Source organism: Pseudomonas sp. MF08875 (genome assembly GCF_059862525.1).
Genome location: NZ_JCBCUW010000018.1, coordinates 1 through 54559 on the forward strand (window position 1 = coordinate 1; position 54559 = coordinate 54559).

Here is a 54559-nt window from a genome sequence, read left to right on the forward strand (position 1 = left end):
GTAAACGCTTCGATTTCAAATGTCCGATCGAAATGATGGGCGAGGTGATGCAGAACGCCATGACTATGCGGCACGATGCGCCCGCTTCAATTCAATAACCGTGTTGCACTCAGCTCCTGCAACCGCCATTCAATTAATTGATTTTTTGTCCTGCTCAGTTGTCACCCAGGTTTTCACCATTGGCATCTCGGTTATCGAGCGTTTATTTGGTGCCGTTACGCTTTTCGAGGTTGGATTCCACGTCTAACAATAAATCAGACATCTAGGGTGGGTATGGACCAAAACTACATTTCAATTCCTGCGGCGGATGGTTGCCCAAGTCTTCTGACACCTTGGGGCAACGAGTTTGCCTCGATGATCGAACGTGGCGTGCAATGTGCTCAGGCTTGGCTTGATACGCCCGGCGAGATTCCCCTATGGTGGGAACTGGCGCAAACACGTACGACCTTTCCTGTTGGCGACTGTCAAGATGCTTTTGAAACCGGATTCTTGTTGAGAATCCAGCAGCGGCTAAGCAGTGTGTCACCCTGCCCAAATCAAAGCTGAGAAAAACGACGTTTAAGACGGGTTCATACACATGGCTTGGACGGCTCCCGGAGTTCAGCAAGCGTTTCGGCTGCTGAAGCCCAACGCCAGCGCTCTCGCAGAGTTGGTATGGGGTAATCGCCACCAGCGTCTAGTTAACCGCGTCTTTCAGCGAGTTACCGGCTTTGAAGCTAGGAATTTTCGAAGCAGCGATCTTGATGGTGGCCCCGTTCGAGGGTTACGGCCGTCGCGCGCTGCACGCGCTTTCACCGCAAAGGTACCAAAACCAACCAAGGTGACGTTCTCACCGCTTTTCAATGCAGTGGATATGATGGTTGTAAGGGCTTCCAGTGCGCGTCCGGCAGTGGATTTCGGGAGGTCGGCAGAGCTCGTTATGGCCTCGACGAGATCGTTTCTATTCATGTACGACTCCTTCTGCTGGCTGAATGGTGACGAGTAATCTACTCAGATAGTTCGGGCATATCCAGCACAACACCGCTCTCCAACTCTGTGCAGATGTAATGCTGTTTGGGCTTAAAAAATCGATACTTACGTCCCGATTCCACGGGCCTGGTCAATGTGCTCAGCTACCAGGTGAGCCGCTTCCAACTCTGAACAGCTGTTCTCCTGCATCAGTGTCCAGCGTTCGGCTTTTTCCTCGGGTTCCGTCATGGCCAGGGCGAGATAGAGGCTAGGTGGCACGACCCGAAACAGCGTTTCGAGCTTCTTCGATAGCACGACCCCCTCAGTGTATTTTCCCATCTCCTTACTGGCGGAGAGCAGTAAGGCTTTCTGCGCCGGCGTGAGTTTCTTGAACCGTGCGATCTCTTCGATTTCCGCGGGCGGCATGTTCAAACAGATCCACCACTCGATCATGTTGAGCATGGTTTGCGCAGCCGTGGGAAAGTCGGCAAGGTTTTGCGTCGCCAACCAGAACCAGGTACCGAGCTTGCGCCACATCTTCGTGCCCTTGACCACGAATGGCGCCAGCAGCGGGTTTTTGGTGATGATATGGCCCTCGTCGGTGACCATGATGATTGGCCTCCCCAGGTACTGGTCGCGCTCGGCGAGGTTGTTCACGGTATTCATCAGGCTGATGTAGCTGATGGACATCTGTGCCTCGTAGCCTTCGCGAGCGTAAGTGGCCAGATCGACAATGGTCACATCGCTCTCGGGCCAAGGCGTACCTTCGCGATCAAACAGTTCGCCTTCGAAACCCTGGCAAAACAGGTCGATGGACTCGCCCATTTCCTGGGCACGCTCGCGACGCTTCTCCGGCAAGTGCATGTCGGCGGCGACGCGCAGTAAAGCGTCGCGAACGTCGCGGGTCAGCACCTGGCGACCCGCTGCGACACAGGTCTGCGCCGCATCCAGGATGCACTCGCGGATCAGGCTTCGGTCGGCTCGGCTCAGGCGGGCTTCTTCCTTGGCCTCGCCGCCGGTGATCATCAGTCGGGCGGTGATTTCCAGTTCGCCGAGAACATCGCGCTGGTCTTCGCGACTGGCTACCGCCTCATCCTCCCACTCATCGATAGACAGACTCGCCACTTGATCTGGTTGCTCGACCAGACGCCAGGCATCGGCGAACGGGGCGAGCCTGACCGAGGCTCCAGGTTTCAATTGGACCTTGTTAACCGACAGGCCTTGTGTCGCGAAGTAGTCGCCCTGCAAGCCGAAGGAGTTGCCAGCCTCGACGATAAACAGGCGAGGGCGGTACACCGCCATGATCTGCATCAGCAGGGTGACCAGGGTGGCGGACTTGCCGGCGCCGGTGGGGCCGAACAACAACAGATGACCGTTCATGGCCCGGTCCAGGCGTGACAATGGGTCGAAGCTCAATGGCGAGCCGCCACGATTGAACAGGGTGATACCCGGGTGGCCGGTACCGGTGCTGCGGCCCCAGACTGGAACGAGGTTCGCCAAGTGCTGGGCGAACATCAGGCGCGTGTACCAGTTGCGCGTGTCGCGGGCCGGGTTGTAAGCCATCGGCAACCAACGCAGGTAGCTATTGCAGGCGGCGACTTCATCGCCTTCGCGTACCGGTTGCAGCCCCGCACCCAACAGCGCATTGGCCAGGCTGACCGAGCGCTGGTGCAACTGCTGTTCATCGTGACCGCGCACGTAGAACGCCAGCGTGCCGCGGTACAACTTGTGCTGGCGACCGATGATCGCGCGAGCTTCTTCGACATCCTGACGGGCCTGGGTCGAAGCCAGGTTTTCTCCAATGGCTTTGCGCGCCAGGCGGTTCAACTGATCCTCAAGTACATCCTGCGGTTTGACCACTAGGGTCAGACTCATTACCGTCCCTTCAGGTAGCTGGTCGAACAGGGCATTCACCGCGTCGCCCTTGCGGGTTTCGCCAGTCAGTTGACCAATTGACGGTGCCCGCCGCAGTTTGTCCACCACCATCACCCGATGGGGTTGGCCGTCGAAGCACCAGAGTCCGCGTTGGACATCCGAACGCGGTTCGTTGAAGAACAGCCGCTCGGCGAAGTCATGATCGAAGGGCAGATCCAGCGACTCACCTTCGCCCGAATCCGGATAGGCAACGCGTTGGTAGAACGTCTCGGGTGCTTCATTGGTGAGTTTGGGGGCTGGATTGAACCAGGGCAGTAACCAGGCATACAAACCTCGGCCATCGACTCGAGTTGATTGCACCCCGCACGCTTGCAATGAAGCCGTGACCCGTTCGCAAGCCTGTTGCAGGGATTGCGCCGGAGTGAGTCCCGCCGCCTCAGCGTAAGACTCAAGCCAGCGATAGACTACCAGGCGCACCCGGCGGTTATTTCCGCGCCAGGGTAGGCGCGTAACTGCCTTGTCCTCGAATAGACCGCCAGGCTTGGCGATGGCCTTCAGATGTAGACGAGTAAGCTCCAGGTACGCTTCGGTGAACACAGTGCCTCGCGCGCGTTCCTGAATATAATCGGTGAGCCGGGTCAGGTAGGGGGTGAAGTCGTTGTCGTCCTGGCAGAAAAACTGTGCCACCCAAGGCGCTTGATCCAGCTCGTCAAAGCTGTCCTGCAGGGCATCCTCGAGGGCATCGCGGGTGGCCATCAACCAATCGGGTTCGCGCCCTTCGGTACCGATAGGCAGCAACTCGAACACCACACCCACCGAGCGATTGTCATCCAGTAGAAAGCACTGCTCGGTGTCGAGGTATTCGACCCAAGGCAGGTGATCGGTGAAGCTGGGGTTATGCGTATAGAGTGCAGCTTCATCGGCCAAGGTGGCTCGAGGGCGCAATGGGTTGCGCCAGGCTTTCCATGCAGAAGTGCGGTTGCCCGAGTCGCCGCTACGCACTACAAGTCTTCCTGACGTTCACCCGGCAATGCGTACTGCACCCGTTGGTAGAACGGAAAGACGGTCGAGTAACCCGGCACTGGTGCCTGCTCGGTACCACTCAAATGCGGATACACGTACAGCACCAGATCGGGGTTGGGCAGGCGCGGGAACAGGTTGCGAATCTCGTTCGCCGCTGTACGCGTGTACGGTTCTTGGAGAGCAACGGAGACATCTGCCTGAGCCAGTGGGCGGCGTAACTGCTGCCGAGCCTCCAGCAGTTGCTGCTGAGTGCCTTGCGAACCGGCGCCGTTCCAGATGTCCAGCATGGTTTGCTCGCCATGGGGCAGCAACGTGTCCTTGTCGGTGGAACATCCCGTCAGGCCCCAGCAAAGCAAGCTAATCCAGATCAGGCAGGGAGGCATGGTCTTTTTCATGGCGAACGCTCCGGCCCTTGGGCTCGTAGTCGATGGTGATCTCATGGTCGAGGTGCAGTGCGACTTGGGCGGCCGGTGGCACGTACACGGCAGCAAAGGCCTCGCCATACAGCTTGTTGATCCACTCCCGGATGTCGCTGACCCCACCACTGAGGATTGAGTTCAGCGCGCTGTTGCCCGTGCTGCTGGTGACCCCGAGCGTACTGCCGCCCGAACTGATCACGCTGCTGTTGTTCTGCTCATCCCCGAGCAAGGCGGCGACACCGGCGCCGGCGGCAGTGATCAGGCTGTGGCTGCCGAGATATTGCTGAGCGTTCGAGCGGCGCTCGCCGGCAATGCAAGGAATGCCATACGGATCGGACAAGTAACCGAGTCCGCCACGAATCTTGTCGGTGTTCGAATTCTGGGTGGTGGAGGCAGTGCGGCTGGCTACCGCCTTTGGCTGAGGCACCGTGCGGATGGTGCCATCGGTAAACACAAAGGTGATTGACTCGACCTGTCCGCGTACGCAAGACAGGGTCCAGTCACCGGACGCCGTGCCGCTCATCACGGCACCCGCAACGTCCGGCAGGTCGATGCCGTTGGCAGTCAGGTTCTCGGGACCGACCAGCACCTTGAAGGGATAGGGATCATTCACTGTGCCGTCCACCGGGACTCGGCCGATCAGCGCGGTCATGGCGACCGAGCCCATCAACGTGGCGTTTTCGGGAATGGTGTAGACCGGCTTCGCGCCTTCGCTACGATCAACGGATCGCGTCAGGTCACGCTCACCCTGGGTGACTGCACGTAGCTGTTTCTGACTGCGGTCGATGGTGTTGTCTTTCAAGCCTTCCAGTGAGTTGAAGGCTGTAGGCAGACTCAGGGCGGGGGAGGTCTTGGTTTTGCCTCGGGCGTCGGTGGACAGAGCATCCGAGGGCTCAATCCACTGCAGTGCATCATCGGCAGAATGCTGCCCTTCGAACTGAGCCCCATCGCCCGGCTCAAGCCCTAATCCGATTGGCATATCCTTGCTTTTGCCGGTCAGCCCCGACAACTGCTCCTGCAATTGCGTCAGCAGACCGCGAGCCTGGCGACTGTCTTGTTCCGCTTTGAGTCGGGACTCATTGGCTTGGCGGCGGCCTTCATCAACTTGCTGGGTCACACTGCCAAGCGCCGTCTGGATGCGCGAATCGACACTGTTTTCCCGCTCGCGCAGACGGTTGTTCTCCGTCTGCAGCGAATCGTTGTGTTTCTTCAGACCGAGCATGTCGCTGCGCATGGCCTTCACTTGGCCGACCAGGGTGGCGACCGTGTCGCGTGGGGTATCGCCCGCAATGCCGAGCGACTTGGCTTGCTCGGCGGATAACTGAAGGTTGCCCTGATCAATCGGATTCTCAGGAGAGGGCGTGCTGCCACCCACGACCCAGGTTTTCAGGATGATCACCACCACGGCCAGCAGCGCAGCTGGTACCAGCCATTTGAGCAAGGCGTTAGCTTTCATCGTCAGCACCCCGCGCTACGGGCGGCTGCAGTACGGCATTTTCGAGGCCGGCACCGCGTGTGACGAGGTAGGCGAGCGTGGTGTCTTCAGCGCTTCCGACAGGCCCGAGGAAAGCATGCTGGAAGGCCGCGGCGAACAGTTTGGCCTGAATCTGACGCGGATCGAGTTGCACCGGCTCTGAACTACGATTGCGCAACTTCACTGCCGTCACCCAGTAATCACCGAGTCGCCAGGCGGCGATAGGTGTGCTGGAAACGTTTTCGGTCGGCAACAGGGTCGGCAGTTCGCTGCGCAGCTTGAGTGGGACGCGGCGGACGCCGGGTAGGGATTCTACGGTGCGCAGCGGCGCGTACAGGCTCTGTGCGGCATAGCGCGTCAAAGCGACCGGGATCGGTGTACGTTCTGGAACAGGGACGGTGCTCGATTCAGACTCGATAGCTTGCACCGGGGCATTCTTGAGAATACGCACGGGCTCCAGCGGTTGATCGCCAGGCGTGGCCGCGATATCCAGGAGGATGATTTCGCCCGTCGCGACCGATTGCAGTTGCAGGCGGGTCGGTGCAATGGCTTCCGACGCGCGCAGGTACAACGTGCCACCAGTTGATTGCACACGCAGCTTGCCCGTCAGGGTTGAGGGCACGCCGACGCGAACAGCCTCATCGATAAAGACCACCCGCTCCTGATTGATCACCAGGGGGACCGCGAGGGGGAGGCGTTCCCAGTGCATCAGTTCGACGGCCTGAGCTGCTGCTCCCCATAACATCAGTACGACGGTGAGTCCCAGGGTAGAAATCCGCTTCATGGCTCACCTCCAGGCAGAGAGATTTTTTGTGGCGTGCCCTGATAACAATCCAGCGCCAGCCCCCATTTGTTACGCTCGGGATCCAGGTCAAAACGCACCACGCGTAATGGGTACCGCACCACCACCCGTTTCACCGGTTCGGCGGCGTAATACTCATCGGCATTGAGGTCAAGTTTGACCAGCCAGCTGTCGCGGTCGAGTTGCTTGACCCTGAGATCCGGATCCTCGCTGTAACCGCGGCCGAGAATTTCGTAGACGCCACGCACCCGCTGGCGCAGCTCACCCGCGGCCTTGCGGTACTCGTAGTCACCGTCGAGGAAGGCCTTGCAGGCGGGGGTCAGGTAGGCCTGCAAGCCATAAATAGCGCGGCGATAATCCTGCTCGCCATCCGAGGGCCAGCGGTTGAGCTGACCAAAGATGTAGAGGGCAAAGGCATACACATTCTCCGAGGGGATATCCCACCACTTGCGCGTGCTGCCCGAGCGCAGATCCGGTGGTACATGCACGGTCAGATCGGTCGGTGCCGAGCGCCAGCCGTACCAGAGCCCGGCACAGACCAGGGCAAGGATCATTACCGCCAGACGCAGGCTGAAGATATGGGCCTGTTGGGCGTCCACCTTGTTCCGAAAACGACTCATGGTTGCCACCGGGACAGGGCAGGGCGCAGTCGACGCGAACGGCGAACCGTCCAGGCGCCGGAGTGGAGAATCAAACTTCCGCGCCCCAGGCGCCAACGGCTGGCGAGTATCCATTCGAGCTTGCGGTACAACCAGGTCTCGGGCCGGGCCCGTTTGGCCCGACGCAATAGCATGCCACCGGCCAATAACACCAGCGCCATGTTCGCGATCATGCTGGTCGGAGCCACAGCAATGGAGGCGGTGGCGATCGCCAGAGGAACGCCTAGCAGCAGGCCAATGACGGCGCCGGTGCCGAGTGCTACCCACATCTCATCATTGGTTAAACCGCGTAATACGGCGGGATCACGATTGAGTCGCTCCGGGAGAAAGGCCAAGGTGCCGTCGGCAAGGCGTTCGATCGTATCGTTCATGTCGACCTCACAGAATCGCGGCGGCCTTGGTCAGGAACCAGATGATGATCACCACCAACAGGGCCCCAATGCCGACCACAGCACCCAAGTCTTTCCAGGTCTTGCGCTGGTTCTGCACGTCGGCGTACACGGTCAGGGAGTGCCAAGCCACACCGAGAAACGCGAGCAGGGCGATCAGCAGGCCGAGCAGGATGCCGCCGTCGTAGGCGTAGTTTTTGATCGTCTCGATCAACCCGGAACCTTCACCGCGTGAAGGCGCTTCCATGGTCGGTAGTTCGGCAAAAGCCAAACTTGGACCGAGCACCAGCAGCAGACCGATCACGCGCTGGTTCGTATGATCACGCAGGTTGCTTTTTAGAGGGATAAGGCACTTGAGCATGACGGTGATCTCCGGTGTTAGGACAGGGTGAAGAACATAAAAACCAGCAAGGTGAGAAATGCGCGTACGGCACTTCCGCCAAACGCGCCGAAGCGGACGGTGCCGGCAGCCCACCCTCGGTAACCCGTCCACATCACCGATGCACACCACAGCAGGGTTAGGACCAAAGCCAGGGAGATCCACAGCGTCGAGCTGCTCTGCGGTGTGAAGCCGGAAGCGTTTTGGAATGCTGAGGTCTGAGCTTCAGTCATGCTCATGGCGAGGACTCCGCGGACGGAGTATCGAGGCGGTAATCGCCGATCAGTTCACTGGGATCGCGGGGTTGAGCGCGGGAGGGGAACAGGTAGCCCCGTACACCGTGGCGAATGCGTTGGATGTCTTGGAGCAATTGGGGATAGTCGAAGCGATAACGTTCATGGGTTTCAGACTGGTTGGCTGTTTTAGCTCGTGCAGCAAGGCGCTCGATAGTGTCGAACTGCTGCTGAACTAGGCTGAGCTGTTCGCGCTCATGAGCAGATGCGGCATAGCTGCCGGCATGGAACGTCAACAATACGAGCAGTGAGCAGATTCGGAAAAATGTAGTTGGCATGTGGATAGCCCATTTGGAGATGGGGCCAGCATTCAACTAACGTCCAGGCTCAGCAGTAAGAAACATGAAATACGCTGCGTCATTTTTTCGGTATCACGTCTGGTCGCGTAACGAGTTCGGACACCACGTTGAGGTTGAGGGCTATTAAACACGGTGAAATGACGCGATTAGGCTGCAAGTACGGTTTCGATTTCTCATGAAAAACGATTGGTAGCCGTTAACGTTTGATGCCGTTAGCAGCATTGTTGGTGGGGCGCAAATAAGGCGCGGGCGATATCAATTAACGAAGAGTGAGTGCAGAGAGTGAACATCCATCAAGCAATTCGGCGGTACCGTATTCGACAGGCCGTGGGTTTCTCCTTGATGGTCTTCGGGGCGCTATTTTATTTGGTTTCATCGTTGATTTTTCTGCACCATCAAGCGAGAGATTCTCGCGAACACAAAAATTTTTGGGCATTTGGGAGCGGTTGTGCAAAATTTAGTAGCCGATGTTTACCAGGCCACATCACCCTACATCGGTTTTGTATGGGAGCACGCGCCTACCCTCAGCCAGGAAACCCCGCTCAGCTATGGAAATTTGCTTTTTTTCGGTTTGCTGGGTGTGATGATTATTGGAAAGCAAATTCTCCTTTCCGCTAGCCAACTCAAGAGGCGTGTTCAGGTTCAACTCGAACGTCTTGAGGAAGCTCAGTGGCGCAATTCGATGCAAAATGGAGCAGCCACCCAAGTCAACGCAAATCAGATCGGGCAGATCAATTTTTATCAGCAGTCTATGCCGCCGTCCCCAAGCGGTGATTGGTGGCAGCGGCCGTTGGGTATTGTTGGTTTGTCTATTATTGGCGGTTATGTCGTCGCGATTTTGGCCAAATTCACCGGAATGGTTTAACACGTCAGCATTACATTTTATCAAATGTATTTTTTAAACGTCGCCGCGGTGATAGCTGTCGTTATTCCGAGCATCATCGCGCAAGGCAAAAAGACGGCCATAGGATTGAGCGAAAAGGGCAGGGATAGGTAAATGATCCAGGGCACGATCAACAGTGGTAAAACTGCTCGCTTGGCGCGGTGATAGACAAAGCTGCTTTCTCGCCCGGCTCCAAACTTGCGCAGGTCGCGGCGCATCAAACCATCGACAAAACCCGTGAACATGGCCAGCAAAAACAATGGCGTGGCCAGGACCAGAATGGTCAGGCGCACCACGAAGGTAAAGGTCACATAGACCGCCGCCAGCACGAAAGCCTCAATGCTCACGTAGAGCTGGTTGATCCAGCTCCAGAAGCCGTTGCCCTGGCTCGACACCCGCGCCTGCCGGGCAAAATCCGCAAAGCCAGTCTTGACCAGCAGCCACTGATTGAGGAAATCCAGCCACTGGACAATCGTTGGCCCAGGCTGCTGGATGAGAAGTGAAGCTTTGAAGTGCTCGCTGAGCCACCCCAATTCGCTATTCAACATGGCCTGGCTGTGTCGCCAACCCTGATCGCCCCAGAACAGTAGCAGTCCGACGAACTCGATGAGGATCGAGAGCAGCAACGAGGCAATCAGCAATCCGATGATGCGCAGGACCAGGCTGATGGCCGAGACGATCAATCCCGGATGCTGGATCGGTTGTGGCGGCGCTTTCTGGGCGGAAATCGCCATCGTTCACTCCATATTACGCCTTGCAGAGTTGATGTGGGCACGACGCCTACCGAATACGTGTTTGCTGAATCGATACCTATGGCTGGGCCAGGCTACCCCACCTGATCCAGATCGAAGTTGGTTGTTGGGCCGCCACCGCTTGCGCTCCACCATTGCCCTGCCTGCTCGTTGTAGGCCGCCCGCATTCTCTGGGTAAGCTCCTGTAGGTCTTTGGGCATGGCATCGTCGTTGGAGGGTTTTGGCAATGGCATGCGGACTTTCCAGAGTTGGCCACCGGCCTGGAAGGAGAACATTTGACCCTTGGGTAGGCTGACGATATGAGCCGGCTCGATTAGCGGCACACTGGTGCTGCTGACACGGTCCTGCGAGGAGGAGGTGAAGTCCGTGTTGGCCTCAGGATCAGAGGTGTCGGTGGCACCCGACACCAGGGTCTTGGTCATCACGTTAACCTTGGGCAACTGCTGGGTGAGCAGTTCCGCGGTGGCGGTTTCGCGCACCCGCAGCATTTGCAGGGTATTGAAGTTGCCGATGACCTGGCCGGCCTTGGCGCGATTGCCAATGCGCGCTTCGATATCGCTGAGAGTCTGGGTGTAGGCGGTCACCTGGATGCCGGCGCCGCCACCCTTGTTGATCAGTGGGATGAACTCATCACCCATCAACTCGTTGAACTCGTCAGCGTGCAGGTTGATGGGGAGCTTATTGGCACTGCTGTCTGATTGGGGCAGGCCATGGTCGATGCCGTGTTTGTAGATGTGTCCGGCAACCGAGACCAAGTCGGCGAACATGGAGTTACCTACAGCGGCGGCCACCTCGGCGTCGGTTAGCGCATCCAGGCCAACATAGACGATGCCGCGTTTCCGGATAATCTGCATCCAGTCGAAGATTGGCCGCGGGTCATCTAAATCGGTGTAGTTGGGGGCCAGTAACTGCGCGGTCTTGCCGGTGGTGAGTTTCTCCAGCAGCGGCAGTAGCGAGGCAACGATTTTGTCGAAGTAAGTACGGTCGTAGCGTACCGCCGAACGCAGTCCGTCCAGCACCGGATCAAATACCCGTTTTGCCGCCAAATATTGTTCGATGGCCACCACCCGCTTTTCGCGTCCTACCATATGCCGGGGAATGTTCTTTTCGGTGAGCTTGCCTTCGAGCTGGACGATCAATTCCCACGCCTTCGGGTCGGTCTTGGCGAAAAACTGCTGTGCGTACTCGATGAACAGGGCGTCGATGTTGACCACATGTCGCTGGATCTGCAGGTAGTCCGGACGCCGGCCCAACTCGATCAGAGCGCGGGCGATGATGTTGACGAAACGCCAGGCGAACTCACGAAAGGCCGCAGAGTTGCCTTCACCGCTGAGCTGCCCGGCGATGCGCGACGCCACTTCCGAAATGCGCCCGAAACGTCCCACGGCGTTGTAGCGGGCTGAAATTTCCGGCCACCCCAGATGGAAGACATAAAACTCTTTCTCCCGACCGGCGCGTTTGGCTTCAACGTACATCCGTTTGAGCAAGTCGGCATCGCCCTTCGGATCGAAAACGATGACCACCTCATGCTCGACGCGATGAATGTCCTGGGTGATGTACACCTCGGCGAGCCGCGTCTTGCCGACACGAGTAGTGCCCAGCACCAGTGTGTGTCCGACCCGTTCGCCCAGCGGTAGGCTAACTTCCGTTTCATCGGGCTCAACCCCATGCAGAAGTGGCGACCCACCTACCGGGGGCAAAGGGCGCAACGGATTGAAGGCACTGTCCCAGGCGGTGACACGGGCCAATGTCGAGAGCGGAAACGGTGCATGCTCCAGGCGCCGTTCGAGTCCACGGGCCAGACGGTAACAGGTCGGTTGGTCGACATAGTGGGCGACCGCCGGATCCTGGGCTTCGACCAGGCGCTGGGTGTGCAGGCGGGTCCAGCGAAAGCCGCGGCCCATGAACAGACGCTTGCGGCTGACCGGAATCTGCCGACTGGTCAGCTCGTAACGGGGCAGCCGACGGATATTGCGTCGATAACGCAGCACCTCCCAGGCTTGTCGCAGCCGGATAAGGCCGAACAGGGTATAGGCCAGCGCCGCAACCAGACCGATCTCCGGTGACAGGGCCACAGCCCAGGGCGAGTACACGCACAACACCGCGGCAGCGATGCAGATCGCCACGGTATACAGCTCCACCGCTGGCCGGAGCTTCGACTCCATCGCATGCTCGGCCATGACCTGACTCACTGTTCCAATGAGGTGGCGGTGATCAAGACGGGGTAGTGCTCAATCTGCAGGCGGGTGGCGATGTCGTTGCCGTTGACCGGCAGGATGGTGATGTCCGGAGCGGCTGCTCGAATCCGGGCCAAAGCTTCAGTATCGGCCACCTCGACGGCGAGGCCGGCTGCACCCAGCTCCTGCAGTTCAGCCGCGCGTTGACGCAGCCAAGTCAGCGACTGGGGATCGCCGCCCACCAGAAAAAAGGGTTGCATGCCGGGCATTTTCAGGGAGCGAGGCGTGACCGGGCCGGGGCTCAGTCGAGAGCTGCTGACGGGCAGTATCCAGGCCTCATCGGCAATCACGGACAGGTCTGCGTGAATAATCCCGTTAACCTGAGCTCTGTCAATCGGTTGAGCTCCCGGCACTCGAAGGTAGGGCTGGGTGAAATCGCCGCCTAGCCCCTTGACAGTGCTCAGTTCGGCTTGGGTGAAAGGTGCCAAGAGCAAGATGAAATAGCAGGTAAGGGATATTCGTTTCATGGTGGTGTGCCTTATTCGAAGGAAACCAGCAACCGTTTGAGTTGCCGGGAAAAGCCGGCGCGGTAACGCGCGGCCGGCGTTCCTCCTGCCGGGCGGTGATAACGTCCAGCCGCTGACACCCAATTACCGGTGGCGGCGTGATGCTCCTGCAACAGCGCGGCGGTCACAGCGAGATTTCGGTAGGGGTCGAGGGCTTCGCAGGGACTGGAAAAACGTTGTCCGTGATAACCCAGATTGGTTTGCCCGAGACCGACATCGACCCGCTTGGCGTCATGTTGGGCGAGTGCCTGAAGTAAGGCGTGACAGGCGGTCTGGCGAGTGGCGAAGCGGTAGGGTGTTCCGGTGATGTTCAGGGTCCAGGGCCAGGGCAGCAGTCGGCCACGGACGCGGAGTCCACTCTCCTGCAGCGCAATCGCGAACAGCACCGTAGAAGGGATGCCGGCGTCATGCGCCGCCAGTTGATAGGCCGGAGGCGGAAGTTCGTCAGCCTGGGCTGCGAGCATCGTCAGCATGAGCGCAAGACCACTCAGTCGAGGCGTTGCCATTGTCCGTTCACCTGTTGAAATGTGGCGGGCAATGGCCCCGGAGCACCCAGGCTGAACCAGCGACCACGGTCATGGTTCAGGGTGATCTGCCGGCGTTGCACCTTGGCCGGATCGATATCGGCTTGCCGAGCCCAGTTACGGACGCGTTCATCCTCGCCTTGGCTGCCCACCAGGTAGATATCGAACGCCGTGTCACTGTTTTGCAAACGTTGTGCTTCGGCAGTGCATGCCGGGCAGTGGTCTTCCACAAACAGGGCTTGGCGCGGCGCGACCGCTGAGCTGGCAGGGGATGGGGATGCCATACCCTGGATCGGCAGTAGCCCAGGAAATAACTTGGCCCAGGCCGCGGTGTAAGCGTTTTGGTAGGCCAACTCGCGCTCGGCGCGTTTGGCTTCCAGCATTACCTGTAATTCGGCATAGCGTTGGCGCTCTTGGTCGGTCTCGGCCTCGACCCCGAGTGCGGTCAACGGATCGAGGTTCGGGCTCCAGAAACCGCGCGGGCCGGCTTGGATCTGTTCGAAGCGCGTCCACTCCTGCTCCGTCAGCCCCCAGCTCGCCGTCTGTTCAGCGTGAGAGCGCTCCAGGGGAGCGGACTGCGTGTCCTGGAGCCGTGATTGTGTCGTGGCAGGGTTGCCCATCGCAGCGCTCGTGCTAAGCAGTGAAACGAAACAGACGACGGCGGGCAGTAACGCTCTGTTCATGATCGCTTCTCAAGGGAGGGGCACGGTCTGGTCTGGCTGAGCGGCCACCGCGAAGATGGCTGAGTGCGGCTCCAGCACTTTCAGGTGCCAGGCGCCGAGCTGCTCGCCGCTGTGCAGCAGCCGAACATCCATAAGCGAGCGACTGTCATGCGGAGCGACCGCCAGAAAGCGCTCACCCCCGCGGGACTCGACACCCAACACCGAGAAAGGTGGCGAGAGCGGGACGGATTTTGGGCGAGCGGTCTGTTTCGGTTTGGGCGCTGAATGCATCGGCGGTGGGGGTGATGGCTGGGTCTTGAGGTCCAGGAACTGCTGCTCGACCTGTTCAAGGCGTGCGCGCAGCGCTGTCAGGTCTGCCTGGGTGGCGCGGGCTGCGAGACCATCACGCAGTTCCTGTATCTCTTGCGCCCACTGATCCAACATCGGATCGAGGGTATTGGCCTGTTGCTCACCAGTATCGACCATCTGCTTCAGATCTTTCAGCGCGTACTGCAGCTTCTCCTGGGCATCCTTGAGGGCGCTTGAATCATGTTGCAGGGTGTCCAGGGTTTGTAGGTGTTGGGTGTTCGTGCTCTGCAGTTCGGCCACGCGTTGATACTGGTTATACAAACCACCGCTCTGGCCGGCGACCGCCAAGCAAAGCAGCCCAATGATGAGAGTTTGAAACGTCGAGGCTCTCATGGGAGTGCCTCCAACAGATGGGGCGAGACGGGTGTGATCAGCGCGACGCCGGCCTCCGTTTTCTGCTGTTCGAAGCAGACTGAACGGCTGACTTCGTCGGTCGTGAGTTGCCAGGCGGGGCCAGCGAGCACTTGGAGCGCGCGGCGCAAAGAGATCGGGCCGAGCCGGTAATGGGCCGCGGGCAGGGGCCGAGTAAACAGCACCCTCACCGACGCGGTAACGGGGCAGAGCGCATAGCCCGAGCGCTGCAATACGTACTGCAATGCATCCTGCACTGAAGGGTTCAGGCTGGACGGGATGCTCACGTCAATGATTTGGGCAAGAAGATCGCGTTGTTCCGTGGTGGGCTCGGTGCTGACCAGCGTGTAGCGGCCATAATGAAGCTCTGCCTGATGGCTTTCTTCGGCTATGCCCTTCGAGTGCTGGGCCCGATTGGAGTAACTGTCGATCTCTGGATGGGTCGGCAAAGAGTTGGGGATTTGCGCGGTGCAGGCGCTCAACAAACCCAGCAGGCAGACAGGCGTGAAAAAACGCTCCATGGAAAAAACCTCATGTCAGATTCAGTGCAGAACCTGACATGAAGTGAAGGAGCGATTCAGTGAGAAAGTTGATTCAAGGTGGGTCGTGTTAACGCTGAACACGTTGCTATTCATCGAAAATGGCGAGCCCATCCAAGACGGCAGCGTCGGGGTCGAAGATCAACAATCGCACATCCGCCAATGCCGCCAAATACAGTACGTTGACCAAGGCTTCCGGTGTGCCTGCGTCGAGTTGTTCTTGTCTCAAGCTCGAATGACGATTGCCCGCAATGTTCAGCAAGTTCTCGTCCGTCCATGGCGTGCCGATCAGTTTGCAACCGATACCGCAGCAATCTGGCAGCGTAAAAAGCTCGAACAAGAGGCCGGTTTGCCGCAGAGCGAAGTTACTGACCCACTCCTCCAGATAAAGCATCGCTTCTTCGGGAAGGTGCGCGGTACTGATTTCCCAGGCTCGACTGTAGTGTCCCGTTTCGAAGCTCAAGCGATGGACCATGGCTTGGGCCTCTTCCAGGGAGTACAGATCACCGAGGTGATGCCGCTCGTTGAGCATTTCGCCCATCACAGCGTAGATCACTTGGCGCACTAGCCCGCTGGACTGACAGCGCTCATCCAAATTATCCGGAATGGAGTGGCCTTCGCTGATCACGGCGAAATCGTCATTGAACAGGCAGGGGAACAGTTGCAGCTCGTCGTCGGGCAGATGGGTTTGTGCGTCATGCACTGGTCGAAAGCAGGGAGGGCAGTCGTCTTCGTAGGTGATCAGTAGCAGCCGTTCGATATGAAGGTTGTCGTAACCGCGAGCAAATGGGTTTGAGGCCGCAGCTCGGTGTGTGGGGTTCATGAGGGTTCTCCAGAATGAAAATGAACAAGGCGCCCGAAGACGCCTGTGAGGGTTAAAGCCAACCATGTTCGGCAAGGGAAAGTGGACGACCTTCACCCACGATGAAGTGATCCAGTACGCGCACTTCGATCAAGGCCAAGGCCTCTTTCAGCCGTGCAGTCAAGATGTGATCCGCCTGGCTGGGTTCTGTACAACCTGACGGGTGGTTATGAACAAAAATGGCAGCCGCGGCGTTATGCGCTAGGGAACGCTTAACGACTTGGCGGGGGTAAACGCTGGCGCCATCAATACTGCCGTGAAAGAGGACTTCGAACGCCAACACCCGGTGCTTGGCATCGAGAAATATCACACCGAAGACTTCATGCTCTTGTTGCACAAGATGCAGTTTTAGGTATGAAGCCACGGCGTCAGGCGACGTCAGGTTAGGGCCGCGGGCGAACAGCCGACGATCCAGAATATGCAGTGCTTCGTCGATCACCTGGTTTTCTTGGACGATACGATCAGCCTCGAAATCCGAGGTCTCAATCAGTGTGAGTGGGGTGCTCATGGTGGTACCTCCGAAGGGAACCATCAGGGGTACACACCCGAGGGGAGTGGTATCCCCGAGGTGGATAGAGAGTCGCGGGCATTAGCCGATGACGAGATGTTTACAGCCGAGTGAATCGGTGGCGTTGACCGTGCAGGGGTGAGCCACAACCGTCGCAGGGCAATGGGGAAAAGGCTTTTACTCCCCCGCCGGTTTCGGGATCGAAGTCGGCACTGATGGGCATTAACCGAACCAGTCCACGATGGATGCCGGCGATGCGTTTCTCGATTTCATCCGTCGTGTAGTAGAGCGATAACGTGCTGTAGTCCTCGTAAGCAGCCGCGAACAAGCAGTCGTCGCAAAGCCAGAAGGATTCCATGTTGGTTCTCCTGTGCGGATTGAAGAAAAGGCGCTCGACGGAGCGCCTTGATGAGGAACATCGTGGACTGTTCAGGCGGACTGAACGGTACGGGTGACATCACGGCGAGCCGTGCGGGGAGCGGGTGGTGATTCAGGTTCAACCCGAGCCTCTGTTGGGTTTTCGATCTCCTCAGCTTCGGCATCAGCCGATGGTGGGGATGACTCACTGGTGGGCACTTGCTCAGCAGGTGCTGTTGCTTCCTGCCTGGCGGGCGCTTTGTACTCGAACGTGCCGTCGATCTTGATCCAGTCGATAAACAGCAAACGACCTTTCAGGCTGGCGCCCGGTTGACCTTTTTTTTCGCCTTTCTCGTAGAGAAACGGATCAATCCACAGGTCGCCGATACGGAACGACAGTAAGACCTTTTTCTCGGCGTTGACGGCGTCCGTATAGAGACGAATCAAGCGTTCAGCTTCACCCCCAGCGACATTGCAGTCGAAACGGGTGTACTCGACCGCATCGGTGGCACCGTGCAGGGCGGCGATATCGCAGGCCATGAAGGGTTGGCCGCGGCGGACTTGGACTTCACGAACACGGTTGAGGTAGCCAATACCGACGGTGTGCAGGTTGAAGTAAGTGGTCGCTTCTTGGGGTTGGTTGGCGTGAGCCATGGTGGTTCTCCTGTTTCAAGGGAAAACGGCGACGCACAACCCCTGACGGGGAGGTGAGCCCCCGTCAGGGTGGATTAGGTGAAGTCGAGCGATGAACGATTCGCCACCGGCAAGCCGATGGCGATCAGAAGGATGCACTTGGGGAATACTGGCGCAACAGAGAAATATCTGCGGTGGTCATCCGCAGGCATGGGGTAGCAGGCATTCATCGCCGCTGAAGCGGTGACCGCGCGAGCTTCCGAACGCTGATCGCACTTGGGGAAACCACCACAAGCGTGGCGTAGCCTTGAAGGTTCAAGCTACCTGGGCTGGGCTGTCAACGACAGCGAACCACGCCCTTTGTATATGCCTGTCACAGGGGCGCGTCAAGACGCCGCAAGCCGATTTTTTATGGCCGGAATGTAGTGGTAGTCACTGGACTGAAGAAAGTGAAGAGTGGGCCTGGCGGGGTGCCAGGCGAGGAACAGAAAAGCCACCTTTGACGGTCTGACGCAGTCGACAAGCTCCTCGCAAAGCCTGATTTAACTGCGCCATGACTCGCCAACCGACCCTTGTCGTGGCCTGGGTAGGAATTTGCTGGCACGCATCCGCGCACAAAGGGCGCCCAGTGTTTCCCCGGCGAGCTCCGGGACTGAATACGATCGCCGAAGCGGATGACCGCTATTGCCTGGCGAAGGCAACAGTGGTCATCCGCCACCACGATCAGGTCGAGCACAAAACGGGAACGAAATCCCGCAGAAGAGAAGGCTCCGAACTCAAGGAGTTCGACCGAGCTGCCCAGAGCGATTCGGTCTTGGGTCGCCGTTGGCGATGATCCTGAGACACTACAGCAGAGAGGGTAGGATCACGTCAAGCCAGTGGGCGATCCCGCATAAGCCACTACATTGAGCACGATGAAAGAGGTTACTTACTGCCGAGATGAGCGGCCAATTGTTCGACGGTTGCCAGGATAAAGGCGCGGTCACTTTCTTTGCCTTGGCCCGTGAAATCGGACAACGCTTTATCGACTTAGAGAGGGATCAGTCGCCGTTGATGATGCACTGATCAGCACATCACCCCAATACTCATGCCGATCTCCAGTGAAGCGTCATGAGCGACGCGTATCTTTTCTGATCGGCACTGTTCCCTTACAGTCGGGGTAGTGGGAGCATGACCAGAACGCCCCTGATTTCCCCTTTCGCCTGCGCGTTGAGGCGTTGCAAATGGGGCAGGTCGGGCCGGCTTCGACCGGTACCGCCAAGGTGAGTGCGCCACAGTGTTCGACCAATTGTGCAATCCAATTTGCCTGCTTGGCGACGAACGCATCCAGGGTCAGACTTCCCGCTTCGATTTCGTCCAGAGCCTGTTCCCAGATCGCGGTCATACCCGGATCCGCGACTGCAGCGGGTACCGCCTCTATCAGAGTATGGGCCGCTGCGGAGGCCATTAAGGCGCGTTTTTTCTTCAGCAAATAGCCGCGATCAATCAACCCCTTGATGATGCCGGCTCGCGTGGCTTCGGTACCGATTCCGGTGGTGTCCCGAAGTTTCTGTTTCAGGCGTGGGTCGTTGACCAGCTTGGCCACGTTTTTCATCGCCTTGATCAGATCGCCTTCGGTGAGAGGTTTGGGAGCGGCAGTGCGCATGGATTTGAGTTCGACGTCGTTCACTGCGCACTGAGTACCCTGTTGCAGGACGGGTAAGACTTGGGACTTTTGACTGGGCTCATCCTCCTCGGTGTTTTCGTAGAGCAAGCCTTTCCAGCCCTGGATCAGGATCTGTTTGCCAACAGTAGTCAAACGCTCTCCGCCGCACTCCAGTTCGACCTGAGTTCGATCAAACTCATGATGCGGAAGAAATTGCGCGAGGTAGTGGCTACGAATCAGTTCGTAGACTTGGCGTTCTTGTTCGGACATGCGCGCCAGGTTCGCCGGCTCGGTGGTGGGGATGATGCCGTGGTGCGCGGTGACCTTGGCATCGTTCCACACGCGGGAGTGCAGTGATCGATCGAGTCTTCCGAATGTGGGCTGCAGCGCCGGATCCGTTTTGAGCAGGGCATCGAATACCGCGGGTACCTCATTGAACATACTCTCTGGCAAATAACGGCAATCGCTGCGTGGGTAGGTGGTGGCTTTGTGGGTTTCATACAGGGCTTGGGCGATGTTCAGGGTTTCCTGAACGCCGAGTCCCAGCTTGCGCGAGCAGACTTCTTGCAGTGTGCTCAGGTCGAAGGGCAGGGGTGGAGGTTCTCGGAAACGCTCAGTCTGCAGCGAGAGCACTGTGGCGGTCTTACCGCTAGAAATCGCTTGGGCCGCCTGAATTGCCAGCGCTTGTTGCAGGCAACGACCTGCCTCGTCCTGCCCTGAGCTGGGTGGTAACCACGACGCGATGAATGGTTGCCCCATTGCGGACAGGTGCACCTCCACTTCCCAGTAGGGCACCGAGACGAAGCTGGCAATCGCACGATCCCGATCGACCACCAGACGTAAAGTGGGTGTCTGGACGCGTCCAACCGACAATACACCGTCGTAGCCCGCCCGCCGACCAAGAAGGGTAAACAAACGACTCAGGTTCATGCCGATCAGCCAGTCGGCTCGGCTGCGGGCGAGGGCTGAGTGGTAAAGCAGGAAGGTCTCCTGACCAGACTTTAGTGAGGACAGTGCGTTGCGAATCGACGCCTCATTGAGTGCGGACAACCAAAGACGTTGAACGGGACCTCGATACTTGCAGAGTTCCAGTAGCTCGCGGGCAATCATTTCACCTTCGCGATCGGCGTCGGTCGCGATGACAACACTGGAGGCTTCACTCAGCAGGTGTTTGATGATTTTGAGCTGCGCGGAAGTCTTGGGTTTGACCTCAACCTGCCACTGCGTGGGAATGATCGGTAGATGATCCAACGACCAACTCTTGAATTGCTCGCCATAGGCTTCAGGCGATGCTGTCTCCAGCAGGTGGCCGATACACCAGGTGACGGTTGTCTCTGTGCCGATCAGGCAACCGTCACCACGCCGAGTGGCCCCGAGTACCTTGGCGATGTCCCGACCCTGGGAAGGTTTTTCGCAGAGGAAGAGGCGCATAGAACTGCTCCGGATTGAGTTCGGAGCAGCGTTGGTGAAAACAGCAGTGGCGAGATATGAGAAAACTGAATGGCAAGTCCCTTATATTAGTCGGTGAGGGCAGGCCTGTATGGTCCGAGGTTGCTGTCTGGTTGTAGTCTGGATAACAGGATGGGTCTTCACGAGCAGCCAGTAATAACTGGCCAGCAACTTCGCGCAAAGGCGCATTTTTTATGCCTGAAGCCTGTCAGGCCGTAGGTGGTTGTCCTCTGCGTTTCTTGGGTTTCGAAGCAGGTGAACTGGCCTGCTCTGTATTTTGAGAGGCCACCGGTTCACTGGTGCGTTCCCGCATGACCACGCCGTGCACCCGATGAGGCAGGATGCCGACGCGACGGGCTTCGATCTTGAAGGTCACCCGCGCATTTTCTTCGCTGTCCTCCCACTCATCGCGTACGGTGCGGCCTTCGACCAACACACGCATACCTTTCTGGTACAGCGTGCTCCAGTGTTCAGCCTCGCGGTGCCAAAGCTCCACCGGCGCCCAATAGCCACCTCGATCTTCATAGCTGCCCTCGCGTGGCACGGGGTTGTCGAAGTACACATTCAGCCGCAGCAAGCGCCGTGGCTCGTCATTACCTGAGGCGAACTCCTGGAACTCTGGCGCACTGCCGATATTGCCTTCGCCGACGAAAAAAGTGCTCATTGTGATATCTCCACTGCTGGTGTGAACTGGCGCAGCAGTTGTTCGGCGCTGGCCATTTTGATCGCGCAGGTCGTGGCCTGGCGGTAGAGCGAATGCACGACGCTCATCTGCAGGTTCAGTGCAATGCGCTCGCATTCGAAACGGTGCAATCCCTCGCGCACGACCTGCGGCAGGGCGTTGTTGCAGACCTGGCGTTCCCAGACCGCAACCCCCATACGGGCAAAATCACGGGTGCGCCAACGCAAAAAGGTGCTGCCCGCGCTGGTGTTCTGCAGCACCAATCGAATATCCAGCAGTGAGTAAGGGGGCTGTCCGGCCTGCTGCACAACAGCCTCCATCAGGTGACATAACTGCGCCTCAATTTCCCTCGCCACCTGCGCCAAGTGCTCCAACTGCCCTTTACCCTTAAAAGGTTTTAAAAGGCCTTTTAGGGAGGCTGCGTGTTCGAGCTGTCGATAGGCATCCTGTGTCAACGCTTCGAAGGGAATTGTTTGAGCCGAGGTCAGGGGATTCATACTTCGTCCTCCGGCTCATCCACTGTCGCAGATGGCTCTCCCGCTTCCTCTGCCAACGCGTCAGCGTCATCTACTGCCACAGCACCACGACGAATGATTGGCGGTGCAAACTGGGAGCGGCGATGACCCTCCAGAATGTCCATCGGGGGCAAACCCAGTTTCTCAATGGCCGCAATGGCACGGGCGTTGTTCGCCGCCATGTCATCACGCGTGACGCCGGCATGCCGATAGCGCTGTGCCTGACCGAACAGGCTGCGCAGCAGATGGGCACCGTCGTCGATCCAGGCTTCCATGTCGACGCGGCCAATCAGGGCTGTGTGATGGGCCAATAGGGTATGACGCACCAGGGTGTCGTAGTCGGTCAGCAAGTAGACCGCCAGAAAACCCAGCTGGCTGCCGATGTACAACGGCAAGGTGATGGGGTGGATGTTGAGGTTGTCGCTCATGTCGATCTGTGTCGGCAGGTCCTGTTTGATCCGATCCAGCTGTTGGGTCAATTCCAGCATCCCGGCTTTGGCCTGCATCAGTTTTTCTTCAAGTTGCACAATGGCCCAATCGGCATAGGGATCGTCCTGGGCCGCGGTTTGTTTGATCAGGTTGGTGACACTGATGTAGCCGGCCATGCCCATGATGGAGTGGACGCCTTCGCATGCGGTTCGACCTTGCCAGATACGGGCGGCGTGGTGAGTGTGCAGAGTCAGGGTGATGCTGCTGCGCAATGAACCTAAATTGAGTTGATAGTGATCGGCCACGGTGTTGTCCTCGCATTGGCTTGGACGGGAACGTTGCGACAGATGAGGGTCAGGGGCAGCCGAAAAGCTGAATGCGGACTGTTCGGTTTGGTTGAGAAGGTTAATTTCGAAAACGTTCGTGAGTGATTCCAGTGAGATTATTTCCAGGGATGGCGATGGTTGTATTGATCGGATTGCACAGATTTTGCCCTTTGCGATCTCACAGTAGAACTCAGTAGATTTGATGCCACTGGCATCAAATCTACTGACGTCCAGGGCGTTTGCCGCGCAGTTGGCGTAGCTCATTCAGGCACGCTTGGGCGAGGGCGGATGCGGGTTCGCCCTTTTTTCGGGATGGGCGTGAAGGTACCATTGGGGGCGGTTCTGCAACGGGTGAGGGTTCTGTCTGACCTGCCCAAGGGCGAAAGTCGCCTTTCAGTGCGCGCTGGATTAGGCCCATCAGATACGCCGCTGGCTTGCGGATACCTCCTGCCGTACAGCGTGCGCTCGCTTCGTTGAGCACCGCCTGACGATCCGCTGGTTTGAGCTTGTCCAGCGCGACGGCGACGGCATGACGCTCGCTTGGACTCAGGTGCAGCGAATCGGGCCAGTGCAGGTTATCCACCGCTGGGGTCGCGCGCGGTACAGTACAAATACTTTCTTTTAATACAGTACAGGCGGCGTTCGGATTCCGAACTGCGCCGGAAACACTGGCGTTCAGACCCGATTCGGAATCCGAACGAGGTCTTGCACGATTCCGAACGAGGTGATCTTCCCCCAGTTCGGAATCGTGCACCGTGTCGTCGGTTACCTGATCCAATCCTTGCTGCGTCCAGTGTTCGCCCCAGCTCTCGAGCCGCGTCGGTAATCGATCCCGATCAATATTCGTGTCCCGGCGGACTTCCTCCACCACGTGCTGAGCAACAATACGCACCGCCTTCGTCGCATGATCAAGGGCATGTCCGACCAGCACCAGGTAATCCTGATCCAGCTCCATGGCTTCGGCTGGGGTTAACGGTTCATCGTGCAGGACATACAGTGAGCCTTGAAGACGTCCGTTAAGCTGATCGCGTCCGCGACTCACCAAACTGAGCCAGCGCGTCAACCTGAGCATCGTCAACACCCGAGCAATGGTTTCACGGGAAGCAGACGCACCGTAGGGCACGCTCGATAGGTAAGGCTGCAAATCCTCATAGCGCGGTGTGACCACGCCCCGGCCTTGCAGCATGAGTCGAAACACCTGCCAGGCATTACGCTCCAATGGCGTCAGCCGATGATCCAACAGCAGCCGACGCGGCACGACTTCGTGTGATTGGCCACTGAACAGAAAGCCAGCCTGCAGAGCCTGGTTGGAGGGTTGTTCAGTGGTAGGGCGTGCGGGCCAGCGTTCACTCAACTGCTGGGTGCATTGCTGCAGGACACGCTGCCAGCGATTGGAAGAGACAGTGTTCATGTCCCGTTGCTGTACTGGTCGATCTGCTGCCAAACGATGGTCAAGCTGATCTGTTGCTCCTCCGCCAGCATCATCATGGCGTCGAGCTGATCCGCGGTACCGTCTTGAGCGCGTAGCTGGCACCATCGCTGCCAGAGCGCATGTTCCTGTGCTTCGCTCAAATGCTGAGGGCGGCCTTTACGGGTTTCGATCTTGAGCAGACGTCGGCGCAGGGCGGTTTCCGAATGCGCCAAGCCGAAGCACTGGTACATGATGGTGCTGCTGGCGCCGAGCTTGAGTGCTCGGTTGATCAAGCGCTCGTTCTGCTCGTCGCGATCAGCTTGCTCGATCAACCGGTGTAACACTGGTGAGTCGATCTTAACCTCGACCCAAGACACGGTGGCATGGGCCAGGCGCGACAGGGTGGCGGGCGGTAAGGATTGCAGCAAGTAGATGTCGTCCTCACCCAGTCCGAGTGCTTTGCAGCGTTGCAGGTTACCCAGGCGCAGTTCATGCAGGACCTGAGTCAACATGGCCTGGTTGAGCACGTTAAAGGAAAAGCTCATGGCAGCTCCTTCGATAAGTTGTCTTCAGGGGGAAGCGTTAAGTCGATCAGGCGACGGGCCAAACGAATCAGCCGATACAGCTTGATCAACAAGCTGTCGGGCAGTCGCTCCAGACCCATATCCATGGCAGGATGATCTGGCATCGGGAGTTGGTAGACCCCCAGTAACAATTGGCCGAACAATGCCGAGGGCAGTTGCTTACGATCCTCCCAGTTCACGTGGTCTTGAGCGCGCAACATGGCCAGGAGCAATAGGTGAATGCCGCTCGAGCGAGGCGCGGCAAGATCAAGCCGCTCGATGTCCAGAGCAAACCCCAAGCCATGCGGCTGATCGATGATGCTCTCGGGATGTCCGGCATAGGTCGCCATTTCCCGCGCCAATCCGGCAATTGCAAAACGCAGTTGTTCGGGGGTATCCAGTGTTGGTGCGATGATCCAGATGTCGTCGATCGTGCAGTTTTCGACTGGATATGCTGCTTCGATGGCAGTCTCGCGATCGATTTGTTCGCGAATCTGCTGGACACGTGACGGAGGGATGACTGCTGATAATGCATTCGTTTCGGGCGGGGTGAGCAGATCCTCTCGCGTTGGTTTGGTTCGGGGCATGATCTCAGTTGATTTGGGACGGGACTCAGAGGAAGTCGGTCCTGTCGCGGCTTCATCAACGCTTTTCAGATGGTTGTTCTCTGAGGGCTCGCGGGCTACAACACCAGGCGTCGAGATGACCCGTTGTGTATCGCTCAGTTCCAGGGCCAACAAACGGTAAGACTGTCCGAGTAAGCGGCTCATGCGTTCGAGCAGTTCATCCTGTATTTGCTCAAGATCGAAGGACTCAGGTTCGGCATCGAAGTAGCCCAGGGTATCGAGCCAAAATTCGGTGAACGCAATGCTGGAGGTTGGATAGCGGTTCCAGGTTCGTTCAGCCTGGCTACGTAGGCTGATTAAGCGTTCGATCTGAGGCTTACCCAATCCGGCATACAGGGTTTGTGGAATTGCGGGCAGTAAGTGTTCAAGAGTGTCGAGCATCCGGCTAATGTGTGACTGCGAAATCGGATAGCCTCCGGCGGCAAGACGTCGTGCTAGCTCACGTTGCGAGAGCACAGTTCCATCTGGTTCGAGCATGGTTTTGAGTTTGGCTACAGCCAGAGCACGTTCGATGAAGGTGAGTTGGCCGTGCAGATCGCTTTCGGCCAGATGGCCTAGTAGGGCGGTGAGTTCATTTATCCAAGGTCGGAACAGGCAATGAATGCGAAAGAAGCGCTCGTCACGGGTTTCCTGCCACAGCTCGCCTAGAATGGCCAAGCGCGTATTACCACCGTTTCGGATGATGAAATAGGTTTCTCCCGGGCGGCGGGTAATCGGCGGTGGTTGATCCAGCCCACGTTCACGGATGGAGGACTTGATATCGTCATACAGCGGATTACGGATGAAACGCGGGTTGTGTTCGTAGGGCCGCAACTGCTCCAGCGTAACCAGCATAGGTGTATCCATTACTGGATCGGACAGCTGCTCAAGTTCTGGACCCCGAGGGAAGTGGTCCTGATGCAGCTTGTCGGTGATCTCCTCCTGACTGAGCTTCTTCATTTGAACAGCCTCAATTAACGCCCGTTACGCAAATGGTCACCGACCTCGAACTTGACGATCTCGGCAGTACCCGAGCCTTCGAAATACCGAGACAGTTCCGCGAGGAACCAACCCATGGCCAAGCGCCCGCCTTGCAGGCGAAAGACCACAGTGCAGTACTCCTCGCTAGGTGGGTGGTGGGGGCAAATGGATGGTTGAACGATGATGGGAAGCTGATCCAACATCAAAAGTCTCCTTGCCAAACGCTGTTGGCATCAAGGTCGATTTAAATGCCGTGGAGAGAAACGCCGGCTTGGTGTGTTGCCTCATTTAACCTCCGCGCACCTGCTCACCGTAGATATCACCTCGCGCCATTCCGGAAACAACTCGATGGCCAGCGCTTGCATGGTTTCCAGCGCGGATGGCGAGCGTCGTTCACGTGACTGGCGCGATTCGATTCGGTGGACCGGCAGGCCGAGGGAGGCGGCATTGAGGTATGCCACTCGGTCTGGAACTACGGCGTCTAGAACCGAGATATTGGTAGCCCCAGCGAAGGTCTCGCGCAGGCCACGGATGATCATTCGTGTGTCCACCCGAATGGCATTCACCTGGTTCAGTAGCAGTCGTAAGGGGGGCGGTGTAATTCCTAGGAGGCGGAACGGCTCGAGTTCGCTGAGCAGCTTCAAGGTGCCGCGGCGCAGTTCACGGGCGGTGAGCATTTCCGGCGTGATGGGAGATAGGGCGAGATCTGAGGCTAGTAGGGCCATCTCCAGCAGCACGCTTCGCGCGCCTTGGGTGTCGATCAAAAGCAGGTCGTAACTGGGGCGGAAGGCATCCAGCAGATTGCGCAAACGCAGTCGCCCATCAGGGGCATGCAGCAACAAGGTCCCCAGTCTGCCTTGATCATCGTTGGAGAGTATCAGGTCGAGACCAATAACCGTGGTCGTGGAAATTATCTGCGAAGGATCTGTCAGGTTGAGCGCAATGAACTCGTACGCACCAGCGATGGCCTTGTAGCTCAATGCGTAATAGCTGGAAAGGGTGGGCTGGCTATCCAGATCGAGCAGCAGGACGCGTAGGCCCGCATCTGCCAGAAGACCGCCGAGGTTGGCGGCCACAGTTGTTTTTCCGACCCCACCTTTGGTGGAAACCACCGATACCACACGCATGGCATCAGGCCTGCTGGCCTAGGCGTTCAATGACCCACCGCTCGATCTCCAGCGAGTCCCAGCCTACGGCGCGCAATCCAATGCGTTTAGCCTGAGGGAATTTACCTTCCTTCATTAGGTTGTAGATGTGCGCCCGCTTGAAGCCCGTTTTACGCTCAACCTCGTCCCGCCGCATGATGTGACGTTCGACCGGAGGTAGAGGTGCTTCAACGATGGACGAAGATTGGCTGGACATGCTGGTCACTCCTGGCGCCGATTGGCGCGTTGTGGGAAGTGACCTGAATTGAATAGCAGTAGGGGAAGGGCGTCATTGCACTGCAATCGCTGAGATTGCAGTGCAATGATTGCCGGACTTACGTTCGGGAAAGGCTCCGTCGGGCGGCGGCGAACTTCTCATCGAGAGAGCGTTTGCTCAAACCTGGAGTGCCTTCATAGTGCGCAGTTATTGAATCAACGATAGCGGCTTGGCTACCGAATACGGAGTTGGGTTTTCCAGCTGGCGAGGATCCGAGGAGTGTTTCGAGTAAAGCGCCGATGACATGTTGATATCCAGTTTCGCTTCGCTCGCTGAGCTTACCTTGTGCTTTAACGAGTGCGCGTAAGCTTTCCCTTTCCAAACCGATAGCCTTGAGCTCTTCAAGAAGCTCACGAAGGGCGGCGTCACTCGCTTTGAGCTCTACCTCCAGAGCATCTCGGTCAGCTCGCAACGTCAAGTAAGTACCAACGCTGATTTGTTCATTCTCGGCGGGCAGTTTTCCAAATAGGAACGCCGGACGCTGATCGGGATAATGATGAAACATCCACCTTTTCAGGTCTGTATGCCTGACTGTGAGCAGCCGGCAGTCGATGGGTGTATCTGGTGCTACCGTTACGCCAAAATAGCCGAACGGAAGTTCATGGTTGCGCACTGCATCGAAGATTTTTTCGGTGTTGGCGTGGAGGCATGGCCATTGAGGGAAGGTCGTGGACAGTGCTGCGGGGCAATCGTTGGCGAGCTCAAGAATTTGAGACTCATAAGCCATAAGATCGCACCAACGGATAGCTACATCGATGGGGCGATAGAACACTTTTGCGTGCGGATCGCAGCTTTGATGGGTGTACATATTGGCGGCCTCATGCCTGAGAGAACAGATCCGCGGGTACGTGTTAGAGGCTTGTACGGGCCTGAGCTTCCGTGCGGTGGCTGTTCCTTGAGTCGGTTCAGTGTATGGTCAATTTGACGCCTGTTTGTCGGAACGGGTTAATTGATCATGCTGCATCTTGTGAGACGCTCGGTATCCGTCCGGCCAACTCACCTTCCGAACTCCAGCATTAAGGACGATGGTGTCCGCGTATTTTTAAGCGGACGCGATAGCCCTTATCGCCGGGATTTCCATGCGCCAACGAAGCTCTTACCCCAAACCGTTCAAGGCCCAGGTTGTTCAGGAGTGCCTGCAACCCGGTGCGACCGTTTCCAGCGTTGCCATCCGCCACGGCATCAATGCCAACGTCATTCGCAAGTGGCTACCGCTTTATCGAGATCAACTGCCAGCGGCGTTGCCGGCGTTCGTTCCTGCGAGAGTTACGCCAAAACGACCAGTTGAACCAGCTGTGATTATCGAGCTACCGCTGGGCGAGCAATCGATCACAGTGAAATGGCCAGCTTCCGATCCTGAAGGATGCGCCCGCTTTGTCCGGGGGCTCGCCCAGTGATCCGTATCGATAGTATCTGGCTCGCCACCGAACCCATGGATATGCGCGCGGGCACTGAAACCGCGTTGGCCCGCGTGGTGGCGGTGTTCGGTGCGGCGAAGCCGCACTGCGCCTATCTGTTCGCCAATCGCCGCGCCAACCGCATGAAAGTCCTGGTGCATGACGGCGTGGGTATCTGGCTGGCCGCGCGGCGATTGAACCAGGGCAAGTTTCACTGGCCAGGCATCCGCCACGGCTCGGAAGTTGAACTCGACACCGAGCAACTTCAGGCGTTGGTACTGGGGCTGCCCTGGCAGCGGGTCGGTGCGGGCGGCGCGATCACAGTGCTGTAGCACCGGCCATTAGCCCATCGGTGTATCTGCGCAGAGCGTCTGCTCTGGCACAATCAGCAGCATGAACCCCTCGCCCAATCTCGACCAACTGACAGCTGAGCAACTGCGCACACTGGCCGCGCAGTTGCTGACGCAGGTCGACGTGATGGGCAAGAAAATCCACCGTGATCAAACCATCATTGAGCAGCTCACACACGAAATCGCTTGGTACAAACGGCACAAGTTTGCCAAGCGTAGCGAGCAACTGAGCCCTGACCAGGGTAGCTTGCTGGACGACCTGCTCGACACTGACATCGCCGCCATCGAGGCGGAGCTGAAAGCTGTCAATCCCCCGGTTGCTCCAGCCGAACCCCGCCAACAGCCCAAGCGCACACCGCTGCCGGCACAATTTCCGCGCACCGTGATCCGCCACGAACCGGAGAACACCCAATGCGCCTGCGGCTGCCAGCTGCAACGCATCGGTGAAGACATCAGCGAAAAGCTGGATTACACGCCGGGCGTTTTCACCGTCGAACAGCATGTGCGTGGGAAATGGGCCTGTCGCCAGTGCGAAACACTGATCCAGGCCCCCGTGCCGGCCCAGGTGATCGACAAGGGCATCCCCACCGCCGGCCTTCTGGCTCACGTGATGGTGGCCAAATTCGCCGACCACTTGCCGCTATATCGGCAAGAGAAAATCTTTGGCCGTGCCGGCCTGGCCATCGCTCGCTCGACACTGGCGCAGTGGGTCGGACAAACCGGCGTGCAGCTCCAGCCGCTAGTCGATGCCCTGCGCGAAGCCGTGCTGGGCCAACGCGTGATCCACGCTGACGAAACCCCGGTGCAAATGCTCACCCCAGGCGAGAAGAAAACCCATCGGGCTTACGTCTGGGCCTACAGCACCACACCCTTCGCCGATCTGAAGGCCGTGGTGTATGACTTCAGTCCCAGCCGTGCCGGCGAGCATGCGCGCAATTTTCTTGGTCAGTGGAATGGCAAGCTGGTCTGCGACGACTTCGCTGGCTACAAGGCCAGCTTCGAGCAAGGCATTACCGAAATCGGCTGCATGGCCCACGCCCGCCGCAAGTTCTTCGATCTGCACGCTGCAAACAAAAGCCAGTTGGCCGAACAAGCACTGCACGCGATGGGCAGCCTGTACGAAATCGAACGGCAAGCACGGGACATGAGCGATGAAGAACGCTGGCGAATACGACAGGAAAAGGCTTCACCGATCCTCGATACACTGCATGACTGGATACTGGCCCAGCGTGATCTTGTGCCCAACGGATCGGCCACGGCGAAAGCCTTGGATTACAGCCTTAAACGCTGGCAGGCACTGACTCGCTATGTCGAGGATGGTGCTGTGCCCATCGACAATAACCAGGTCGAGAACCAGATTCGTCCATGGGCCCTGGGGCGCTCGAACTGGTTGTTTGCCGGGTCGCTACGCAGCGGCAAACGCGCGGCGGCGATCATGAGCCTGATCCAGTCGGCCCGCATGAACGGGCATGATCCGTATGCCTATCTCAAGGACGTGCTGACACGCCTGCCGACGCAACGGGCGAGTGAGGTCGGCCAACTGCTGCCGCATCAGTGGGCGCCTGCCTGAGTCGCGCAAGGTGAGTTCGGCGTACGCTTACCAAGAAGCATCAGTCGGCCACCTTCTTCCCTGAAGTGCCGGTGATTTTCGAAGCCGATGGCAGCGTGCCTCACTACCACATTCCGCTCCTGCTGAGCCCGTACGGCTTTTCAACCTATCGCGGCAACTGAGCATGCTGCAGCCTTGCCCCTGCTATGGGGCAAGGCTGGATTTATGCAGGCTATATTCCCACTGCAGGCGGCTCTTCGGCGGTTGATACCTGCGTCTGATTACGGCCAGTCTTTTTCGCCCGATAAAGGGCCTGGTCAACACGCTCGATCAGATCCGCCAGCGCCTCATCCGGCCGCAGCTCGCCCAGACCAATCGATAACGTGACAACTCCGACATTCTCGTGCTGGCTGTCCGCTACAGCCTGGCGACAGCGCTCGGCCAGCAGCAGGGCATGACTCAGATCGCAGCCGCCAAAGATCAGTAAGAACTCCTCACCGCCCCAGCGAATGACACTGTCATTGGCCCTGAGCGCGGCAATCAAATTTCCCGAAACCGTTTTGAGTACCACATCACCCGTGCTGTGACCCCACTGATCGTTGACCTGCTTGAAGTGATCGATATCCGCCAGGGCAATCGACATGGGCAGTTTGCTGCCGCGCGACTGCATAAAGGCATTCTCCAGCGCCAGCTCTCCAGCCGTCCGGGTCAGCGCCCCAGTCAGGCCATCAAAACGCACCATCTCGCGGAACATCTGTTCTTCCAGAACCCTTGTGGTCAGGTCGCGAAAGATGCTGACGTAATGGGTGATGGTGTCGTTCTCATCGGTAAGCGGAGTGATGGTCTCGTCGCAGTAGATCAGCTGGTCATTCTTGCCCCGGTTCACAAAGGTGCCTTTGTATGAATGCCCCTGCTTCAGGGTGTTCCACATCTCTGTGTAGAAATCGGCATTCTGCTCCCCGGACTTGAGCATGCTGGGATTGCGACCGAGCACCTCGGTCAGGCCGTATCCGGTGATTTCTTCAAAACCCTTGTTAACAAACTCAATGGTGCCGCGACTGTCCGTGATGACGACACCATCATCGGTAGCGTTTAGTACACGGTCGAACAGCTGTGTGGCCTTCTGTGCGGCGATCAGGCCACTGATGTCCTGCTGAAGCGATAGAAAATGAGTGATCTCACCGGACGCACCGCGCACAGGCGAAACACTCCACTCGACAACGTACGGGCGACCGTCCTTGCGATAGTTGATGGTCGAACCCTGAAAGAATGTGCCGTCCGCCAGGCACTGACGAAGGCGCCTGATGACCTCGCCGCAAGTATCAGGCCCCTGAAGGATGCGCGAGTTTTGTCCCAGAATTTCTTCTTCGCCATAGCCAGTCATGCGCAAAAATGCGGCATTGGCATATACGATACGGTGCCCACCCTCGCCCTCGTGTGCCTCGGTAAGCAAAACGGCATTCACTGACTGATCCAGTGCCTGGGCAATCACGCTGGCTTCGATATGACTGGCGATACTCTTCATGCTGGACACAATTCATCCTGAATGGTCTCTGGAGTATGGCAGCCCGCCCATGCGCATGCATAAGCCTTTGCGCAGAAGCTTCTGCTCATACGCGCGGCAGCAATCATGAGCCTGATCCAGTCGGCCCGCATGAACGGGCATGATCCGTATGCCTATCTCAAGGACGTGCTGACACGCCTGCCGACGCAACGGGCGAGTGAGGTCGGCCAACTGCTGCCGCATCAGTGGGCGCCTGCCTGAGTCGCGCAAGGTGAGTTCGGCGTACGCTTACGACGCTCGCAGATTCTGAGTCTCTCTATTCGTATCTCAAGCAATCGCCCATGCCGAACGCTCGCACGTATTTTGGAATGGCTTGGGAATCCCTTGCGTTGAAATAGCTTCTAAGACCGGCTTTGAAGACGGTCCTCTGTAAGGTTTGTGCAATTAGGCTCCAAAAGTGATAGTGGTATCAGACAAAAAGTCGTTTTTTTTGTTAGCTCAATCGCTTTCTGCTGGTGGGCTATGAGGTCGTGCGGCTGCACTCCCTGGATCACGTCGAGGGTGAGTACTCGGAGTATCGGCTTACTGCACGTGAGATTTTAGGGATGGATATGACCCCCGTGAACTATCGGGTGAGCGTAGGCCTCAAGGCAGATCAGTGAAGTAGTCCCTGATTTCCAAGGCACATCCTACTGGCTGATTTTTTTTGCTGATTGTAGCTCTTCGTGAGCGGCAGAGAACGGCCAGAAGCAGAGCTTTCACTACCATCGAAAAAAGCTAGCAGCTAAAGCCGCGATGCTTTCGATCTTGAGTGGTAGGCACGGAAAGTCCACTTCTGGCCGTCAGGTCAAGCTCTGGCCGGCAGCTAAACGCAGGCATCAGACTTTTCGTATGTTTTTCTGCCACAACATAGAATCAAAGACGCGTTGAGTCGCGGCTCCTCAAGGCTGGGCAGGCTGTTTTTGCAGGTAGTGGGCCAACGCATCCAGTTCGCTGTCGCTGATCTCGGTTTTGCGGAAGAACGGCATCACCGAAATACCATTGCGCACGAAGTATTTGACCAGGGGCGGGGCGAGATCCACGCGGTCTTCTAGGGCCGCAGGCACCGCGCCTTTGTAGCGTGCGTTAAGTGCCAGGGTGCCGGGGTATTCGGTGCCTTTGCCGTGGCAGGGCATGCACCATTTTTCAAAGACCTGCTTGCCTTGCGTGTCCTCACCGGCCCACACGCCGAAGGAAGCGCTCAGGTAAAAACCCGCCAGAACCAGCGTGGCGATCAACTTCATACCTTCTTCTCCTTGCGCAGGTGTTTCGGCCAGATGCCATAGCGTCCCGGCGACAGAATGCCGTTGGGGTCGACAGCGTCTTTCAATGTTTCGTGGAAGTGCAGCAGTGCGTGGTCGTTGAACGAGTAGGTGTCCATCACGTCATCCTGAAAGGACGCTGCCGTGCGGTATTCGCCCCAGCCGTTTTCGGCGGCGAGCTTAATCAGCTTGCGGAACGCGTCGCGGATATCCTTGTTCCGCTTCGCGTCCTTGGTGATATAGAACGGGATGATAAAGACGAAGCAGCGCTCCCAGGACGGCACCGGTACGTTCATGGCGAACACCAGAGGTACACCGAGCGCTTTGGCCGCTTTGCCGAGCACGTCGTTGATCTTGAGGATGGCGGCGCCATCACGCGGAATGATCGGCGAGAACCAGGCGTGGCCGTCCGAGGGCGGCGACGGGTTCCAGCTTGAGCGAGCACCGATGGCGAAGGTACGCAGGTTGGGGATGCCGAACTGCGCCGGATATTGAACCTGCTTTTTCTGCTCCTCGCTTAACGGCAGGTTGTAGAACTCCCGCTCCTCAAAGGTGGCGTCGGGCAGGGCCTGGCGATAGCGTGCCTGCACGTTTTCCCACTGCGCGCGAATGACCTTCTCAGGCCCGTAAAAAGTAAAGGCGCAGCTCCAGAAGGGGATCTTGTTGCGCTTGCCGTAGGCCTCGTATTCCTCTGGCGCGGCACCGCGCTGCAACAGCTGCATATACTCGTCGTCACGCGGTTCCGGACCATGCGCGAGGAAGTCGTGCAGGCCGGCCAGGCTGGGTGTGCCGAGCACCGGGCTGTTGATGTCCGGGTAGCCGGTGAACACTTTGGTGTTCTCCAGGTGGGTCATGATATCGACCAAGGGAATCATGTCTTTGTAGCGAGACAGGTGCACAACGCCCTTGAGAAACGCCTCCGGCTCGGGCATCAGCCAGAAGCCCATCTTGGTCACCACGCCGAAATTGGACTGACTGAAGATGCCATCAATCCAGGGGCCGAAACCGCTCTTGTACATCTGCCAGGTGTCCGAGCCCGGCATGGCGCCCATGCCGGTGCGCATCAGGGTGCCGTCGGCCAGCACCACTTCCATGCCGCAGTGCGCATCGAAGTGGTTGCGAAACTGCGAGGAGGTATAGCCAGCGCCGCGGTCGACGGCATTGCCAAGCATGCTGCCCCAACCCGGGTCGGGTACATCGATCCACAGCTTAATGTTGTTGTCTTGCAGGTGGCGGTACATGTCGAAGTAGCTGACGCCCGGTTCCACCACGCAATAGGCCTGTTTCTCGTTGACCTCCAGCACGCGGTTCATGCGTTTGAGGTCAAGTACCACCGAGCCCGAGTAGGCGGGGGCGGACCCGCCATAGCCCAGGTTCTTGCCGGTGGAAATGGGGTACATGGGAATCTTGAAGCGATTGGCGATGCGCATCAGCGCTTGTACTTCCTCGGTGGAAGATGGCGCCACGGCTGCCGAGGCGATGCGCTCTTCAGGCTCGCCCCAGTAGGGCGAATAGGCGTCGCGGTACAGATGCAAGTCCTCTTCGCTGGTGAAGACCCATTCCTTGCCGACCACCTCACCAAATAGGCGGATGACTTCGGCGAAATCGTGGCTGCTGATGCCAGGGGGTTGGCGCATATCGGGTTCCTTTTTCTTGTTTGGGTCGTGCGCTAAGCGGGATAAAGGCTTAGGCTCGCTGAGTAGGGGCAATCACCCAGCTCACCAGGGGCGCTTGCTGGTCGTTGCGGGCATAGGCCGGTGATTGGGCGGTACGCTGAGCGCAGCTGGATCGCGCCAGATTCCACGAGCAATTGGCGCTGAGCCGGGCGAAGCGCTCGCTCCAGTCAGCATTGCCTTCGAACAGCGCCGTCAGATCCGGCAATTGATGCGCGGGTGCATCCAGGGTGTGGCTAACGCTGCCATCGGCATTCCAGTCATGTTCCACCCGCAGCACCACGCGCATGCCGCGGTCCCAGGCCAGGCGCTCCAACACGAACAGCGGTTGGCGGGCGGTTATCCCGGCGATCACTATCGGCCCTTTGCGCCACTGCGGGTCGAGGTGTTCGAACCACAACGCGGTGACATCGCCGTCTATGGCGCTATGGGCTAGACCGGCTTGTTCCGCGGTACTGCCGAAGCGCTTGCAGGCGGCAAAGCGCGAGTCGGAGACGGCCAGTTCGGGCAGGCCGCCGCCCCACGTGGAGAGCGTATCGGCCAGGCTGAATTGACCGACCCCGGACAGCGCGGGGATTGCCGCGCCGGCCAGGCTGGTCTTGAGAAAGTTGCGTCTATTCATTAGGTTTCCCGGATCGAATTCCGCCGGCGCACAAGTTTGCTGCGGCGTTATTGTTTGTTCTTATAGCCGCCGCGATAGCAGGGCGGACAAGCAGGCAGGATTGATTGTCGAGGTCGCCGATAGCGCCGATCACCTACCCAAAGATAGCGTTGTCACCCTGGCTTACCTGCCATGCTGGCGCTGGTTCTGGCTTCGAGTAGTGCAGTGCGCTGAGTCGGATCAGTTCATTTTCGAAAGGTGGAGGTCGCGATGGGATTGGCAGGATTGAGTCTGTGGAAAGTGGGCCTGGTACTGGTCCTGGTGTTGGTGTTTTTCGGCGGCAAGCGCTTGCGCGGGATGGGTGCGGACGTCGGTACGGCGATAAAGGAGCTGCGTCAGTCACTGGCAGAGGAGGCACCGCCTCCTGCCGTGCGCGATGAGGCCGAACCTGATCGGAGAGCACGTTCGTGATGGCCTGAATCAGTCGGCGAACAACCGCTCCAACGGTTTGTCTGGAGCGGCTTCCAAACGGCGGATTTCCAGCAGCAGTTCCTTTAGGGCCGGCGTGGCAAAGCGCACCTGCAAAGTTCTCCCGGTGTTGGCCCGGTGCGGGTTGCAGAACTGTACGTTGAGTTCCTGGGCGTCGGGGTCATAGGTGATCTGAGTGGGGCACAAAACTTGGGCGACGGTGAAGATCATGGGCTTTGCTCGCAGAGTCGGAGGATTGCGGGACCGTGCTGACGAGCCTCCTCAGCACGGTTGTTCGGGAAGCAGCGTGGGCACTCAGGCTTTGAGTTTGACCCCGCCGTGGGCACCGAGAGCGGGCGTCTGTCCTGCCTCATCTTCAACCAGCAGCGTGGTTTGCCAATCTTCCTGGTAGCCGCGACCGGCCAGGTTAAAGATCGACATCATCGCCTGGCGCGACATCTCGCGATCGGCCATCAGGGCGAACATATTGGCTTCATCCTCCATGCGCTTGGCGGTGTCGCGCTCCTGGGTGCGGCGCTTGAACTCGATGGCCGTCGGGTTGGCGATCTGCAGGAAGCAACGACGACGTTCGTAGGCATACCAGTCCAAGGCATCCTCAGCCAGGGTGCCGTTGATGACCCCGCCCAGGTACTTGATCAGCGCGTGAGCGTCCTGCACACCCGAGGTAAAGCCCATGCCGCCGATAGGGTTGGTGGCGTGCGCCGCGTCACCGGCGAGGAGCACCCGGCCGACCCGGTAAGTGGAGGCCGAACGCTGGTGCACCCGGTAGGAGTTAGCCGCGAGCAGTTCGAGCGGGGCGTCCGCGTCCGGCAGAAATTGCTTGAAGCGCTCCTTGATGCGGACCAGGCGAGCTTCTTCGGAGAGGCTGCTGTCCTCGCCATAGGCGATTCGCCACTGCTGCTTGTCATCGATTTTGGCGATCACGCACCAGTGGTCGGGGTCGGCAATCATGGTCGATGGTGCGTAGCCGTATTGGTCGAAGTCATAGAGGACGTTGGTGGCCATAAAGGTGTCGTCCCAGGTGAAGCCCTCGAATGCCACGCCGATGTCCTTGCGCACGCTGGAACGCGCACCGTCGGCACCAACCAGCCAGTCCGCTTCAATGGTGCGCGGGCCGTCGGGGGTATGCAGGGCTACTTGGATGCAGTTCTCGGCTTGCTCGACGGTATCGAATGAAGTCTTCCAGCGCATTTGCGCGCCGGGCAGTTTGAGGAACTCTTCGAGGATCATCTCGGCGAGCACATCCTGGCCGAAATGCAGGTTGAAGGAGTAGGGCGTCAGGTCTTCGATCAAGTGGTAGTCCAGGCGACCGATATTGCCGGTCAGCGGGAAGCGCAGGTTGTATTCGTAGCCCCAGGCGGCGACGCTTTTGGCTTTGTCCAACAGGCCGATTTCGTCGAGAACCTTGAGGGTCGACGGCAAATAAACCATGGCGCGCGGCCAGCGCAGAATGTCGTCTTCGCGGTCGATGACAGTCACTTGGGCACCTTGGCGTGCCAGGCCCAAGGCGGTAACCAGGCCGGCAGGGCCGGCGCCGACGATAACGATGCGTTTACCTTTATTGCTCATAGGGAGTCTCCGTGGCTCTTATTCTTGGGTGCGGATGAAGGAATCGTTGTGCGGTCCGTTAGCGTCGTGCTGAGCGCTGGTTTCGAAGAACACCGCCGCCGGCGCGGTATCGGCATATTCCTTCATGGCCGCGACCTGACCCTCGCGAACGACAAACAGAAAGTGGTAGTCGTTGGCGTACTGCTTGCCGTTGGCCAGTTGCGCAAGCCCGCTGGCCTCGACCGCGATGCGCTCACCTTCCTCGATCACGCCGTGGATGGTAAAGCGCATGCTGAGAATCAGCGGCCCGACCTGCTTAAAGAACTCGGCTACCTGGTGCTTGCTCAGTTCACCCGGGCCGGGCATCCAGAAACGGGCGTCATCGCTGGCCAGGGCGAGGGCGGCGGGGCTATTGCCGTCCTCCATATGGCGCAGGTAGTTGAGCACTAGTTGCTTGTTGGCGGATGTGTGCATGGCGACCTCTCAGCGGCGAAACAGCATGCTGATGACAAAGCACAACAGCTTGAGATTGAGCAGGCTAAAACCGGCGCGCATTTCCTGCGGGCGCAGTTGGGCGGTGATCGGCATGGCACCAAAGGCGGTGCCCTTGAGCAGCAGCAACTCACCATCACGCTCAAGTGCTTCGATTTTCATCAGTTCACTGCCATCGGGGGAAAAGAGCTTCATTAGGACACCTTGTTGAATTTGCCGAAGTTCATCTTGAGGTCATCAAACATGCGTATGGCTGTCGCTCGGCCGGCGCCGAATACACCGCCGCCCGGGTGTTGGAACGGGCCTACCAGGTAGAAGCGCTCGACGCCCGGCACCGTGTTGCGGCCCAGTTCCGGGGTCGGGCGGTGAGCGCCAAATTGGTGTTGGTAGCCGGCGATGCCGTGCAGATCGCCGCGCTGAAAGCTGGGCGAGGTGCGTTGCATATCCAGCGGGGTGTCGACGTGTTTGGCGATGATCAAGCCGCTGGACAGGTTGTGAAAAAACGGACTCATCTTGGCCAGCAGCTCTTCGGCATAGGTCTCCTTGATCTCATCCCAATACTCCGGCGGGCGTTGGCCGACCTGGAACGGCACGTACGCCCAGGCATGCATGGTGGCGCGGCCGGCAGGTGCACGTGTCGGGTCCAGGTTGGTCGGCGAGACCAGGGCCAGTAGCGGGTCGCGCGGCAGTTCGCCATAGCGTACGTCGTCGAAGGAGCGGCGGAAGCGATTGAGGTCGACCGCCAACAGTTCGATAAACGCGGCCTGGTCGACGTGGTCGCCGGCCTTGAAACGCAGCTTTTCGCTGAGCGCGGCATGAATGGTGATGCAGGCGCAGGGTGAGGTCTGGGTGCGTTCCGCGCGCTCGAATACCTGCGGCGCTACCCCTGCATCGCCCAGATAGTTGCGCAACAGGTGCGGGTGGATACCGCCAATCACTGCATCCTTGGCTTCGAACACACGGCCATCATGGCTGCGCACGGCGCTGGCGCGACCGCCACGGGTTTCGATTTTGGCGATGTCGACCGAGGCGAGCACCTCGCCACCGTGATCGCGGATACAACGAATCAGCGCATCGGTCAGCGCACCACTGCCGCCGACCGGAATGCCGATGCCGTACTTCTCCATAAAGCCGAGAAACATAAATAGGCTAATGCCGGAACCGAGTTCCTCGGGGCTGGCCAGGTTCTCGCCGACCATGCGGGCAAAGTGCAGGCGGATTTTTTCGTGGGTGAACCACTCGCAGATAATTTCCCAGCTGCTTTTCATCATGGTGGCGAACATGGCTTGGCCTTCCGGGCTCTGGTCCATCATGGCGAACTGCGCGCCCATCGGTACCGGCGCCGAGTACAGGGTGCCGAGCAACATGGGCAGGTAGTGAGCGGCAATTTGGGAGAACTTCAGGTAGGCCTCGGCGTCCTTTTGCGAGAACCTGGCCAGCTCCTGATAGTTCTTCTCCCGGTCGCGGTACAGGCTCAGGGTGCTGCCATCCTCAAACACCGAGATCAGCGGTACTTCGGGGTAGATGTAGGTCAGGCCATATTTGCTCAGCAGGCCGAGTTCGTCGTTGCGGATCAGCGGGTTGGCCTGGATAAAGATGTGCCCGACGCTGTGCTGGTCATGACGGAAACCCGGCACGGTCAGTTCGCGGGTCACTACGCCGCCACCAAACCAGGCGTTGCGCTCCAGTACCAAAACCTTTTTGCCGGCGGCAGCCAGGTAAGCGGCAGCGACCAGGCCGTTGTGGCCGGAGCCCACGGCGACGATGTCGTAGGAGGTGCTCATGTCGATGATTCCTGTTGTTCTTGTCGGAGGGGAAACTGCCCACTAGGGCTGATGCTAGAAATGCCGGCGCGGCTGAACACCTATCCATGGATAGTGGCGCAGCGAGCCCTGGAAACCGCTGCAAAAAAAGGGGTGACCGCCCAGCCTCAACACGGTCACCCCTAAAAAGTTCAGCGGCATGGGAGGGCCGAATGTCTTGCAGCTGTTGCGCATAAGCGGTACGGATCGAAGGCCAGTATGGCGTCGACGTCTGCGCAATAACCCTGTCGAAAGATAGCGATGCTCAGGTGCGAAATTGCTTCACCAACTGCTGCAGCTCGCCACCCAGGCGTGCTAGTTCAGCGCTGGAGGCCGCTATGTGCTCGTTCGCCGCGGCGCCCTGGCCAGCAATGCTGCGCACACGCTCGACGTTGTGACTGATCTCACCGGCCACCGCACTTTGTTCCTCCGCAGCGGTGGCGATCTGCTGGTTGAGCCGGTCAATGCTGCTTACCGCGTCGGTGATCCGCGTCAAGGCCTGGCGCGCGTGCTCGCCGTAGTTCACCGCTTCCTGGCTCAACTGGGCGCTGCCGATCATCTGCTGCACGGCACGATCGGACGAGCCCTGCAGCTCGGCAATCAGCGTTTCGATCTCGCGGGTGGAATCCTGAGTGCGCCGCGCTAACGCCCGAACCTCGTCGGCCACTACCACGAAACCCCTTCCTTGTTCGCCGGCGCGGGCCGCCTCGATCGCGGCATTGAGCGCCAGCAGGTTGGTCTGCTCGGCAATCGACTTGATCACATCGAGCACGCCACCGATGCGTTCGCTGCCCTGGTGCAGTTGGCGAATGCTCTGCACGGACAGCTCCACATCGTTGGCCAGGCGGCCGATCTGGTCGGCACTCTGACGCACCACCCGCTCACCGGCACTGGCTTGCTGATTGGCCTGCTGCGCAGCTTCCGAGGCGGCTTCGGCATGGCGCGAAACGGCCTCGGCGGAGTAGGCCATCTGCTGGGTGGCGGTGGCTACCAGCTCGCTTTCACGTTGTTGGCTGCGTGCGCCTTCACTGTTCGTGCGGCTGCTCTCCAACTGACTGCCGGCGGCGCGGTGCAACTGATCGATGCCCTGGACAATGCGCTGAATCAGCTCGCGCAGATTGACCGTCATGGTGCCCATGGCCTGGCATAACTGACCAAGTTCGTCGCGGCGGCTGGTGACGATGTCCTGGCTGAGATCGCCAGCGGCAATACGCTGGGCCAGCGCCAGGGTTTGCAAGAGCGGCGGCAGCAGCAACTGGCGGATTACCCACCCGGCCAGTGCGGCCAGAATGAGGATGACCAGGGCACTGCTGGCCAGCAGGCGGAAGATGGTGGTCGCGCTCTGTTCCATCCGCTGCTGGCGCACCGACAAGGCCTGGTCGGCCTGGTGCAGCACGCGGTCGGCCAGCTGCTTCATCTTTTCGCCACCTTGTTCGTTGGCGATGCGGCTGGCGCTGTAGTGCTGGAAGGCGCTGCGGTAGTTGGCGATGGCCTCCTGAGCTGCCTGGAGAATGTCCTGATGATCGGCGCCGATACGCGCTTGCAGGCGCGACACTTCACTCTCGGCACCCTGCATCAACTCGTCCCACTCCTGTAAACGTTGCGCGCCACCGTGTTGGATATAGCTGTACTCGCGTATACGCACGGCCAGTAGCAACCGCAGCAGGGCAGAGGCGCTTTCGGCAAAGGTCAGGGTGTCGGCGTTCAGTTCGCCAGTGCCGGTCATGGTCTCGCGCAGGGCACTGAACATGTCCAGCTCCACGAATTCGAATTGGATGCGGGCCTGGTCAGCTTGCTTGTGCATATCGTCGTGCGCCTGCGCGGCGCGGCGTGAGTCGGCCACGAATTGGCTGAATTGCTGGCGGTAAGCTTGGGCGCTGGTGCGGATTTCTTCCAGTTGTGTGGGGTCGGTGAACGTGCCCACACGCAATTCGTCTACGTGCTGTTGCAGCGCCCTCAGCGTGTTTTCGACCTGCTGGACCGTCGCTTCGCCTGCGCTCAGGGCAAAGTCTTTTTCCGCGCCACGTGCCTGTAGCAGGAGCAGGTTGATCTCGGCGATGGCCTGGTTTTGCCGGTTGCCGGCCAGTAGTGTTTGCGCGGCCTGAAACGCGATGGCAATGGCGGCTAGCGAAAGAATGGACACCATACTGAACGCCAGCATGAGTTTGCGGCCAACTGGCAGATCGACTAGGCCGTTGTGCAGGATCTGCAGCATCTTGTTGTCCTTTTGGCTGCTTGCGAGAAGAGTCCACCGGTTTGATCGGTGGCCCTGGCGAGCCTAAGGACGGGGGAAGGGCGCGGCACCTATCAATGGATAGGCGCGCACCAGTGGTCAACGGAGAATGCCCAACTGGCGGGCGCGTTCGGCGGCTTGGGAGCGGCGGCGGATGCCGATCTTGTCGTAGATCTGCTGCAGGTACCACTTCACCGACCCTTCGGTCATGCCTAGCTTGTCGCCGATTTCGCGGTTGATCATGCCGGCGGCGACCATCTTGAGGATGTCCAGTTCGCGGCTGTTCAACGACCCCGCAATGGTCACCGGCTCGCCGGCGGGCAACGCTGGTTTGGCGGCAATGACACCGTCGCCGCTAAAGCGTTGCAGCAGTTGGGTGGCAAAGGCATCGGTCTGTTCACCTTCAAGCGCAGCCGCTTGCAATTGTTCGCGCAGCAGGCCGTACAGCCAGGCTCCCTCGTCTAGAAACACGCGAATAAAACCGCCCGGTGCCGCCTGGAACATGGCGCGACGGACGATACGCAACGCCGCCCGTTTATCGCCGGACAGTAGCGAGAGGTGGGCGATGATCAGGTCCCAGCGCAGTACGCTGCGAATGGCATCCACCGCGCTCATATGGCGGTGCCATTGCTTGGCCAGGCCCAACGCTTCGGGCAGCCGGTCTTCGGCTTGAGCAACCCGCACCCAGGACAACGCCCGCGCCTCGTCACGGGTGGTGATGCCGTGGTGCGGGGTGAACTGGTTGGCCGGTCGGCGCAGGTCATGTTTGCGCCCCAGGCGAATCACCGAATCGGTGTCGCCCTGGCGGAGTAGCCATTTCAACCGTTCGGCAAGGGTGAACAGACGCAGCCGCTCGAAGTCGTGCTCTTGGGCAAACACGTCCGCCTCGTCGAGCATGCGCAAGGCGGTGGCCACGTCGCCGTCGATCATTGACAGCCGCGCGCGGGTCAACCAGCCGGCGATGGCTTGGTCGACAAAACCCTTGTAGTTGATCTGTGGCAGGTACTGCTCAAGAATGCTGCGCGACATTGTCAGCTCATCGCGTTCGTAATGGATTTTCGCCAGGTGCATGGCCACCACGGCGGCCAGAGGCGAGCCTTTGCCGGCGATGCGCTCGGCCGATTTCAGGGCTTCGTTGAGCGATTGCAGGGCCACGTGCACGCGCCCGGCGACGAAGCGTGAAGGGCCCAGTACCGCCTGGTGAAAAACGTTACCCAGCGGGCTGCCGGTACGGTTGAGGTACTCCAGCGCTTGGGTGTGCAGGCGCTCGATGTCACCGAGCTTGTAGTGTTCCCGCCGTGCATAGATCAGCGCCGTATAAAGGCTGGCGCGTACCAGTGGGTGAGCGTCGTCGTACTCGTCGATCAGGGTGCGGGCCTTTTCCTCCACCTGAGGCATCTCGTCGGCAAGCATGGCCATCATCATTTCGCGGTGCATCATCTGGTGGTTTAGGTTGCGGATTTCCATTTCCGACACCTGCCCGTCCTGTTCCAGGCGGTCGATGCTGTGCCGGGCTGTCACCAGCAGGTGCCGGCAGGTTTCGAACTGCCAGCCCATCAACAGGTTCCAGGTCTTGGCCAGAAGCATGCACGGAAAACGCTCGAGCAATTCGGCCGGCAGTCTCTCCACCAGGCTTACGGCGTTCTCGTCGACGCTGAAAATCTGCTCGCAGTTGGCATCCATGATCTCTGCAGCGCGCAGCATGTTGCCGCTGGCTAGGGCGTGGTTGAAAGCCTCGGTGTGCAGGTGATTGTCGGAGTACCAATCGCTGGCGCGGCGGTTCAGCTGTTGGTACAGCTCGGGGTCGCTCTCGTGCAGTTGACGGCGCAGGAATTCGGCGAACAACGGGTGGTAGCGATACCACTTCTGCTCTTCGTCCATCGGCAGCAGGAACAGGCCGCGTGACTCACATTCGCGCAGCATTTCCTGGCTGTCGCAGCGTTGCGTCAGCGCATTGCACAGCGGCACGCAGAGTCGTTCGAGTACGGCGCTGTACTGCAGAAAGCGGCGGATCGTATCCGGCTGGCGCAGCAGCACATCCTGCAGAAAAAAGTCGGCAAACTGCCGGCGTTCACCTGAGAAGTTCGCCAGGTCGTGCAGCAGTTCCGGGTCGCGGCGCAGCAACATGGCGGCGAGTTTGAGGCCGCCGGCCCAGCCCTCCAGACGGGCTTCGAGAATGTTCAGTTGCGCCTGATCCAGGCTGTTGACGCCATGGCGCTCCATCAACTGCACGGTCTCGCCATGGCTGAAGCGTAGGTCCTGGGTGCCGAGGTCATAGACCTGACCGTGTATGCGCTGACGGGCCACCGACAGGCAGGGCTCGCCACGGAACGACAGAATGAAATGCAGCCCCGGTGGAGCATGGTCAATCAGCATCGACAGCACCCGCACCGAGTCAGTGCCGGCCAGATGGTGAACGTCGTCGACGAAGACATACAACGGCGCGCCGGCCTGGGTTTTCACCAGACCAAGAATCGCGTTGAAGGCCCGGTGCAGGTTGTTTTCACCGACCCGGGTGAGCTGTTCGTGGGCCAGGCCTTCGACGTCGGCCAGTTCAATCGCGCCCTTGAGGTAGGCGACGAATACCGGCAATTCCTGGGCGCTGGCGTCCAGCGACAACCAGGTGACGCGCTGGCCGTGCTGCTGCAGCAGATGGTAGTGCTGGGCGAGCACGCAGGTTTTGCCGTAACTGGGGGGCGCCTGAACCAACGCCAGTACGGCTTCACCGGCTTCGCCGAAACGCTTGTTCAAGCGCGGGCGGGCGATCAGATTGGCGGTTTCTGCCGGGGGGAGCAGTCGGGAGCCGATCAGGAAGACCTGAGTCGGTTCCTGGGAGTCGGAAGCGGTTCTGCTGCGCATATGCACGTCGCCTCTATACATCTGGGTCGATAACTCGACTTCTTGTTGATATGCCTGAACAACGCGTGCCGGTCTGTGAGCCGGTCACGGCAGGTGGGTTGTTATGGCGCAAAGAGTTAAGGTTGTCCAGCACTGGCATGGGGCGGCAGGTGCAGGGCAACCACGTCGTCGGTCGGGTCGCCGTGGAACGGATAACGCGCGCGTACCAAGGGGTCGTGGCCGGGTATCAGGTGCTCCGCAGAGTCGGCCAGGGCCAGCAGTTTGCGATAGCCATCGAGCATGTCGCCGACGTTGAGCACCACCGGAAAGGGCGCCTCGTGCTCCATGTTGTCGTAGTAATGGCTGGCGTCCGAGGCGAGCACCACCCAGCCACGCGCGGTATGTACGCGTACTGCTTGCAAACCCTGGGTGTGACCGCCGACGTGGATCAGCTGAATGCCGGGGGCCAGTTCGACGTCACCGTCGTGGAACACCACGCGTTCCTGGTAGACGCCGCGCACGATGTTGACCACGTCTTCGACGTTGAACGGCTGGCGCAACGGTTTATAGAGCATGTAGCGCCCGGTGGCGTAACGCATCTCCGTTTCCTGCAGGTGGAAACGTGCATTGGGCAGCAGGTTGGTATTGCCGGCGTGGTCGTAGTGCATATGGGTAATGACGGTTTCGCTGATGTCCTGCGGGCTGACGCCTAGCACTTCCAATGCTTTGATCGGGCAGCGCAGCAGGGTGCGGCCGCGCGCATCGGCGGCGGCCTGATTGAAGCCTGTGTCGACCAGCACGGTACGACCCTCACCGCGAATCAGCCAGACGAAATAGTCCATTGGCATGGGCAGATCGTGGGTATCGTGAATTTCCATAAAATTGTCGCGGCGACGACGCGCTACATGGGCGTAGCGCAGCGCAAACACTTCGTAGCAGGGCGGGCTGTTCATCGGCGGCTTCCGGTTTTGTTTTTGTAAAGTGGCCTGCCAGGGCAGGCCGGGAGCAGCAGGCGTGGGCAATCAGCCGTGGTGTTCGGCCTCCCACATCTTGATGGCTTCGCTGGCCACGCGAAATGCCGCCAGGGCCGACGGCACGCCGCAGTAAATGGCGGCCTGCATCAGCACGGCGCGGATCTCTTCTTTGCTCACGCCATTGGTGAGCGCGCCTTTGACGTGCACGCCCAGTTCGTGGTGCTGATTCATCGCCGTGAGCATGGCCAGGTTGAGCAGGCTGCGGGTTTTGAACGGCAGGGTTTCGTCGCCCCAGATCGCGCCCCAGCAGTACTCGGTGACCAGTTCCTGCATGGGCTTGTTGAAGGCATCGGCGCTGGCCCAGGACTTCTCCACGTGGGTGGCACCCAGAACTGCCTTGCGGTTGTTGAAGCCTTTTTCAAACAGTGCGTTGTCCATGGTGGTTTCCTTATTTTTTGGCGACGGTGGGCACTTCGACGCCGGCCCACTGTTCGATCAGGCAGACTATGCGGGTGAAGTCGGCGTTATCGCCGAAGGCCGCGCGGGTCATGTTCAGCACCTGGCGTACGGCGCTGCCAACTGGCATGGGCACGCCCATGGCTTCGGCTTCATCGAGGCACAGGCGGGTGTCTTTGAGTGACAAGGCAGTGCTGAAACCGAAGTCGAAGGTGCGCGGCAGCACGGCGCGCGGCAGCTTGTCGGCGGTGGCGCTGTTGCGACCGCTGCCGGCGTTGAATACGTCGAGCATCACTTGTGGATCGAGACCGGCTTTTACGCCCATCACCAGCGCTTCGGAGGACACGGCCAGGGCGGTGACTGAAACCAGGTTATTCACCAGTTTCATGGTTTGGCCCAGGCCGGGTTCTTCGCCGCAGAAGATCACCTTGCCCAGGTGCTGGAGGATCGGCAGCAATTCGTCATGGGTCGGCGTCGGGCAGGACACCATCAGCGCCAGGCTACCTTTTTGCGCGCCGGCAGCACCGCCGCTCACCGGGCAGTCGACGGCAATAACGGCGTTTTTTGCCAGCGCTTGCGCCACCAGCTTGGCGGTACGTGGGCCGGTGGTGGACAAGTCGACAAAGACCCGCACCTTGCTGCCAGCGGCAACGCCCTGGTCGCCCAGTGCGACCTTCTCCACCACATCTGGAGTAGGCAGGCTGGCGAAGACGATCTCCGCTTGCGAGGCCACCGCTGCCGGGCTGCTGGCACGCTTGGCGCCCAGGGCGACCAGGCGCTCGACTGCGGCCTCGTTGAGGTCGGACACGGTCAGGTCATAACCGGCTTGCGCCAGGCGGGTGGCCATGGGCTCGCCCATGGTGCCGAGGCCGATAAAGCCGATGCTGGGATTGGACATCTGGAGTTCTCCGGGTGGGTTGTCAGCTCGCCAGCCAACCGCCATCAACCGGCAGCATGGCGCCGGTGATATCGGTGCCGGCTTCGCCGCACAGGAAGGTGATCAGTTCGCCGACGTGTTCGGCCTGGTTGAAGCGTCCCGATGGCTGCTTGCCAGCGAGGAAGCGGCGCACGGCCTCTTCTTCGTCGAGCCCGTCGCGCTGGCGTAACGCCTCGACGCGGGCGGCAATCGATGGGGTAAGGGTGGAGCCGGGGGAAACGGAGTTGCAGGTAATGCCGTAGTCGAGGTTTTCCAGCGCCACGACGCGGGAGAAGCCGAGCAACGCGCTTTTGGTGGTCACGTAATCTACCCGGTTCGGTGTGCCGCGCATGCCGTAGATCGAGGTCAGGTTGATGATCCGGCCCCAGCGCTGTTCGCGCATGCCCGGCAGCAGCAGGCGGGTGGCGTGGAACACCGCCGAGAGGTTGACGGCCAGAGCCAGGTCCCAGGACTCCTGCGGAAATTCGTGTATCGGTGCGAAGTGACGGGTGACTGCGTTATTGACCAGGATATCGATGCCGCCGAGCACCTCGCGGGCGCCTTCCACCAGGGCCGTTACACCGTCGGCGCTGGACAGATCGGCGCTCAGGTAGTGGACGGGTGCAGCGTGGCGCTCGCTCAATTCAGCACAGGTCGCCGCCATCGTTTGCGCGTGCGCCCGACCATGCAGCAGCACCGCGCAACCGGCTTTCGCCAACGCCTCGCCAATCGCCAGGCCAAGGCCGGCGGCCGAGCCGGTAATCAGCGCGCGTTTGCCGTGCAGGGGGCGGTTTTCGATAAAGGGGGGCATGCCGGGTTTCCTCTGGGCTGTCTGAAGTGCCGGGCCAGCTTTGCGCCTGCCCCCTCGCAAGGCACCTGCCGAAAGATAGTGAGTGGCACCGGCGCCGAGCCTGCCTATGGATAGGTGCGCGCCAGGGGTGGCGCGCGTATCTATCGGCGGCACCACCTTCGAGGAGACGCCGATGCGCGCCACTGAAAACCCGATTCCCGCCGCCCCTGCTGTGACCCGACAACTGGCCGGTTTTATTGAAAACGCACGGTGGAGCGATCTGCCCACGGCCATTCAGCACGAAGCCAAACGTGCGTTGGTGAACTACTTCGCGGTGGCCCTGGCCGGTTGCGACGACCCGGATATTGGCAAGGTGCTGGCGCTACAAGGGCGCCTGCGCGGCGGTGGCCAGGGCCGGGTGATCGGGCGCAGCGAACGCCTGGATATGCTCGACGCGGCAGCCATCAATGCGATGAGTGCCAATGTCTATGACTTCGACGATACCCATATTCCGACCATCATCCATCCCACGGCGCCGGTGGCAGCGGCCTTGTTCGCGCTGGCCGAAACCCGGCCGGTCAGTGGTGAGCAACTGCTGCTGGCGTTGGCACTGGGCATCGAGGTGGAGTGCCGCCTGGGTATGGCACTGCACCCCTGGCACTACCAGCGCGGCTGGCATATCACCTCCACCTGCGGTGTTTTTGGCGCGGCGGCGGCGGTGGGCAACGTGCTGGGGTTGAATGCCCGGCAACTGCACTGGGCGCTGGGCAACGCCAGCGCGCAGGCTTCGGGGTTGGTGGAAACGTTAGGTAGCGCGGCAAAGAGCCTGAGTGTGGGCAATGCACCGCGCAACGGCATGCTGTCGGCCTTGCTGGCCGAGCAGGGGTTTGCCGGGCCCGAGCGACCACTGGAAGGTGAGCGTGGCTTTCTGCGGGTGATGGGTGAGCAACCCCGTTACGCGGCGTTGCAGGAAGGGCTCGGCGAGCAATGGGCCTTGGCCGCCACTACCTATAAACCCTATCCCTGTGGCGTGGTGCTCAACCCCGTGATCGAGTCCTGCCTGGCGTTGGCGCAGCAGCGGGATTGGTCGCTGGAGCACATCGACCGTATTGAACTGATCGGTCATCCGTTGCTGCGCGAACGTACGGACCGGCCGCATATTCGTCTGGGGCGTGAATCGCAGGTCAGTGCCCAGCACGCGGTGGCGGTCAGCCTGTTGACCGGGCAGGCCGGGTTGGCAGCGTTTAGCGATACATCGGTGGCCGATGCGCGTTTGCGGGCGCTGTACCCGAAGCTGGTCATGCACGATGACCCCAGCTATTCAGTGGAGTCGGCGCAGGTTCGCGTCTGGCTGCATTCCGGCGAGCTGGTGAGCCATCGCGTAGAGGCTGCGCGCGGCGGATTGGCGGTGCCATTGAGTGATGCCGACCTGGAACAGAAGCTTGCTGAGCTTGCTCTGTATGGGCGTTCGGGCTGTGTCGTGCAGCCGTTGCTCGATGGGCTCTGGGCACTGGATAAGGCCACAGATGCCGGGCAACTGATGGCGTTGGCGGCGGGTTAGGCCGCGTGAGTGCAAGCAGGGCCGGGCGGCCCTGCTTACTGAGGGGCGTTAGAGTCCGAGGGACCGTTGCAGAAGGTCTCGCCCCTGGGCGATTTCTTCGTCACACACCTCATGGCCGCGACCGCTGTACACCTGCAGCTCAACGTCGGCGCCCATGCGGCGCAGCACCTCGGCTGTTTCCTCGGTGCGCGCCAAGGGCACCCAGGGGTCGACCTCGCTGTTGCCGAAGAACACCGGTGTGTCGGCCAACGTGTCAGGCGTTAGCCAGGAGGTACCCGGCGGCGCTATCAAACCGCCGGTAAAGACGATCAGCCCGCCCCAGCGTTGAGGATGGCGATAGAGGTATTCGCAGGCCAGGCAGGCGCCTTGGGAGAAGCCGATCAGCACAATGCGCGAGCGCGCAATGCCCCGATTCTCCAGCTCGACGACAGCGACCTCCAGGCGTTCCAGAGCAAAGTCGAGGTGCGGCTGATTGTTCTCCAGCGGTGCCATGAATTTATCTGGGTACCAGGAGTTTTGCGCGGCTTCGATGGCGAAGTAGGGCATGTCCGGCAGGTTGATGCGCGTGGCGATGGCGAACATATCCGCCGGACTCTGGGTGCGGCCATGGATCAGAATGGCCGCGCCGCCCAGGGCCTCGGGGGCCGGCCCCGAGACGTGGGTGGGATACTGCAGATGCGGGTTCGCACTCATCCCGGCAGCCCCTCAGTATTTCAACGGTTCGAGGTAGGCGGCGATTTCCTCTGCGCGCGGGCCCAGTTGCGGCGGGATCTGGATGGTTTTGCCGAGGTCTTCGAGAGCCTCGTCCACCAGAAAGCCTTCCGGTTTCGACACCGCCGCTTCAAACAGCGCGCCAGAGGGCGTGCGCACATACACCGAGTCGAAATAGCCGCGGTCTTTGCGGTCGGAGACGTCGGTATAGCCCAGGCCTTCCAGGTGCAGCTTGACGCTCTTCTGGATCTCCAGATCGGTGACCTCGAACGCGCAGTGGTGCACGGTGCCCTCGCCATAGGCCCAGGAGCCTTGGGCCAGGTTTGGCTCGTGCTTGAAGTCGATGATGGTGCCGGAACCGCCGTTACCCACTTCGTAGCGGCTGAAGGCGCCGTCGGTATTGCGCAGCTTGCCGCTCCAGCCGTAGTGCATAAATTCGGCCGAGTTCTCCATATCGCGCACCGAGACGGTAATGCCATGGGTGCCTCGAATACCGAACTCGGACGGCACTACGCCGTTGGAATAGGGCTTGCGGTCATCGTCAGCGATGCCTACCAGCTCGTAGCAAATGCCGCAGGGGTGAGCGAAGTGCAACAGCTGCTCGCCGAAGCGTTCCTGGAATTGCGGCTTGAAGCCGTGGCTCTCCAGATGCTTGGCCCAGAAGTTCAACGACGAAACCGGCACCGACAGCGCCAGAGTTTTGATCTGTCCGCTGCCTGGGCGGCCTTTGCGGCCGGACTGGCGCATCGGGAAGCAGGTGATCAGGGTGCTTTCTTCGCCGATGTCATTGCCGTAGTAGAAGTGATAGATCGGGTCAGTGCCGTCATACAGACCGGTTTTCTTCACGCTCTTGAGGCCCAGTACCTTGGTGTGGAAGTCGTAGTCTTCCTGGGCGCCGCCGACGTTAAGGGTGATGTGGTGATGACGCAGGATGTGCGGGTTGAGTTCCATGACGTTCTCCTTGTGGTTGAGCATTCACAGCACGGTGCCGTGTTGCGGACGGGCGCCGTTGAAGGCGTTGTTGAGCAGCTCGCCGATGGCCACCGGCTCAATGGGGCGAGGGTTCCAGTAGGGCGAGGCGCAGGCGATTTCCACGGCGCGCCCTACGTCTTGCGCCTGCATGCCGATCTCGGCCAGGCGGGTGGGTGCACCGTGCTTAAACGCCAAATCGAACAGCCCTTGCGCGGCGTTTTCGACGCCCAGTGCGCGGGCGACTCTGGCCATCGCCTCGGGGGCTGCCGCGGCGTTGTAGGCGGTGGCGTGGGGCAAGATCACCGTATGCGTTTCGGCGTGCGGCAGGTTGAAGCTGCCGCCCAGGGTGTGGCACAGCTTGTGGTGAATTGACATCCCCACCGCACCCAGGCAGGTGCCACAGGCCCAGGCGCCGAACAGCGCATCGGCGCGTGCTTCGCGGTCCGCCGGGTTGGCGTGGATACGAGGCAGGGCGCGGCCAATAGCGGCGATCCCCTGTTCGGCAAGCGAGGAAATCAGTGGGTTGGCGTCTTTCGAATACAGCGCCTCGACGGCGTGTGCGATGGCATTCAGGCCGCTGGTGACGGTCATTTGGGTCGGCAGACTGAGCGTTAGCTCGACGTCGTAGATGATCACTTCCGGCAACACCTTGAGGGTGCGCTGAGTGGTCTTCATACCATTCTCTGTCTGGCCGATGATGGGGGTCGCTTCGGAGCCAGCGTAGGTGGTCGGAATAACGATCTGCGGCAGGTCGGTATGCAGGGCAATGGCTTTGCCCAGGCCGATGGTCGAGCCACCTCCCAGCGCTACCACACAGTCGGCACCGCTGCGTTCAACCACGTCGAGCGCGTCGCGGGTGACGTCTACCGGCGTGTGCATGGTGGCATTGTCGTAAAGACCAACAGCCAATTCGCCGAGTTGCGCGACCAGACGTTCGCCGGCGTCGCGCTGCTGTGGGGTGGTCAGCACCAGGGCGCGTGAACAACCCAAGGCGCGGATTTCGTCGGCAGTTTGGGCCAGGGTGCCAAAGCCGAAAATTACCCGTGACGGTAGTGCGTTGTAGATAAAAGGCTGCATAGCGCGGTGGTTCTCCCGATGCTGGCGTGCTGCTGGAGCACTTTGTCGTGCTAGCAGGTTGTGCTCGGGGAAGGTGCCAATCACCTGCCGAAAGATAGTGCGGTGGTGATGCCAATCAGGTTTTTTTTCGAGGCCGCAGTGATGGGCGCGATGGCCCATCGTTGGCAGTTAAAGCACAAAGGCGGCGACGGCATCACGTGCTTGCGGCGCCTCGTCCAGCACCAGGTGACCAGCGTTGGGGAATAGCGCCAGTTGTGCATGCGGGAGCAGCCGCTGCCAGTACTCGGCCTGGCCAGGCGGCACGATGCGGTCCTCGCTGCCCCACAGCAACAGGGTGGGCATACGGATGCGGTGCAGCCAGTTCGGCAGCTTGGGATTGGTCATCACACCGTTGTTGGAAATGCGTGCTACAGACATGCCTTCGCGCATGCGCATGGCGCTAAACCCATCGTCCGGGCCGCTGGGCAAGAACGGCAGCAGCGTGACGATGTCATGCACCAGATAGGACGGAATCTCCTTCGGCGGAATAACCATAAAGTCCGGTTGCGGGTGTTCTTTCACGTCCAGACCGGCCGGTGCAATCAGCACCAGCTTGTCGATCTGCTGGCCGTGTTGGATCGCGTATTCGGCCGCCAGGCGCCCGCCGAGGGAAAAACCCACCAGGTTGAAATGCGCCAGACCCATGACCTCGAACAGTTCCTGATAGTGCTGAATATAGTCTTGCAGGCTGTCGATGTTGGGGTTGTCCGCAGACTGCCCGAAGCCTGGGTGATACGGCAGGATCACGCGGAAACGGTCGGTCCAGGCACGGGCGAAATCGATGCCGTGCCACGTGCCGCCGCCGTGCAGAAATACCAATGACGGGCCTTCGCCTGCGCTGTACACCACGGTGGGGCAGCCATCGATCAGGTACTCATGACGGTCGAAGCCGGTGTGATCGACGCGGGCGTCGCCGAAGCTGTTAGTGGACATTGTGGGCTCCTGGGCTGTGTCTGGGTTTGCGAGTCAGGAGCTTGTGTCTAGCGCTGCACAAGGGCACCTATCGTTGGATAGCACATTTCAAACGCCGCGGTGGGCGCTGCCGATAGATAGGTGATTCGCGACCGGCCCGGCGGTCTGCTGCCTTTCCTCCATAACAAGAACACGAGGGAAGGCGATGAACGCTGCGCAATTGTTCGACGTAAGCAACAAGGTGTGTGTGGTTACCGGTGGGGCCAGTGGTATAGGGCTGGCCTGCGCTGAAGCCATGGCCGAAAACGGCGCGCGGGTGGTGTTGATGGATATCGATACCAGCCGTTTGGAAGCTGTGGTAGAGCGCCTGCGTGCCCGAGGGTTGGCGGTGTCCGGCGACGCGGTGGACGTCAGTTCGCGGGCGTCGTTGGCAACGGCGTTCGAGGCCGTCGTCAACCGCGAAAAGCGTATCGATGTGGTGTTTGCCAATGCCGGGGTGGATGTCGGTGAAGGCTTTATTGCCCGTGACGGCAGCCGCAGTGTCGAGGGCGCGCTGGAGAACATCACCCAGGAGCATTGGCACAAATACCTGGGCATTAATCT

The 54559-nt window shown here is 59.6% G+C and carries 58 protein-coding genes and 4 pseudogenes (1 of these 62 cut by a window edge); 10 read left to right on the forward strand and 52 right to left on the reverse strand.

All coding sequences use genetic code 11. The features are described from left to right. Positions 1-273: 273 nt before the first annotated feature. Positions 274-546 (forward strand): LasR-specific antiactivator QslA, encoded by a 273-nt coding sequence (locus tag AC19YT_RS12450; protein ID WP_014338735.1) that lies wholly within the window; start codon positions 274-276, stop codon positions 544-546. A gap of 130 nt (positions 547-676) precedes the next feature. Here the strand turns inward: AC19YT_RS12450 and AC19YT_RS12455 are convergent. From AC19YT_RS12455 to AC19YT_RS12500, 10 genes and pseudogenes are all read right to left on the reverse strand, one after another. After that, a pseudogene (locus AC19YT_RS12455) lies at positions 677-948 on the reverse strand (HU family DNA-binding protein). Between the two features lie 126 nt (positions 949-1074). Beyond that, complete coding sequence (locus tag AC19YT_RS12460) at positions 1075-3825, reverse strand: conjugative transfer ATPase (protein ID WP_500610335.1); 2751 nt, start codon at positions 3823-3825, stop codon at positions 1075-1077. Further along, positions 3825-4241 (reverse strand): TIGR03751 family conjugal transfer lipoprotein, encoded by a 417-nt coding sequence (locus tag AC19YT_RS12465; protein WP_499018018.1) that lies wholly within the window; start codon positions 4239-4241, stop codon positions 3825-3827. Before AC19YT_RS12465 ends, AC19YT_RS12460 begins: the two co-directional genes overlap by 1 nt. Then, entirely contained in the window at positions 4204-5721 is a 1518-nt protein-coding gene (locus AC19YT_RS12470) for a TIGR03752 family integrating conjugative element protein (protein WP_500610336.1), read from the reverse strand. The genes AC19YT_RS12465 and AC19YT_RS12470 overlap by 38 nt, the downstream gene beginning before the upstream one ends. Further along, complete coding sequence (locus tag AC19YT_RS12475) at positions 5711-6523, reverse strand: TIGR03749 family integrating conjugative element protein (RefSeq protein ID WP_499018016.1); 813 nt, start codon at positions 6521-6523, stop codon at positions 5711-5713. The genes AC19YT_RS12470 and AC19YT_RS12475 overlap by 11 nt, the downstream gene beginning before the upstream one ends. Further along, positions 6520-7161, reverse strand: coding sequence for a PFL_4703 family integrating conjugative element protein (locus AC19YT_RS12480; protein ID WP_500610337.1), 642 nt, complete (start codon positions 7159-7161; stop codon positions 6520-6522). Before AC19YT_RS12480 ends, AC19YT_RS12475 begins: the two co-directional genes overlap by 4 nt. Further along, positions 7158-7571, reverse strand: coding sequence for a TIGR03750 family conjugal transfer protein (locus AC19YT_RS12485; protein ID WP_500610338.1), 414 nt, complete (start codon positions 7569-7571; stop codon positions 7158-7160). The genes AC19YT_RS12480 and AC19YT_RS12485 overlap by 4 nt, the downstream gene beginning before the upstream one ends. A gap of 7 nt (positions 7572-7578) precedes the next feature. Then, the gene (locus AC19YT_RS12490; RefSeq protein WP_500610339.1) at positions 7579-7950 is read right to left on the reverse strand and encodes a TIGR03745 family integrating conjugative element membrane protein; all 372 of its coding nucleotides are present in this window, start codon (positions 7948-7950) and stop codon (positions 7579-7581) included. A 17-nt stretch (positions 7951-7967) separates the two neighbouring features. Next, positions 7968-8207: a TIGR03758 family integrating conjugative element protein gene (locus AC19YT_RS12495; protein WP_500610340.1), complete on the reverse strand. Its 240-nt coding sequence runs from the start codon at positions 8205-8207 to the stop codon at positions 7968-7970. Continuing rightward, on the reverse strand, positions 8204-8539 hold the full coding sequence (locus tag AC19YT_RS12500; RefSeq protein WP_184316161.1) for an integrative conjugative element protein, RAQPRD family: 336 nt from the start codon (positions 8537-8539) through the stop codon (positions 8204-8206). The genes AC19YT_RS12495 and AC19YT_RS12500 overlap by 4 nt, the downstream gene beginning before the upstream one ends. A 469-nt stretch (positions 8540-9008) precedes the next feature. On the opposite strand from AC19YT_RS12500, the gene AC19YT_RS12505 reads away from it, so the two are divergent. Beyond that, entirely contained in the window at positions 9009-9425 is a 417-nt protein-coding gene (locus tag AC19YT_RS12505) for a hypothetical protein (protein WP_500610341.1), read from the forward strand. 20 nt (positions 9426-9445) lie between these two features. Here AC19YT_RS12505 and AC19YT_RS12510 read toward each other — a convergent pair whose 3' ends face one another. From AC19YT_RS12510 to AC19YT_RS12615, 22 genes are all read right to left on the reverse strand, one after another. Next, complete coding sequence (locus AC19YT_RS12510; protein ID WP_184316165.1) at positions 9446-10177, reverse strand: TIGR03747 family integrating conjugative element membrane protein; 732 nt, start codon at positions 10175-10177, stop codon at positions 9446-9448. Between the two features lie 92 nt (positions 10178-10269). Next, positions 10270-12375, reverse strand: coding sequence for a type IV conjugative transfer system coupling protein TraD (gene traD / locus AC19YT_RS12515; protein WP_500610342.1), 2106 nt, complete (start codon positions 12373-12375; stop codon positions 10270-10272). 8 nt (positions 12376-12383) lie between these two features. Beyond that, the gene (locus AC19YT_RS12520) at positions 12384-12899 is read right to left on the reverse strand and encodes an integrating conjugative element protein (protein WP_500610343.1); all 516 of its coding nucleotides are present in this window, start codon (positions 12897-12899) and stop codon (positions 12384-12386) included. 11 nt (positions 12900-12910) lie between these two features. Beyond that, on the reverse strand, positions 12911-13444 hold the full coding sequence (locus AC19YT_RS12525; protein WP_184316171.1) for a lysozyme family protein: 534 nt from the start codon (positions 13442-13444) through the stop codon (positions 12911-12913). Further along, entirely contained in the window at positions 13426-14145 is a 720-nt protein-coding gene (locus AC19YT_RS12530) for a TIGR03759 family integrating conjugative element protein (RefSeq protein ID WP_184316173.1), read from the reverse strand. The genes AC19YT_RS12525 and AC19YT_RS12530 overlap by 19 nt, the downstream gene beginning before the upstream one ends. Positions 14146-14154: 9 nt before the next feature. Further along, the gene (locus AC19YT_RS12535; protein ID WP_184316175.1) at positions 14155-14826 is read right to left on the reverse strand and encodes a chemotaxis protein; all 672 of its coding nucleotides are present in this window, start codon (positions 14824-14826) and stop codon (positions 14155-14157) included. Further along, entirely contained in the window at positions 14823-15365 is a 543-nt protein-coding gene (pilL2, locus tag AC19YT_RS12540; RefSeq protein WP_500610344.1) for a PFGI-1 class ICE element type IV pilus protein PilL2, read from the reverse strand. The genes AC19YT_RS12535 and pilL2 overlap by 4 nt, the downstream gene beginning before the upstream one ends. Before the next feature lie 106 nt (positions 15366-15471). Next, the gene (locus AC19YT_RS12545) at positions 15472-16206 is read right to left on the reverse strand and encodes a DUF5983 family protein (RefSeq protein WP_184316180.1); all 735 of its coding nucleotides are present in this window, start codon (positions 16204-16206) and stop codon (positions 15472-15474) included. Between the two features lie 52 nt (positions 16207-16258). Further along, positions 16259-16753 (reverse strand): RadC family protein, encoded by a 495-nt coding sequence (gene radC / locus AC19YT_RS12550; protein WP_500610345.1) that lies wholly within the window; start codon positions 16751-16753, stop codon positions 16259-16261. Between the two features lie 100 nt (positions 16754-16853). Then, a complete protein-coding gene (locus AC19YT_RS12555; RefSeq protein ID WP_184316529.1) occupies positions 16854-17111 on the reverse strand; it encodes a hypothetical protein in 258 nt (85 codons plus the stop codon). 71 nt (positions 17112-17182) lie between these two features. Then, a complete protein-coding gene (locus AC19YT_RS12560) occupies positions 17183-17764 on the reverse strand; it encodes an STY4534 family ICE replication protein (protein ID WP_500610346.1) in 582 nt (193 codons plus the stop codon). Between the two features lie 1087 nt (positions 17765-18851). Further along, a complete protein-coding gene (locus tag AC19YT_RS12565; protein WP_500610347.1) occupies positions 18852-20819 on the reverse strand; it encodes a DNA topoisomerase III in 1968 nt (655 codons plus the stop codon). A 226-nt stretch (positions 20820-21045) separates the two neighbouring features. Continuing rightward, on the reverse strand, positions 21046-21501 hold the full coding sequence (locus AC19YT_RS12570; RefSeq protein WP_500610348.1) for a single-stranded DNA-binding protein: 456 nt from the start codon (positions 21499-21501) through the stop codon (positions 21046-21048). After that, the gene (locus AC19YT_RS12575) at positions 21498-22016 is read right to left on the reverse strand and encodes a DUF3158 family protein (protein ID WP_500610349.1); all 519 of its coding nucleotides are present in this window, start codon (positions 22014-22016) and stop codon (positions 21498-21500) included. The genes AC19YT_RS12570 and AC19YT_RS12575 overlap by 4 nt, the downstream gene beginning before the upstream one ends. Then, complete coding sequence (locus AC19YT_RS12580; RefSeq protein ID WP_500610350.1) at positions 22013-22768, reverse strand: PFL_4669 family integrating conjugative element protein; 756 nt, start codon at positions 22766-22768, stop codon at positions 22013-22015. The genes AC19YT_RS12575 and AC19YT_RS12580 overlap by 4 nt, the downstream gene beginning before the upstream one ends. Before the next feature lie 241 nt (positions 22769-23009). Then, complete coding sequence (locus tag AC19YT_RS12585) at positions 23010-24200, reverse strand: STY4528 family pathogenicity island replication protein (protein ID WP_500610351.1); 1191 nt, start codon at positions 24198-24200, stop codon at positions 23010-23012. Next, positions 24197-24745: a DUF2857 domain-containing protein gene (locus AC19YT_RS12590; protein ID WP_348126575.1), complete on the reverse strand. Its 549-nt coding sequence runs from the start codon at positions 24743-24745 to the stop codon at positions 24197-24199. The genes AC19YT_RS12585 and AC19YT_RS12590 overlap by 4 nt, the downstream gene beginning before the upstream one ends. Further along, positions 24742-26328 carry a ParB family protein gene (locus AC19YT_RS12595; protein ID WP_500610352.1) on the reverse strand — a complete coding sequence of 529 codons (1587 nt, stop codon included), beginning with the start codon at positions 26326-26328 and terminating at the stop codon, positions 24742-24744. The genes AC19YT_RS12590 and AC19YT_RS12595 overlap by 4 nt, the downstream gene beginning before the upstream one ends. Positions 26329-26342: 14 nt before the next feature. After that, positions 26343-26552, reverse strand: a complete 210-nt coding sequence (locus AC19YT_RS12600) for a hypothetical protein (protein ID WP_348126579.1) — start codon at positions 26550-26552, stop codon at positions 26343-26345. An 81-nt stretch (positions 26553-26633) separates the two neighbouring features. After that, on the reverse strand, positions 26634-27476 hold the full coding sequence (locus AC19YT_RS12605; RefSeq protein WP_500610353.1) for a ParA family protein: 843 nt from the start codon (positions 27474-27476) through the stop codon (positions 26634-26636). A 4-nt stretch (positions 27477-27480) separates the two neighbouring features. Beyond that, positions 27481-27711 carry an AlpA family phage regulatory protein gene (locus AC19YT_RS12610; protein WP_348126583.1) on the reverse strand — a complete coding sequence of 77 codons (231 nt, stop codon included), beginning with the start codon at positions 27709-27711 and terminating at the stop codon, positions 27481-27483. A 118-nt stretch (positions 27712-27829) separates the two neighbouring features. Further along, positions 27830-28579 (reverse strand): hypothetical protein, encoded by a 750-nt coding sequence (locus AC19YT_RS12615; protein WP_348126585.1) that lies wholly within the window; start codon positions 28577-28579, stop codon positions 27830-27832. A 271-nt stretch (positions 28580-28850) separates the two neighbouring features. On the opposite strand from AC19YT_RS12615, the gene tnpA reads away from it, so the two are divergent. The 4 genes and pseudogenes from tnpA to AC19YT_RS12635 form a co-directional block, all read left to right on the forward strand. Continuing rightward, positions 28851-29168 carry an IS66-like element accessory protein TnpA gene (gene tnpA / locus AC19YT_RS12620; RefSeq protein WP_003282986.1) on the forward strand — a complete coding sequence of 106 codons (318 nt, stop codon included), beginning with the start codon at positions 28851-28853 and terminating at the stop codon, positions 29166-29168. Beyond that, positions 29165-29500, forward strand: a complete 336-nt coding sequence (gene tnpB, locus AC19YT_RS12625) for an IS66 family insertion sequence element accessory protein TnpB (RefSeq protein WP_003282984.1) — start codon at positions 29165-29167, stop codon at positions 29498-29500. Before tnpA ends, tnpB begins: the two co-directional genes overlap by 4 nt. A gap of 61 nt (positions 29501-29561) precedes the next feature. After that, positions 29562-31088 carry an IS66 family transposase gene (gene tnpC, locus AC19YT_RS12630; RefSeq protein ID WP_236310297.1) on the forward strand — a complete coding sequence of 509 codons (1527 nt, stop codon included), beginning with the start codon at positions 29562-29564 and terminating at the stop codon, positions 31086-31088. Positions 31089-31126: 38 nt separating this feature from the next. Beyond that, positions 31127-31249: pseudogene (locus tag AC19YT_RS12635) on the forward strand (hydroxyisourate hydrolase); the annotation flags it as partial. A gap of 50 nt (positions 31250-31299) precedes the next feature. Here AC19YT_RS12635 and AC19YT_RS12640 read toward each other — a convergent pair. After that, entirely contained in the window at positions 31300-32592 is a 1293-nt protein-coding gene (locus AC19YT_RS12640) for a sensor domain-containing diguanylate cyclase (protein ID WP_500610354.1), read from the reverse strand. Between the two features lie 90 nt (positions 32593-32682). On the opposite strand from AC19YT_RS12640, the pseudogene AC19YT_RS12645 reads away from it, so the two are divergent. Continuing rightward, positions 32683-32832, forward strand: a pseudogene (locus AC19YT_RS12645) (transposase domain-containing protein); the annotation flags it as partial. 680 nt (positions 32833-33512) lie between these two features. Here the strand turns inward: AC19YT_RS12645 and AC19YT_RS12650 are convergent. The 3 genes from AC19YT_RS12650 to AC19YT_RS12660 are packed head-to-tail and all read right to left on the reverse strand — an operon-like array spanning position 33513 to position 36167. Then, positions 33513-33854: a c-type cytochrome gene (locus tag AC19YT_RS12650; protein WP_348126586.1), complete on the reverse strand. Its 342-nt coding sequence runs from the start codon at positions 33852-33854 to the stop codon at positions 33513-33515. Next, positions 33851-35509: an FAD-binding oxidoreductase gene (locus AC19YT_RS12655; protein ID WP_348126587.1), complete on the reverse strand. Its 1659-nt coding sequence runs from the start codon at positions 35507-35509 to the stop codon at positions 33851-33853. The genes AC19YT_RS12650 and AC19YT_RS12655 overlap by 4 nt, the downstream gene beginning before the upstream one ends. 49 nt (positions 35510-35558) lie before the next feature. After that, positions 35559-36167, reverse strand: a complete 609-nt coding sequence (locus AC19YT_RS12660) for a twin-arginine translocation signal domain-containing protein (protein ID WP_348126589.1) — start codon at positions 36165-36167, stop codon at positions 35559-35561. Positions 36168-36431: 264 nt separating this feature from the next. Here AC19YT_RS12660 and AC19YT_RS12665 point away from each other — a divergent pair, with 264 nt between their 5' ends. Beyond that, positions 36432-36617, forward strand: a complete 186-nt coding sequence (locus tag AC19YT_RS12665) for a twin-arginine translocase TatA/TatE family subunit (RefSeq protein WP_500610355.1) — start codon at positions 36432-36434, stop codon at positions 36615-36617. 9 nt (positions 36618-36626) lie between these two features. Here AC19YT_RS12665 and AC19YT_RS12670 read toward each other — a convergent pair whose 3' ends face one another. From AC19YT_RS12670 to AC19YT_RS12725, 12 genes and pseudogenes are all read right to left on the reverse strand, one after another. After that, entirely contained in the window at positions 36627-36845 is a 219-nt protein-coding gene (locus tag AC19YT_RS12670; protein WP_348126593.1) for a hypothetical protein, read from the reverse strand. A gap of 84 nt (positions 36846-36929) precedes the next feature. Then, complete coding sequence (locus AC19YT_RS12675; RefSeq protein ID WP_348126595.1) at positions 36930-38204, reverse strand: FAD-dependent oxidoreductase; 1275 nt, start codon at positions 38202-38204, stop codon at positions 36930-36932. A gap of 18 nt (positions 38205-38222) precedes the next feature. Continuing rightward, entirely contained in the window at positions 38223-38657 is a 435-nt protein-coding gene (locus AC19YT_RS12680; RefSeq protein ID WP_348126597.1) for a nuclear transport factor 2 family protein, read from the reverse strand. Positions 38658-38666: 9 nt separating this feature from the next. Continuing rightward, the gene (locus AC19YT_RS12685; RefSeq protein ID WP_500610356.1) at positions 38667-38870 is read right to left on the reverse strand and encodes a hypothetical protein; all 204 of its coding nucleotides are present in this window, start codon (positions 38868-38870) and stop codon (positions 38667-38669) included. Further along, positions 38870-40459 (reverse strand): phytoene desaturase family protein, encoded by a 1590-nt coding sequence (locus AC19YT_RS12690; protein WP_348126601.1) that lies wholly within the window; start codon positions 40457-40459, stop codon positions 38870-38872. Before AC19YT_RS12690 ends, AC19YT_RS12685 begins: the two co-directional genes overlap by 1 nt. A gap of 283 nt (positions 40460-40742) precedes the next feature. Beyond that, positions 40743-41615 (reverse strand): methyl-accepting chemotaxis protein, encoded by an 873-nt coding sequence (locus tag AC19YT_RS12695; protein ID WP_500610428.1) that lies wholly within the window; start codon positions 41613-41615, stop codon positions 40743-40745. Then, positions 41598-42692: pseudogene (locus AC19YT_RS12700) on the reverse strand (methyl-accepting chemotaxis protein); the annotation flags it as partial. The gene AC19YT_RS12695 and the pseudogene AC19YT_RS12700, both read right to left, overlap by 18 nt. A 117-nt stretch (positions 42693-42809) precedes the next feature. After that, positions 42810-45569, reverse strand: a complete 2760-nt coding sequence (locus AC19YT_RS12705; RefSeq protein ID WP_500610357.1) for a winged helix-turn-helix domain-containing protein — start codon at positions 45567-45569, stop codon at positions 42810-42812. A 116-nt stretch (positions 45570-45685) separates the two neighbouring features. Then, positions 45686-46501: an N-acyl homoserine lactonase family protein gene (locus AC19YT_RS12710; protein WP_348126607.1), complete on the reverse strand. Its 816-nt coding sequence runs from the start codon at positions 46499-46501 to the stop codon at positions 45686-45688. A 69-nt stretch (positions 46502-46570) separates the two neighbouring features. Then, positions 46571-46960 carry a carboxymuconolactone decarboxylase family protein gene (locus AC19YT_RS12715; RefSeq protein ID WP_348126609.1) on the reverse strand — a complete coding sequence of 130 codons (390 nt, stop codon included), beginning with the start codon at positions 46958-46960 and terminating at the stop codon, positions 46571-46573. A 10-nt stretch (positions 46961-46970) separates the two neighbouring features. Continuing rightward, a complete protein-coding gene (locus AC19YT_RS12720) occupies positions 46971-47876 on the reverse strand; it encodes an NAD(P)-dependent oxidoreductase (protein ID WP_500610358.1) in 906 nt (301 codons plus the stop codon). Positions 47877-47898: 22 nt separating this feature from the next. Next, complete coding sequence (locus AC19YT_RS12725) at positions 47899-48705, reverse strand: SDR family NAD(P)-dependent oxidoreductase (protein ID WP_500610359.1); 807 nt, start codon at positions 48703-48705, stop codon at positions 47899-47901. A gap of 172 nt (positions 48706-48877) precedes the next feature. Here AC19YT_RS12725 and AC19YT_RS12730 point away from each other — a divergent pair, with 172 nt between their 5' ends. Then, positions 48878-50245, forward strand: coding sequence for an MmgE/PrpD family protein (locus AC19YT_RS12730; RefSeq protein ID WP_500610360.1), 1368 nt, complete (start codon positions 48878-48880; stop codon positions 50243-50245). 48 nt (positions 50246-50293) lie between these two features. On the opposite strand, the gene AC19YT_RS12735 is transcribed toward AC19YT_RS12730, so the two are convergent. The 4 genes from AC19YT_RS12735 to AC19YT_RS12750 all read right to left on the reverse strand — a co-directional run bounded on the left by AC19YT_RS12735 (position 50294) and on the right by AC19YT_RS12750 (position 53977). Then, positions 50294-50938 (reverse strand): alpha/beta hydrolase, encoded by a 645-nt coding sequence (locus AC19YT_RS12735; protein ID WP_500610361.1) that lies wholly within the window; start codon positions 50936-50938, stop codon positions 50294-50296. 12 nt (positions 50939-50950) lie between these two features. Then, complete coding sequence (locus tag AC19YT_RS12740; RefSeq protein ID WP_500610362.1) at positions 50951-51907, reverse strand: VOC family protein; 957 nt, start codon at positions 51905-51907, stop codon at positions 50951-50953. Positions 51908-51931: 24 nt separating this feature from the next. Continuing rightward, entirely contained in the window at positions 51932-53005 is a 1074-nt protein-coding gene (locus AC19YT_RS12745) for a maleylacetate reductase (protein ID WP_500610363.1), read from the reverse strand. 168 nt (positions 53006-53173) lie between these two features. Then, a complete protein-coding gene (locus tag AC19YT_RS12750) occupies positions 53174-53977 on the reverse strand; it encodes an alpha/beta fold hydrolase (RefSeq protein ID WP_500610364.1) in 804 nt (267 codons plus the stop codon). 184 nt (positions 53978-54161) lie between these two features. Here AC19YT_RS12750 and AC19YT_RS12755 point away from each other — a divergent pair, with 184 nt between their 5' ends. Continuing rightward, on the forward strand, positions 54162-54559 hold the 5' end (the start) of the coding sequence (locus AC19YT_RS12755; protein WP_500610365.1) for an SDR family NAD(P)-dependent oxidoreductase. Its footprint extends 421 nt past the window's final position; 398 of the gene's 819 nt are visible here — the first part of the coding sequence; the start codon lies at positions 54162-54164; its stop codon lies off the right edge, out of view.

Bases quoted from the DNA above. Each gene is read 5' to 3' on its own strand.
- AC19YT_RS12450 (WP_014338735.1), top strand. From the start codon at position 274: ATGGACCAAAACTACATTTCAATTCCTGCGGCGGATGGTTGCCCAAGT.
- AC19YT_RS12465 (WP_499018018.1), bottom strand. From the start codon at position 4,241: ATGAAAAAGACCATGCCTCCCTGCCTGATCTGGATTAGCTTGCTTTGC.
- AC19YT_RS12470 (WP_500610336.1), bottom strand. From the start codon at position 5,721: ATGAAAGCTAACGCCTTGCTCAAATGGCTGGTACCAGCTGCGCTGCTG.
- AC19YT_RS12475 (WP_499018016.1), bottom strand. From the start codon at position 6,523: ATGAAGCGGATTTCTACCCTGGGACTCACCGTCGTACTGATGTTATGG.
- AC19YT_RS12480 (WP_500610337.1), bottom strand. From the start codon at position 7,161: ATGAGTCGTTTTCGGAACAAGGTGGACGCCCAACAGGCCCATATCTTC.
- AC19YT_RS12485 (WP_500610338.1), bottom strand. From the start codon at position 7,571: ATGAACGATACGATCGAACGCCTTGCCGACGGCACCTTGGCCTTTCTC.
- AC19YT_RS12490 (WP_500610339.1), bottom strand. From the start codon at position 7,950: ATGCTCAAGTGCCTTATCCCTCTAAAAAGCAACCTGCGTGATCATACG.
- AC19YT_RS12495 (WP_500610340.1), bottom strand. From the start codon at position 8,207: ATGAGCATGACTGAAGCTCAGACCTCAGCATTCCAAAACGCTTCCGGC.
- AC19YT_RS12500 (WP_184316161.1), bottom strand. From the start codon at position 8,539: ATGCCAACTACATTTTTCCGAATCTGCTCACTGCTCGTATTGTTGACG.
- AC19YT_RS12510 (WP_184316165.1), bottom strand. From the start codon at position 10,177: ATGGCGATTTCCGCCCAGAAAGCGCCGCCACAACCGATCCAGCATCCG.
- traD (WP_500610342.1), bottom strand. From the start codon at position 12,375: ATGGCCGAGCATGCGATGGAGTCGAAGCTCCGGCCAGCGGTGGAGCTG.
- AC19YT_RS12520 (WP_500610343.1), bottom strand. From the start codon at position 12,899: ATGAAACGAATATCCCTTACCTGCTATTTCATCTTGCTCTTGGCACCT.
- AC19YT_RS12525 (WP_184316171.1), bottom strand. From the start codon at position 13,444: ATGGCAACGCCTCGACTGAGTGGTCTTGCGCTCATGCTGACGATGCTC.
- AC19YT_RS12530 (WP_184316173.1), bottom strand. From the start codon at position 14,145: ATGAACAGAGCGTTACTGCCCGCCGTCGTCTGTTTCGTTTCACTGCTT.
- AC19YT_RS12535 (WP_184316175.1), bottom strand. From the start codon at position 14,826: ATGAGAGCCTCGACGTTTCAAACTCTCATCATTGGGCTGCTTTGCTTG.
- pilL2 (WP_500610344.1), bottom strand. From the start codon at position 15,365: ATGGAGCGTTTTTTCACGCCTGTCTGCCTGCTGGGTTTGTTGAGCGCC.
- AC19YT_RS12545 (WP_184316180.1), bottom strand. From the start codon at position 16,206: ATGAACCCCACACACCGAGCTGCGGCCTCAAACCCATTTGCTCGCGGT.
- radC (WP_500610345.1), bottom strand. From the start codon at position 16,753: ATGAGCACCCCACTCACACTGATTGAGACCTCGGATTTCGAGGCTGAT.
- AC19YT_RS12555 (WP_184316529.1), bottom strand. From the start codon at position 17,111: ATGGAATCCTTCTGGCTTTGCGACGACTGCTTGTTCGCGGCTGCTTAC.
- AC19YT_RS12560 (WP_500610346.1), bottom strand. From the start codon at position 17,764: ATGGCTCACGCCAACCAACCCCAAGAAGCGACCACTTACTTCAACCTG.
- AC19YT_RS12565 (WP_500610347.1), bottom strand. From the start codon at position 20,819: ATGCGCCTCTTCCTCTGCGAAAAACCTTCCCAGGGTCGGGACATCGCC.
- AC19YT_RS12570 (WP_500610348.1), bottom strand. From the start codon at position 21,501: ATGAGCACTTTTTTCGTCGGCGAAGGCAATATCGGCAGTGCGCCAGAG.
- AC19YT_RS12575 (WP_500610349.1), bottom strand. From the start codon at position 22,016: ATGAATCCCCTGACCTCGGCTCAAACAATTCCCTTCGAAGCGTTGACA.
- AC19YT_RS12585 (WP_500610351.1), bottom strand. From the start codon at position 24,200: ATGAACACTGTCTCTTCCAATCGCTGGCAGCGTGTCCTGCAGCAATGC.
- AC19YT_RS12590 (WP_348126575.1), bottom strand. From the start codon at position 24,745: ATGAGCTTTTCCTTTAACGTGCTCAACCAGGCCATGTTGACTCAGGTC.
- AC19YT_RS12595 (WP_500610352.1), bottom strand. From the start codon at position 26,328: ATGAAGAAGCTCAGTCAGGAGGAGATCACCGACAAGCTGCATCAGGAC.
- AC19YT_RS12600 (WP_348126579.1), bottom strand. From the start codon at position 26,552: ATGTTGGATCAGCTTCCCATCATCGTTCAACCATCCATTTGCCCCCAC.
- AC19YT_RS12605 (WP_500610353.1), bottom strand. From the start codon at position 27,476: ATGCGTGTGGTATCGGTGGTTTCCACCAAAGGTGGGGTCGGAAAAACA.
- AC19YT_RS12610 (WP_348126583.1), bottom strand. From the start codon at position 27,711: ATGTCCAGCCAATCTTCGTCCATCGTTGAAGCACCTCTACCTCCGGTC.
- AC19YT_RS12615 (WP_348126585.1), bottom strand. From the start codon at position 28,579: ATGTACACCCATCAAAGCTGCGATCCGCACGCAAAAGTGTTCTATCGC.
- tnpA (WP_003282986.1), top strand. From the start codon at position 28,851: ATGCGCCAACGAAGCTCTTACCCCAAACCGTTCAAGGCCCAGGTTGTT.
- tnpC (WP_236310297.1), top strand. From the start codon at position 29,562: ATGAACCCCTCGCCCAATCTCGACCAACTGACAGCTGAGCAACTGCGC.
- AC19YT_RS12640 (WP_500610354.1), bottom strand. From the start codon at position 32,592: ATGAAGAGTATCGCCAGTCATATCGAAGCCAGCGTGATTGCCCAGGCA.
- AC19YT_RS12650 (WP_348126586.1), bottom strand. From the start codon at position 33,854: ATGAAGTTGATCGCCACGCTGGTTCTGGCGGGTTTTTACCTGAGCGCT.
- AC19YT_RS12655 (WP_348126587.1), bottom strand. From the start codon at position 35,509: ATGCGCCAACCCCCTGGCATCAGCAGCCACGATTTCGCCGAAGTCATC.
- AC19YT_RS12660 (WP_348126589.1), bottom strand. From the start codon at position 36,167: ATGAATAGACGCAACTTTCTCAAGACCAGCCTGGCCGGCGCGGCAATC.
- AC19YT_RS12670 (WP_348126593.1), bottom strand. From the start codon at position 36,845: ATGATCTTCACCGTCGCCCAAGTTTTGTGCCCCACTCAGATCACCTAT.
- AC19YT_RS12675 (WP_348126595.1), bottom strand. From the start codon at position 38,204: ATGAGCAATAAAGGTAAACGCATCGTTATCGTCGGCGCCGGCCCTGCC.
- AC19YT_RS12680 (WP_348126597.1), bottom strand. From the start codon at position 38,657: ATGCACACATCCGCCAACAAGCAACTAGTGCTCAACTACCTGCGCCAT.
- AC19YT_RS12685 (WP_500610356.1), bottom strand. From the start codon at position 38,870: ATGAAGCTCTTTTCCCCCGATGGCAGTGAACTGATGAAAATCGAAGCA.
- AC19YT_RS12690 (WP_348126601.1), bottom strand. From the start codon at position 40,459: ATGAGCACCTCCTACGACATCGTCGCCGTGGGCTCCGGCCACAACGGC.
- AC19YT_RS12695 (WP_500610428.1), bottom strand. From the start codon at position 41,615: ATGGGCACCATGACGGTCAATCTGCGCGAGCTGATTCAGCGCATTGTC.
- AC19YT_RS12705 (WP_500610357.1), bottom strand. From the start codon at position 45,569: ATGCGCAGCAGAACCGCTTCCGACTCCCAGGAACCGACTCAGGTCTTC.
- AC19YT_RS12710 (WP_348126607.1), bottom strand. From the start codon at position 46,501: ATGAACAGCCCGCCCTGCTACGAAGTGTTTGCGCTGCGCTACGCCCAT.
- AC19YT_RS12715 (WP_348126609.1), bottom strand. From the start codon at position 46,960: ATGGACAACGCACTGTTTGAAAAAGGCTTCAACAACCGCAAGGCAGTT.
- AC19YT_RS12720 (WP_500610358.1), bottom strand. From the start codon at position 47,876: ATGTCCAATCCCAGCATCGGCTTTATCGGCCTCGGCACCATGGGCGAG.
- AC19YT_RS12725 (WP_500610359.1), bottom strand. From the start codon at position 48,705: ATGCCCCCCTTTATCGAAAACCGCCCCCTGCACGGCAAACGCGCGCTG.
- AC19YT_RS12730 (WP_500610360.1), top strand. From the start codon at position 48,878: ATGCGCGCCACTGAAAACCCGATTCCCGCCGCCCCTGCTGTGACCCGA.
- AC19YT_RS12735 (WP_500610361.1), bottom strand. From the start codon at position 50,938: ATGAGTGCGAACCCGCATCTGCAGTATCCCACCCACGTCTCGGGGCCG.
- AC19YT_RS12740 (WP_500610362.1), bottom strand. From the start codon at position 51,907: ATGGAACTCAACCCGCACATCCTGCGTCATCACCACATCACCCTTAAC.
- AC19YT_RS12745 (WP_500610363.1), bottom strand. From the start codon at position 53,005: ATGCAGCCTTTTATCTACAACGCACTACCGTCACGGGTAATTTTCGGC.
- AC19YT_RS12750 (WP_500610364.1), bottom strand. From the start codon at position 53,977: ATGTCCACTAACAGCTTCGGCGACGCCCGCGTCGATCACACCGGCTTC.